The 55,321-nt window shown below is 61.2% G+C and carries 60 protein-coding genes (2 of these 60 cut by a window edge); 27 read left to right on the forward strand and 33 right to left on the reverse strand.

Translation table 11 applies throughout. The features are described from left to right. On the reverse strand, positions 1–307 hold the start of the coding sequence (tsaD, locus tag NCHU2750_RS17320; RefSeq protein WP_119941636.1) for a tRNA (adenosine(37)-N6)-threonylcarbamoyltransferase complex transferase subunit TsaD. 791 nt of this gene lie to the left of the window's left edge; only the first 307 of its 1,098 coding nucleotides appear in the window; its start codon is at positions 305–307; its stop codon lies beyond the left edge, outside the window. 71 nt (positions 308–378) lie between these two features. On the opposite strand from tsaD, the gene hemC reads away from it, so the two are divergent. The 6 genes from hemC to NCHU2750_RS17350 all read left to right on the forward strand — a co-directional run bounded on the left by hemC (position 379) and on the right by NCHU2750_RS17350 (position 6,400). Continuing rightward, complete coding sequence (hemC, locus tag NCHU2750_RS17325; protein ID WP_119943474.1) at positions 379–1,308, forward strand: hydroxymethylbilane synthase; 930 nt, start codon at positions 379–381, stop codon at positions 1,306–1,308. Between the two features lie 3 nt (positions 1,309–1,311). Further along, positions 1,312–2,022 carry a uroporphyrinogen-III synthase gene (locus tag NCHU2750_RS17330; RefSeq protein ID WP_119941637.1) on the forward strand — a complete coding sequence of 237 codons (711 nt, stop codon included), beginning with the start codon at positions 1,312–1,314 and terminating at the stop codon, positions 2,020–2,022. 92 nt (positions 2,023–2,114) lie between these two features. After that, entirely contained in the window at positions 2,115–3,452 is a 1,338-nt protein-coding gene (locus NCHU2750_RS17335) for a COG4223 family protein (RefSeq protein WP_119941638.1), read from the forward strand. 15 nt (positions 3,453–3,467) lie between these two features. Then, complete coding sequence (locus NCHU2750_RS17340; protein ID WP_119941639.1) at positions 3,468–5,087, forward strand: heme biosynthesis protein HemY; 1,620 nt, start codon at positions 3,468–3,470, stop codon at positions 5,085–5,087. A gap of 23 nt (positions 5,088–5,110) precedes the next feature. After that, positions 5,111–5,605 (forward strand): tellurite resistance TerB family protein, encoded by a 495-nt coding sequence (locus NCHU2750_RS17345; RefSeq protein ID WP_119941640.1) that lies wholly within the window; start codon positions 5,111–5,113, stop codon positions 5,603–5,605. 9 nt (positions 5,606–5,614) lie between these two features. Then, positions 5,615–6,400, forward strand: coding sequence for a glutamine amidotransferase (locus tag NCHU2750_RS17350; RefSeq protein WP_119941641.1), 786 nt, complete (start codon positions 5,615–5,617; stop codon positions 6,398–6,400). A gap of 70 nt (positions 6,401–6,470) precedes the next feature. Here the strand turns inward: NCHU2750_RS17350 and NCHU2750_RS17355 are convergent, their stop codons facing one another. Beyond that, on the reverse strand, positions 6,471–7,706 hold the full coding sequence (locus NCHU2750_RS17355) for an MFS transporter (RefSeq protein WP_119941642.1): 1,236 nt from the start codon (positions 7,704–7,706) through the stop codon (positions 6,471–6,473). Positions 7,707–7,893: 187 nt separating this feature from the next. On the opposite strand from NCHU2750_RS17355, the gene NCHU2750_RS17360 reads away from it, so the two are divergent. Together NCHU2750_RS17360 and NCHU2750_RS17365 are read left to right on the forward strand one after the other, a co-directional pair. Further along, a complete protein-coding gene (locus NCHU2750_RS17360; RefSeq protein WP_119941643.1) occupies positions 7,894–8,184 on the forward strand; it encodes a YggT family protein in 291 nt (96 codons plus the stop codon). Next, complete coding sequence (locus NCHU2750_RS17365) at positions 8,181–8,489, forward strand: DUF167 domain-containing protein (protein WP_119941644.1); 309 nt, start codon at positions 8,181–8,183, stop codon at positions 8,487–8,489. Before NCHU2750_RS17360 ends, NCHU2750_RS17365 begins: the two co-directional genes overlap by 4 nt. 15 nt (positions 8,490–8,504) lie before the next feature. Here the strand turns inward: NCHU2750_RS17365 and ppa are convergent, their stop codons facing one another. The 7 genes from ppa to NCHU2750_RS17400 all read right to left on the reverse strand — a co-directional run bounded on the left by ppa (position 8,505) and on the right by NCHU2750_RS17400 (position 17,833). Further along, positions 8,505–9,038, reverse strand: coding sequence for an inorganic diphosphatase (ppa, locus tag NCHU2750_RS17370; protein WP_119941645.1), 534 nt, complete (start codon positions 9,036–9,038; stop codon positions 8,505–8,507). A 135-nt stretch (positions 9,039–9,173) separates the two neighbouring features. Continuing rightward, entirely contained in the window at positions 9,174–9,683 is a 510-nt protein-coding gene (locus NCHU2750_RS17375) for a GNAT family N-acetyltransferase (protein ID WP_119941646.1), read from the reverse strand. A gap of 215 nt (positions 9,684–9,898) precedes the next feature. Further along, positions 9,899–11,719 carry a translational GTPase TypA gene (gene typA / locus NCHU2750_RS17380; protein ID WP_119941647.1) on the reverse strand — a complete coding sequence of 607 codons (1,821 nt, stop codon included), beginning with the start codon at positions 11,717–11,719 and terminating at the stop codon, positions 9,899–9,901. 123 nt (positions 11,720–11,842) lie between these two features. Next, positions 11,843–13,522 carry an ABC transporter permease gene (locus tag NCHU2750_RS17385; RefSeq protein WP_119941648.1) on the reverse strand — a complete coding sequence of 560 codons (1,680 nt, stop codon included), beginning with the start codon at positions 13,520–13,522 and terminating at the stop codon, positions 11,843–11,845. A 23-nt stretch (positions 13,523–13,545) separates the two neighbouring features. Beyond that, positions 13,546–14,505, reverse strand: a complete 960-nt coding sequence (locus NCHU2750_RS17390) for an ABC transporter substrate-binding protein (protein WP_119941649.1) — start codon at positions 14,503–14,505, stop codon at positions 13,546–13,548. Between the two features lie 28 nt (positions 14,506–14,533). Then, the gene (locus tag NCHU2750_RS17395) at positions 14,534–15,628 is read right to left on the reverse strand and encodes an ABC transporter ATP-binding protein (RefSeq protein WP_119941650.1); all 1,095 of its coding nucleotides are present in this window, start codon (positions 15,626–15,628) and stop codon (positions 14,534–14,536) included. Between the two features lie 117 nt (positions 15,629–15,745). Then, entirely contained in the window at positions 15,746–17,833 is a 2,088-nt protein-coding gene (locus NCHU2750_RS17400) for a M3 family metallopeptidase (RefSeq protein WP_162939670.1), read from the reverse strand. A gap of 210 nt (positions 17,834–18,043) precedes the next feature. On the opposite strand from NCHU2750_RS17400, the gene NCHU2750_RS17405 reads away from it, so the two are divergent. Then, entirely contained in the window at positions 18,044–18,553 is a 510-nt protein-coding gene (locus tag NCHU2750_RS17405; RefSeq protein ID WP_119941652.1) for a MarR family winged helix-turn-helix transcriptional regulator, read from the forward strand. Positions 18,554–18,575: 22 nt separating this feature from the next. Further along, a complete protein-coding gene (locus NCHU2750_RS17410) occupies positions 18,576–19,751 on the forward strand; it encodes a multidrug effflux MFS transporter (protein WP_119943476.1) in 1,176 nt (391 codons plus the stop codon). Between the two features lie 74 nt (positions 19,752–19,825). Here NCHU2750_RS17410 and NCHU2750_RS17415 read toward each other — a convergent pair whose 3' ends face one another. The 3 genes from NCHU2750_RS17415 to NCHU2750_RS17425 form a co-directional block, all read right to left on the reverse strand. After that, positions 19,826–21,049 carry an argininosuccinate synthase gene (locus NCHU2750_RS17415; RefSeq protein WP_119941653.1) on the reverse strand — a complete coding sequence of 408 codons (1,224 nt, stop codon included), beginning with the start codon at positions 21,047–21,049 and terminating at the stop codon, positions 19,826–19,828. A 116-nt stretch (positions 21,050–21,165) separates the two neighbouring features. Next, positions 21,166–21,507, reverse strand: coding sequence for a type II toxin-antitoxin system RelE/ParE family toxin (locus tag NCHU2750_RS17420; RefSeq protein WP_245480275.1), 342 nt, complete (start codon positions 21,505–21,507; stop codon positions 21,166–21,168). Beyond that, entirely contained in the window at positions 21,458–21,706 is a 249-nt protein-coding gene (locus NCHU2750_RS17425) for a type II toxin-antitoxin system ParD family antitoxin (RefSeq protein ID WP_119941655.1), read from the reverse strand. The genes NCHU2750_RS17420 and NCHU2750_RS17425 overlap by 50 nt, the downstream gene beginning before the upstream one ends. A gap of 102 nt (positions 21,707–21,808) precedes the next feature. On the opposite strand from NCHU2750_RS17425, the gene NCHU2750_RS17430 reads away from it, so the two are divergent. Together NCHU2750_RS17430 and NCHU2750_RS17435 are read left to right on the forward strand one after the other, a co-directional pair. Beyond that, positions 21,809–22,666, forward strand: a complete 858-nt coding sequence (locus NCHU2750_RS17430) for an SDR family NAD(P)-dependent oxidoreductase (RefSeq protein ID WP_119941656.1) — start codon at positions 21,809–21,811, stop codon at positions 22,664–22,666. Positions 22,667–22,738: 72 nt separating this feature from the next. Continuing rightward, positions 22,739–23,380, forward strand: a complete 642-nt coding sequence (locus NCHU2750_RS17435) for a LysE family translocator (protein ID WP_119941657.1) — start codon at positions 22,739–22,741, stop codon at positions 23,378–23,380. Here the strand turns inward: NCHU2750_RS17435 and NCHU2750_RS31180 are convergent, their stop codons facing one another. From NCHU2750_RS31180 to NCHU2750_RS17450, 3 genes are all read right to left on the reverse strand, one after another. Beyond that, positions 23,381–23,512 carry a hypothetical protein gene (locus tag NCHU2750_RS31180; protein WP_256377691.1) on the reverse strand — a complete coding sequence of 44 codons (132 nt, stop codon included), beginning with the start codon at positions 23,510–23,512 and terminating at the stop codon, positions 23,381–23,383. A gap of 221 nt (positions 23,513–23,733) precedes the next feature. Then, positions 23,734–24,978, reverse strand: coding sequence for a dual-specificity RNA methyltransferase RlmN (gene rlmN / locus NCHU2750_RS17445; RefSeq protein WP_119941659.1), 1,245 nt, complete (start codon positions 24,976–24,978; stop codon positions 23,734–23,736). Positions 24,979–25,218: 240 nt separating this feature from the next. After that, positions 25,219–25,722, reverse strand: coding sequence for an invasion associated locus B family protein (locus NCHU2750_RS17450; protein WP_119941660.1), 504 nt, complete (start codon positions 25,720–25,722; stop codon positions 25,219–25,221). Positions 25,723–26,038: 316 nt separating this feature from the next. Here NCHU2750_RS17450 and NCHU2750_RS17455 point away from each other — a divergent pair, with 316 nt between their 5' ends. Next, complete coding sequence (locus NCHU2750_RS17455) at positions 26,039–26,599, forward strand: sigma-70 family RNA polymerase sigma factor (protein WP_119941661.1); 561 nt, start codon at positions 26,039–26,041, stop codon at positions 26,597–26,599. 24 nt (positions 26,600–26,623) lie between these two features. Here the strand turns inward: NCHU2750_RS17455 and NCHU2750_RS17460 are convergent, their stop codons facing one another. The 4 genes from NCHU2750_RS17460 to NCHU2750_RS17475 form a co-directional block, all read right to left on the reverse strand. Then, positions 26,624–27,022 (reverse strand): YkvA family protein, encoded by a 399-nt coding sequence (locus tag NCHU2750_RS17460; RefSeq protein WP_119941662.1) that lies wholly within the window; start codon positions 27,020–27,022, stop codon positions 26,624–26,626. Between the two features lie 51 nt (positions 27,023–27,073). Then, a complete protein-coding gene (locus NCHU2750_RS17465) occupies positions 27,074–27,376 on the reverse strand; it encodes a 4a-hydroxytetrahydrobiopterin dehydratase (RefSeq protein WP_119941663.1) in 303 nt (100 codons plus the stop codon). A gap of 13 nt (positions 27,377–27,389) precedes the next feature. Beyond that, positions 27,390–27,980 (reverse strand): RNA 2',3'-cyclic phosphodiesterase, encoded by a 591-nt coding sequence (gene thpR / locus NCHU2750_RS17470; RefSeq protein ID WP_119941664.1) that lies wholly within the window; start codon positions 27,978–27,980, stop codon positions 27,390–27,392. 68 nt (positions 27,981–28,048) lie between these two features. After that, complete coding sequence (locus tag NCHU2750_RS17475; RefSeq protein WP_502703800.1) at positions 28,049–28,699, reverse strand: arylesterase; 651 nt, start codon at positions 28,697–28,699, stop codon at positions 28,049–28,051. Between the two features lie 77 nt (positions 28,700–28,776). On the opposite strand from NCHU2750_RS17475, the gene NCHU2750_RS17480 reads away from it, so the two are divergent. The 4 genes from NCHU2750_RS17480 (at position 28,777) to NCHU2750_RS17495 (ending at position 33,777) form a co-directional block, all read left to right on the forward strand. Continuing rightward, entirely contained in the window at positions 28,777–29,487 is a 711-nt protein-coding gene (locus NCHU2750_RS17480) for an ABC transporter ATP-binding protein (RefSeq protein ID WP_119941665.1), read from the forward strand. Continuing rightward, complete coding sequence (locus NCHU2750_RS17485; RefSeq protein WP_119941666.1) at positions 29,484–32,027, forward strand: ABC transporter permease; 2,544 nt, start codon at positions 29,484–29,486, stop codon at positions 32,025–32,027. Before NCHU2750_RS17480 ends, NCHU2750_RS17485 begins: the two co-directional genes overlap by 4 nt. Before the next feature lie 229 nt (positions 32,028–32,256). Further along, positions 32,257–32,994 (forward strand): Bax inhibitor-1/YccA family protein, encoded by a 738-nt coding sequence (locus NCHU2750_RS17490; RefSeq protein ID WP_119941667.1) that lies wholly within the window; start codon positions 32,257–32,259, stop codon positions 32,992–32,994. A 225-nt stretch (positions 32,995–33,219) separates the two neighbouring features. Next, a complete protein-coding gene (locus NCHU2750_RS17495) occupies positions 33,220–33,777 on the forward strand; it encodes a GNAT family N-acetyltransferase (RefSeq protein ID WP_119941668.1) in 558 nt (185 codons plus the stop codon). Positions 33,778–33,844: 67 nt separating this feature from the next. Here NCHU2750_RS17495 and NCHU2750_RS17500 read toward each other — a convergent pair whose 3' ends face one another. The 4 genes from NCHU2750_RS17500 to acnA form a co-directional block, all read right to left on the reverse strand. After that, positions 33,845–34,234: a DUF2794 domain-containing protein gene (locus NCHU2750_RS17500; protein WP_119941669.1), complete on the reverse strand. Its 390-nt coding sequence runs from the start codon at positions 34,232–34,234 to the stop codon at positions 33,845–33,847. Positions 34,235–34,672: 438 nt separating this feature from the next. Next, positions 34,673–35,443 carry a DUF1223 domain-containing protein gene (locus NCHU2750_RS17505; protein WP_119941670.1) on the reverse strand — a complete coding sequence of 257 codons (771 nt, stop codon included), beginning with the start codon at positions 35,441–35,443 and terminating at the stop codon, positions 34,673–34,675. A 185-nt stretch (positions 35,444–35,628) separates the two neighbouring features. Further along, complete coding sequence (locus tag NCHU2750_RS17510; protein ID WP_205583862.1) at positions 35,629–36,366, reverse strand: sulfite exporter TauE/SafE family protein; 738 nt, start codon at positions 36,364–36,366, stop codon at positions 35,629–35,631. A gap of 96 nt (positions 36,367–36,462) precedes the next feature. Then, positions 36,463–39,156 carry an aconitate hydratase AcnA gene (acnA, locus tag NCHU2750_RS17515; RefSeq protein ID WP_119941673.1) on the reverse strand — a complete coding sequence of 898 codons (2,694 nt, stop codon included), beginning with the start codon at positions 39,154–39,156 and terminating at the stop codon, positions 36,463–36,465. A 272-nt stretch (positions 39,157–39,428) separates the two neighbouring features. Here acnA and ccmA point away from each other — a divergent pair, with 272 nt between their 5' ends. The 5 genes from ccmA to NCHU2750_RS17540 all read left to right on the forward strand — a co-directional run bounded on the left by ccmA (position 39,429) and on the right by NCHU2750_RS17540 (position 42,571). After that, positions 39,429–40,073: a heme ABC exporter ATP-binding protein CcmA gene (gene ccmA / locus NCHU2750_RS17520; RefSeq protein ID WP_119941675.1), complete on the forward strand. Its 645-nt coding sequence runs from the start codon at positions 39,429–39,431 to the stop codon at positions 40,071–40,073. 214 nt (positions 40,074–40,287) lie between these two features. Then, the gene (gene ccmB / locus NCHU2750_RS17525) at positions 40,288–40,947 is read left to right on the forward strand and encodes a heme exporter protein CcmB (protein WP_119941677.1); all 660 of its coding nucleotides are present in this window, start codon (positions 40,288–40,290) and stop codon (positions 40,945–40,947) included. A 43-nt stretch (positions 40,948–40,990) separates the two neighbouring features. Next, on the forward strand, positions 40,991–41,761 hold the full coding sequence (locus tag NCHU2750_RS17530; RefSeq protein WP_119941679.1) for a heme ABC transporter permease: 771 nt from the start codon (positions 40,991–40,993) through the stop codon (positions 41,759–41,761). A gap of 1 nt (position 41,762) precedes the next feature. Continuing rightward, a complete protein-coding gene (gene ccmD / locus NCHU2750_RS17535) occupies positions 41,763–41,948 on the forward strand; it encodes a heme exporter protein CcmD (protein ID WP_119941681.1) in 186 nt (61 codons plus the stop codon). Beyond that, positions 41,945–42,571, forward strand: coding sequence for a DsbE family thiol:disulfide interchange protein (locus NCHU2750_RS17540; RefSeq protein ID WP_119941683.1), 627 nt, complete (start codon positions 41,945–41,947; stop codon positions 42,569–42,571). Before ccmD ends, NCHU2750_RS17540 begins: the two co-directional genes overlap by 4 nt. Positions 42,572–42,582: 11 nt before the next feature. Here NCHU2750_RS17540 and NCHU2750_RS17545 read toward each other — a convergent pair whose 3' ends face one another. The 6 genes from NCHU2750_RS17545 to dapF form a co-directional block, all read right to left on the reverse strand. Further along, entirely contained in the window at positions 42,583–43,764 is a 1,182-nt protein-coding gene (locus NCHU2750_RS17545; protein WP_119941685.1) for a GGDEF domain-containing protein, read from the reverse strand. Positions 43,765–43,900: 136 nt separating this feature from the next. Further along, the gene (locus tag NCHU2750_RS17550) at positions 43,901–44,458 is read right to left on the reverse strand and encodes a DUF2585 domain-containing protein (protein ID WP_119943480.1); all 558 of its coding nucleotides are present in this window, start codon (positions 44,456–44,458) and stop codon (positions 43,901–43,903) included. Positions 44,459–44,478: 20 nt separating this feature from the next. Beyond that, entirely contained in the window at positions 44,479–45,150 is a 672-nt protein-coding gene (locus NCHU2750_RS17555) for a septation protein A (RefSeq protein ID WP_119941687.1), read from the reverse strand. Positions 45,151–45,204: 54 nt separating this feature from the next. Then, on the reverse strand, positions 45,205–46,743 hold the full coding sequence (ftsY, locus tag NCHU2750_RS17560; protein ID WP_119941689.1) for a signal recognition particle-docking protein FtsY: 1,539 nt from the start codon (positions 46,741–46,743) through the stop codon (positions 45,205–45,207). A gap of 20 nt (positions 46,744–46,763) precedes the next feature. Further along, entirely contained in the window at positions 46,764–48,050 is a 1,287-nt protein-coding gene (mtaB, locus tag NCHU2750_RS17565) for a tRNA (N(6)-L-threonylcarbamoyladenosine(37)-C(2))-methylthiotransferase MtaB (protein ID WP_119941691.1), read from the reverse strand. Beyond that, a complete protein-coding gene (gene dapF, locus NCHU2750_RS17570) occupies positions 48,047–48,949 on the reverse strand; it encodes a diaminopimelate epimerase (RefSeq protein ID WP_119941693.1) in 903 nt (300 codons plus the stop codon). The genes mtaB and dapF overlap by 4 nt, the downstream gene beginning before the upstream one ends. A 170-nt stretch (positions 48,950–49,119) precedes the next feature. Between dapF and NCHU2750_RS17575 the strand changes: the two genes are divergently transcribed. After that, positions 49,120–49,791 carry a spermidine synthase gene (locus tag NCHU2750_RS17575; protein ID WP_119943481.1) on the forward strand — a complete coding sequence of 224 codons (672 nt, stop codon included), beginning with the start codon at positions 49,120–49,122 and terminating at the stop codon, positions 49,789–49,791. Positions 49,792–49,807: 16 nt separating this feature from the next. Here NCHU2750_RS17575 and NCHU2750_RS17580 read toward each other — a convergent pair whose 3' ends face one another. From NCHU2750_RS17580 to NCHU2750_RS17595, 4 genes are read right to left on the reverse strand one after another with little or no spacing between them, the layout of a single operon-like run. Then, entirely contained in the window at positions 49,808–50,395 is a 588-nt protein-coding gene (locus tag NCHU2750_RS17580) for a biliverdin-producing heme oxygenase (RefSeq protein ID WP_119941695.1), read from the reverse strand. Between the two features lie 53 nt (positions 50,396–50,448). Beyond that, positions 50,449–51,534 carry an MBL fold metallo-hydrolase gene (locus NCHU2750_RS17585; protein ID WP_119941697.1) on the reverse strand — a complete coding sequence of 362 codons (1,086 nt, stop codon included), beginning with the start codon at positions 51,532–51,534 and terminating at the stop codon, positions 50,449–50,451. 41 nt (positions 51,535–51,575) lie between these two features. Further along, positions 51,576–52,013, reverse strand: coding sequence for a type II toxin-antitoxin system VapC family toxin (locus tag NCHU2750_RS17590; protein WP_119941699.1), 438 nt, complete (start codon positions 52,011–52,013; stop codon positions 51,576–51,578). After that, positions 52,013–52,255: a type II toxin-antitoxin system VapB family antitoxin gene (locus NCHU2750_RS17595; protein WP_119941701.1), complete on the reverse strand. Its 243-nt coding sequence runs from the start codon at positions 52,253–52,255 to the stop codon at positions 52,013–52,015. Before NCHU2750_RS17595 ends, NCHU2750_RS17590 begins: the two co-directional genes overlap by 1 nt. 322 nt (positions 52,256–52,577) lie before the next feature. Between NCHU2750_RS17595 and ffh the strand changes: the two genes are divergently transcribed. The 4 genes from ffh to rimM all read left to right on the forward strand — a co-directional run. Beyond that, complete coding sequence (ffh, locus tag NCHU2750_RS17605) at positions 52,578–54,155, forward strand: signal recognition particle protein (RefSeq protein WP_119941704.1); 1,578 nt, start codon at positions 52,578–52,580, stop codon at positions 54,153–54,155. An 11-nt stretch (positions 54,156–54,166) separates the two neighbouring features. After that, on the forward strand, positions 54,167–54,475 hold the full coding sequence (locus tag NCHU2750_RS17610) for a chorismate mutase (RefSeq protein WP_119941706.1): 309 nt from the start codon (positions 54,167–54,169) through the stop codon (positions 54,473–54,475). 120 nt (positions 54,476–54,595) lie between these two features. Next, positions 54,596–54,955, forward strand: a complete 360-nt coding sequence (rpsP, locus tag NCHU2750_RS17615) for a 30S ribosomal protein S16 (protein ID WP_119941708.1) — start codon at positions 54,596–54,598, stop codon at positions 54,953–54,955. A gap of 127 nt (positions 54,956–55,082) precedes the next feature. Further along, positions 55,083–55,321, forward strand: the 5' portion of a protein-coding gene (gene rimM / locus NCHU2750_RS17620) for a ribosome maturation factor RimM (protein ID WP_119941710.1). 355 nt of this gene lie beyond the right edge of the window; only the first 239 of its 594 coding nucleotides appear in the window; it begins with the start codon at positions 55,083–55,085; its stop codon lies beyond the right edge, outside the window.

Here is a 55,321-nt window from a genome sequence, read left to right on the forward strand (position 1 = left end):
CCGTCATCAGCCCGACCAGAAGCCCGCCGATCAGTCCGGGGCCGGAGGTCGCCGCAATCGCATCGACGTCGTCGAGCGTGACATCGGCACGGCGAAGCGCCTCCTCGATCAATTCGTCCAGCGCCTCGACATGCGCACGCGCCGCAATTTCCGGCACCACGCCGCCATAGGCCGAGTGTTCGTCGAGCTGCGACAGGACCACATCGGACATGATCTCGCCGCGCCCGTCCTCATGTCGCGCAACGACCGCAGCGGCGGTCTCGTCGCAGCTGGTTTCAATGCCGAGGATACGGAGAAATGGGCCCATAGACCTCTCGTTGATTGCGATACCGGATGATCCGGTTTACGAGAGCTTCCGGTAACAACGGAATGAAGCGGATGCAAACAAAACCTTTCCGGATCGGCACGCGAGGCAGTCCTCTGGCACTCGCCCAGGCCTATGAGACACGGGCGCGGCTGATGGCCGCTCATGGCCTGCCGGAGGAAATGTTCGAGGTCGTCGTCCTATCGACCACCGGCGACCGCGTCACCGACCGGGCTCTGTCGGAAATAGGGGGCAAGGGCCTGTTCACCCAGGAACTGGAGGAACAGCTTCTCTCGGGCGAGCTCGACATTGCCGTGCATTCGTCGAAGGACATGCCGACCAAGCTGCCGGATGGCCTGCATATTGCAGCCTATCTGCCGCGCGAGGATTTCCGCGATGCGTTTATCGGACGCAGCGCCCCGACCCTTGCCGCCCTGCCCGATGGCGCAATCGTCGGCACCGCCTCCCTGCGCCGTCAGGCACTCATCCGCCGCCTGCGACCCGATATCGAAATCGTGATCTTCCGCGGCTCGGTCGGAACCCGGCTGCGCAAGCTCGATGAGGGCCAGGTTGACGCCACCCTGCTCGCCTATGCCGGCCTGAAGCGGCTGGAAATGGAGAAGGTCGCAACCGAACTTCTCGATCCGGCCGATTTCCCGCCGGCGCCTGCACAAGGCGCGATCTGCGTCGAAAGCCGCATCGGCGACCAGCGCATCGCAGCCCTTCTCGATCCGATCAACGATCACCCCACCTATGACGCAGTCACCTGCGAGCGGGCATTTCTCGCCACGCTCGACGGCTCCTGTCGGACGCCGATCGGCGGTTTTGCGATCTGCCACGGAGATGCACTGAAATTCTCCGGGCTGATCCTCACACCCGACGGTCGGCGTGAACATGCAATCGAGGTCGAGGGCAAGCGCAAGGATGCCGAGGCCCTCGGGCTGCGCGCCGGCGAGGCCATCCGCGCCGCGGCCGGCACCGGCTTCTTCGACAGCTGGGGCTGAGCCTTGCGGGTCCTGGTCACCCGCCCTGAAATCGCAGCCGCCCGCACCGCCGGGCGGCTGAAGGCCATGGGCCACGAGCCCGTCCATCTGCCGCTCGCAAAGGCAGTGCATGATCTGCCGACCGCAGCAGACGCATTGCGGCAGGAGCATGCGGCGCTCGCGGTCACCAGTGCCGAGGCCCTCAGGGTGCTGGCCGCCGAAACGCTCCGGCCGCTGATCGATCTTGCCAAACCGCTGTTTGCCGTCGGCGAGGCAACTGCCGGCGCCGCAACGTCCATGGGCTTTAGCGAAGTGCATGCGAGCGCGGGGGATGGTGCCGACCTGGCAGGGCTGATTGCCGCCCGGTCCGGCACAACGACGGCGCCGATCCTCTATCTTGCGGGAAATCCCCGCGCGAAAACCCTGGAGAGCCGGCTGGCAGAATTCGGCATCCCATTTCGTTTGGCGGAGATCTACGAAATGGTCGCCGTGGAATACGAGCCGGATGATCTTGCATCAAGGCTCAACAATGCTCACGCGCAAGCACTTCTGCTTTATTCGCACGAGACCGCCATCCGCTTCTTCAAGATCGTGCCAGCCGACCTAGCGGCACTGGCCGGCACACGCATCCTCTGCATCAGCGAACGCACGGCTGACGCCGTGCCCGCGGCATTTCGCCCACTGGCTGAAATTGCCGAAAGCCCGAATGAAACCGCCCTGTTGGCGCTTCTTTAACCCCTTGCCGGTCCAAATTCCCTGAACGCCCCTTTCCTTAACCGGGGGCACCGACTAGGTTTTATGGAAAGCATGCGAGAAGAGAGGTCGAGATGGTATCCGAAAAACCACCGCGCCGGTCCAAAACGAACAAGGAGCCGGTCACGATCGACCTGACGGCGGAGGAAACCGCAGCCGTCGCAGAACCCGTGCGCGCCAACGATACCGATGAGCCGGTCGTGCCGGTAGCCGAAGACGAGGCCGCTGAAAGCCCGGTGGCGGCAGAACATCCAGTCACGGATGCGGCAACTTCGCCGGCGACCTCTGCCCCCGCAGCATTGACGGATGCCGAACCCGTGAAGTCAACTGCCGACGCGGCAAAGCTTGAAACACCACCTTTCGACGACCCGGCACCCGAATTCCGCTCCGACCCGGATGCATCGACCGGGCCGGCGAACACCGCCGAGACGGCAACCAAGCCGGAGGCCACTAAAACCTCCGTGCCACCCTATGAGCCGCGCCCGGCCCAGGATCCGGCTAAAAAGCCGTTGCAACGTCCCGCCCCCGCCACATCGACGCTTGTCGCCGCCGGCATTTTCGGCGGCATCGTGGCACTGCTGCTGGCCGGCAGCATGCAATATGCCGGCGTCCTTCCAAGTGCGGCCTCTTCCGCCTCGAATGAAGCCAACCTCACGGCCGACATCGCCTCTCTGCGCCAGCAGGTTGCAGCCCTCGCCAGCCGCCCGGCCGAGCCATCCGCCGATCTCGTCAACCGCATTGCGGCGCTTGAAAACGGAAGTTCCGGCGGGGGATCGGACGAAGCCGTTGCCCAGCGCATTGCGGCACTCGAGAGCGAGTTGTCGAGCATCAAGTCGGTCACCGAGACCAATGCCGGCCGCCTGCAGCAGGCCGAGGCCCAGATCGCCGACAAGGGTCCCGAGCAGATGGCAGCACGCGCCGTTGCCGCCGCAGCACTGAAAAGCGCCATCGATCGCGGCGGCTCCTTCTCGCCCGAGCTTGAAACCTACAAGACGCTTGCCGCCGACGATCCGTCGATCGCCGAACTTCAGCCGCTCGCGGCAAAGGGCGTGATGTCCCGTGTCGAGCTGCAGGCGCAGGCATCGAGCGTTGCCAATGCGATGATCGACGCCGTGTCGCAGCCCGACCCCAATCTCGGCATTGCCGACCGGCTGATGGCCTCTGCCCTGTCGGTGATCAAGGTCCGCAAGGTCGGCGATGTCACCGGCAATACGCCGGAAGACATCATCGCCCGCTTCGAGGACCGGCTGCGCTCCGGTGACCTACAGGCGGCAGCAAGCGAATGGGCGGCATTGCCCAAGCCCGCCAAGGCAGCCTCGCAAGGCTTCAAGCAGGAGCTCGATGCTCGCATCAAGGTCGAAAGTCTCGTCAGCGGCACGCTCACCCGCGCGATTACCGGCACTCAAGGCTGAGGACGAAGAAACGGAATGGTCAGGCTTTTCATTTTCCTTCTCGTCGTCCTGGGTCTCGGCTGGGGTTTTTCCTGGCTCGCAGATCGCCCCGGCCTCTTGTCGATCACCTGGCAGGATCACCTGATCGAAACGAGCCTCATGGTCGCGGCCACCATGGTCGTGGCGCTGATCGGCATCGTCATGCTGATCTGGTGGATCATCGGCATCGTCTGGACTTCGCCCCATTCGGTGCGCCGTTATTTTCGCGCCCGCAAGCGTGACCGGGGCTACCAGGCACTGTCGACCGGCCTGATCGCCGCCGGCGCCGGCAACGCGCTTCTCGCCCGCAAAATGAGCGTCAGGAGCCGCAGCCTGTTGCGTGCCGATCAGGAACCGCTGATCCTGCTTCTCGATGCACAGGCGGCCCTGATCGAGGGCAAGTATGACGATGCCCGCGCCAAGTTCGAGAGCATGTCGAATGATCCGGAAACCCGTGAACTTGGCCTGCGCGGCCTTTACATGGAAGCCCGACGGCTCGGCGCCAACGAGGCGGCCCGGCAATATGCCGAGAAGGCCGCCGAGCATGCGCCCTATCTGCCCTGGGCCTCGCAGGCGACGCTGGAATCGCAGAGCCGCTCGGCCCGTTGGGACGATGCGCTGGAAACGCTTGCTCAGCAGCGTGCCGCCCATATCGCTTCCCGCTCTGAAGCGGACCGCCTGAAGGCCGTCATTCTCACGGCCCGCGCCGGCGCCCGGCTGGAAAGCGACCCGGCCGGTGCCCGCGAGGATGCAACCGATGCGCTGAAGCTCGCCAAGGATCTGGTCCCGGCCGCCGTGATTGCCGCCAAGGCGCTGCTGCGCCAGGAAAACACCCGCAAGGCCGCATCGGTTCTGGAGAGTGTCTGGAAGCTTTCCCCGCATCCCGAGATTGCGGCTACCTATATCCGCGCCCGCAGCGGCGACAGCACCCTCGACCGGCTGAAACGCGCCGAGAAGCTGGAAGCTCTGCGGCCCAATAATGTCGAATCGCTGTTCGCCGTGGCGCAGGCAGCCCTCGCGGCACAGGACCTCGCGAAAGCGCGGGCAAGGGCCGAGGCCGCCGCCCGTATGGAGGAAAGCGAGCGGGTCTATCTGCTGCTCGCCGACATCGAGGAAGCTGAAACGGGCGACCAGGGCCGCATCCGTTACTGGATGTCCCAGGCGCTGCGCGCCCCGCGCGATGCCGCCTGGGTGGCAGATGGCTTCGTGTCGGAGAACTGGCTGCCGCTCTCGCCCGTGACCGGCAAGCTCGATGCCTTCGAATGGAAGGTTCCGTTCAGCCAGCTGGAAGGACCGGTCGTCGAAGGAAGACTTGCCGCCGACGAGACGATCGCCGCCCTGCCCCCAATCGCCGCCGCCAAACCGGCGCCGATGGAACCGACAAGACGCAGCGAGCCCCTTGAGCCGAAAATCGTTCCCAAGCCGCAGGAAGCGAAACCGGCACCCGAGATCGCTGTTGCAGCAAAGACAACAGCACCCGAGAAAACGGCACCGGAACCTGACAAAACGCAGGAAAGCGAACCGGAAGCGGTTCCATTTTACGGGCGTCCACCGGATGATCCGGGCGTGAAGGATCAGAACGCCGACCCGACCAAGACAAGGTTGCGGCTGTTCTAACGAATGGAGCAAGGCCTATATCGATGCTGGACCGAATTCAGGCCTTTCTTCAAACGCTCACCTCCCCGCATTCCAGCGACGAATTCGCCCCTGACGATCCGCGCGTGGCTTTTGTCGCGCTCTGTTTCCAGGTCATGGAGGCGGACGGCAATGTCTCTGACAAGGAACAGAAGAAGTTTCGCGAGCTCGTGCGCCAGCGTTTCGACCTCAGCCAGCCGCGGCTGAAGGCGCTGATCGAGGCCGGCCATGAAGCCGGCAATGAGGCGGTTGATTATTACCGCTTCACTTCCGATCTAAGACGTCATCTCGTCAATGAAGAGGATCGTGTCGAGCTTCTCGGCATCCTCTGGGACATCGTTTATGCCGATGGGCAGAGAAACGAGATCGAGGATCACGTGATTTGGAGGATCGCGGACCTACTCGGTGTCTCAGCGAGAGATCGCGTGCTGCAGCGCCAGCAGGCCGCCGCACGGCTTGCCGGCGCAGACGCCACCGGAGGAGATGGGAAGGAGAGTTAGGACCAAGGGATGCTCGTACTGCCTCGCATGAAAACCGATCGCCTTCCGATACTGATTGTCCTCCACCAGGAACGCTCTTCACCCGGCCGTGTCGGGCAGATGCTGATCGACAAGGGTTTCCCGCTCGATATCCGCCGTCCGGTGCTCGGCGATGTATTGCCGGATACCCTGTCCGGCCATTCCGGCGCTGTCATCTTCGGTGGTCCGATGAGCGCCAATGATCCCGATCCCTTCGTCAGGCAGGAGATCGACTGGATCGACGTGCCGCTGAAAGAGAACAAGCCCTATCTCGGCATCTGTCTCGGCGCCCAGATGATGGTCCGTCATCTCGGCGGCAAGGTGGGTGCAGAAAAGGGCGAGATGACGGAAATCGGCTGGTATCCGCTGCGCCCGACAGAGCATGGCCGCCTGCTGATGAAATGGCCGAAAATGGTCTACCACTTCCACCGCGAAGGTTTCGATATTCCCCGCGGCGTCGAGCTGCTGGCGGAGGGAGATGCCTATCCCAATCAGGCAATCCGTTATGGTGATAATGCCTGGGGTGTCCAGTTCCATGCCGAACTGACACGCGCCATGATGCAGCGCTGGGTCGTGCACGGCGCCTCGCGCTTCACCATGCCGAACGCCCAGCAGGGTAACCAGCACCTTGAAGGGCGGATGATGTTCGATGCGCCGCTGAAGGCGTGGCTGTCGGATTTTCTCGACATCGTGTTCCTGCGCCAGGAAAAGTCGGCGGCTGCGAGCGCAGGCGCTGCACAGGGTCTGGCCGTCGCCGGGCCCGAGACACGCATCTGAAAGGCCACCTGCGAAGTCAGCCCGAATAAGCTCAAACTTGGATGAATAACGCGGCGCCCGTCGGTGCCGCTCAGCGCTCCGGCGCTTCCAGCGTATCGATCCGCCTCAGCTTGGAGAAGCCGGCAGCCCAGATGACGGTGACGGCGAGCGTGCCGATACCGCCGATGACAACCGCCGGGACCGCGCCGAACACATGCGCCATCGTGCCGGCGCGGAATTCGCCAAGCTCGTTGGATGCCCCGACGAACACCATGTTGACCGCATTGACGCGGCCACGCACTTCGTCCGGCGTCCACAGCGCAATCAGTGTTTCGCGCACATAGACCGAGATCATGTCGGCAGCCCCCATGATCATCAGGGCCACGATGGACAGCCATGGCGTCGCCGACAGGCCGAAGATCAGTGTGCCGAGCCCGAAGAAGCCGACACCAACAAACATCGCGATCCCGGCATGATGGCGGATCGGGTGGAAGGCGAGCCAGATCGCCACGAAGATTGCCCCGATGCCCGGCCCCGCGCGCAACAGGCCAAGACCCCACGGCCCGAGTTCCAAAACGTCACGGGCAAATACCGGCATAAGCGCCACGGCGCCGCCGAGCAGCACGGCAAACAGGTCGAGCGAGATCGCCCCGAGCACCACCTTCTCGCTGAAGATGAAGCGGAACCCGGCAAGGATATGGGCGAGATCCACCTTGGCCGACGAACTGCGCTGCGCGGGCTTGGGGATCAGGAAAACCAGCAGCGCGGAAATCGCCATCAGAACGAAGGCCACGCCATAGGCCACAGCCGCGCTTGCCCCGTAAAGCAGGCCGCCCGCCACCGGGCCGAGAATGGATGCGGTCTGCCACGAGGACGAGTTCCAGGCGACCGCATTGGCGAGATCCTGCGTCGGCACCAGATTGGGGGCCAGCGACTGTACGGCCGGCCCCATGAACGCACGCTCGATACCGAAGACGAAGAGTATGGCAAATACCAGCCAGACAGTGAACGCGCCGGACACTGTCAGCGCCAGGAGGGACGCCGCGCAGCCCGCACCGACCACGAGGCATATGGCGACGATCATGCGGCGATTGTAGCGATCTGCAACCGTACCGGTGACAAGAATGAGCAGCAGCGACGGCAGGAACTGGAAGAGGCCGATCAGGCCGAGATAGAGCGGATTGCGCGTCTCGTCATACATCTGCCAACCGACCGAGACACTGATGATCTGGATCGCGAAGGCGGAAAAGAAGCGCGAGAAGAAGAAGCGGGCGTAGGAACTATGCCGGAAGGCCGCAAAACGATCGCCGGAGGCGGGAATGGACATCTCAACAAACTTTCGGCACGCCGGCATCGGAAGGAATACCCGGTTACCATTAAGCATGCCGGGCACGTGGCACAGACGCCACTTGCCCGTTAGTTCGCCAATGTCTACATGTCTGTCAACACGGAAATTTCATGCCGGATGCCTGCTGGCAGCCGAGATCGGCCCGGCAACGAACTTGGAGATGTGAATGCTCGCGCTGTTTCAGACCATTGATCTGGCCTTGAACCTCTATACCTGGGTGCTGATCGCCAGCGCTATCTTCTCTTGGCTTTATGCGTTCAACGTCATCAATTCGCGTAACCAGTTCGTCGATTCCATCGGCCGTTTTCTCTACAACGTCACCGAACCGGTTCTGGCACCGCTGCGCCGAGTGCTTCCCAATCTCGGCGGTATCGATATCTCTCCGATCATCGTCCTATTGATCATCTTCTTCCTGCGCTCCTTCCTGTGGAACTCGCTCTACCCGCTCGTCGCTTGAAGCCGTTCAGCGGCCATGACGACCACATTCGGCTGAGCATCCGCCTGACGCCGAATGGCGGCCGCGACGCAATCGATGGTATCGAGACGGATGCCGAGGGAAGCGCCTTCCTGAAAGCCCGCGTTGCCGCCGTTCCCGAGGATGGCAAGGCCAACAAGGCACTGGTGGCGTTTCTGTCGAAGAAACTGCGGGTGGCGAAAAGCGCCATCACCTTCATATCCGGTGAAACCGCGCGTAAAAAAATCCTCCGGATCGATGGCGACCCGGAGGATTTGAAAGCGAAGCTGGACAGCCTCTTGGGCTGATGACGTCCGGGCCCGTTACTTCTGGGCCTTGTAGCGCTCGATTGCCTCGACGATCAGCTTCTTGGCAACATCAACATCCTGCCAGCCGCCGATCTTGACCCACTTGCCGGGTTCCAGATCCTTGTAGTGCTCGAAGAAGTGCTCGATCTGCTTGAGGGTGATTTCCGGCAGATCGGTGTAGTTCTTGATCTTGTCGTAACGCTGGGTCAGCTTCGGAACCGGCACGGCGAGGATCTTCTCGTCCTTGCCGCCATCGTCTTCCATGATCATCACGCCGATCGGACGGACATTGATGACACAGCCCGGAACCAGCGGACGGGTATTGCAGATCAGCACGTCGCACGGATCGCCGTCTTCGGAAAGCGTGTGCGGAATGAAGCCGTAATTGCCCGGATAGGTCATCGGCGTATAGAGGAAACGGTCGACGACGAGAGCGCCGGCTTCCTTGTCCATCTCATACTTGATGGGCTGTCCGCCGACCGGAACTTCAACGATGACATTGACGTCATCCGGTGGATTCTTGCCGATGGAGATTGCATCGATACGCATTTTTGATCCTCAATTAGGTTCAATTCAGTTAAGCGTCGATAGCGGGAATCCGCCGCCAAGGCAACAAGCCATTGATATGATGGAGCCTGCATCGGCAGGACACGGCCAGTCAGACGACCGGCGCGAAGGACATGTTCACTTCGGCCAGACGAAGCCGACTTTTCTGAGCTGGGTTCCGGCGAAATCTTCCATGCCCTCGACGGCATCGACACCGCCATGGCGGCGGAAAAACCGGGCCGCATGCTCGCTGTCTTCCAGGCACCAGACGACGAGACCGGTGCAGCCGAGTGATTTCAGGAGCTTGCGGCTCTCCCCGAACAGGCGCCGGCCGAGCCCGATGCCCTGGAATTCCGGACGCAGGTAGATTTCGTAGATTTCACCGTCATAAGGCAGCGAACGCGCCCGGTTCAGCCCGATCGTCGCATAGCCCGCGATCTCGCCGGCAACGTCGATGACCAGAAGCGTTGCCGGCCCGTTGGTGGCCTTGCGCCACCATTTTTCACCGCGACGCTCAAGCATCTGGATCAGCGGCTTGTGCGGGATCAGCCCCGCATAGGCCTGCGACCAGCTCTCCCGGTGTGCTTCCGAGATAGCCCGTGCATCTTGCGGATCAGCCCGCCGAACATCGATCGACAACGTCTTCATAACGTGACTTTAGGTCCTGCTGTGCGGGCTCCGCCATCGGTCTTTCATTAACCAGACGGATTGCCCACAGACTTCTCAAGGGGACAACACGGACCGAGTTAACGCTTTTTTAACCGCTGCTACAAGTCGTGTGATTTGCGCAGACACAGAAAAAGGACGCAGAAAAAAGCCCCGCTGGTTAGGCGGGGCTTTTTAAGAAGAAATGCGGATCTCGCTTAGAGAGCAGCCTTCGACTTGTCGAAGCGCTTGCGGTCGTTGGCGTCGAGATAGATCTTGCGCAGACGGATCGACTTCGGCGTCACTTCCATCAGTTCGTCGTCCTGGATCCAGGACAGCGCGCGGTCGAGCGTCATGCGGATCGGCGGGGTCAGGCGAACGGCTTCGTCCTTGCCGGCCGAACGGATGTTCGTCAGCTGCTTGCCCTTGAGAACGTTGACTTCGAGGTCGTTGTCACGGGTGTGGATGCCGATGATCATGCCCATGTAAACCTTGTCGCCCGGCTCGATGATCATCGGGCCGCGGTCTTCCAGGTTGAACATGGCGTAAGCAACCGCTTCACCGGCCTGGTTGGAGAGCAGAACGCCGTTGGTACGACCCGAGATCTCACCCTTGTAAGGCTGGTAGTCGTGGAACAGGCGGTTCATGATCGCCGTACCGCGCGTATCGGTCAGAAGTTCCGACTGGTAGCCGATCAGGCCGCGGGTCGGAGCCAGGAACTTGAGGCGAACGCGGCTGCCGCCCGAAGGACGCAGTTCGGTCATCTCTGCCTTGCGCTCGGACATTTTCTGCACGACGACGCCGGAATGCTCTTCATCGACGTCGATGACGACTTCTTCGATCGGCTCCATGGTGACGCCGTTCTCGTCCTTGTGCATGACGACGCGCGGACGCGAAACGGCAAGCTCGAAGCCTTCGCGGCGCATGGTTTCGATCAGAACGGCGAGCTGAAGTTCGCCACGGCCCGAAACGTAGAACGAATCCTTGCCTTCGGCTTCTTCGATCTTCAGCGCGACGTTGCCTTCGGCTTCCTTGAACAGGCGGTCACGGATGACGCGGCTGGTAACCTTGTCGCCTTCGGTGCCGGCCAGCGGGCTATCGTTGACGATGAAGGACATGGTGACGGTCGGCGGGTCGATCGGCTGGGCCTGCATGGCTTCGGTGACCGAAGGATCGCAGAACGTGTCGGCAACGGTGCCCTTGGAGAGACCGGCGATGGCGACGATGTCACCGGCAACGGCTTCTTCGATCGGCTGACGCTCGATACCACGGAATGCGAGGATCTTGGAGATACGGCCGGTTTCGACCGTCTTGCCATCTTGGCTCAGAACCTTGACGGCCTGGTTCGGCTTGATCGAGCCGGAAGCAACGCGACCGGTGATGATGCGGCCGAGGAACGGGTTGGCTTCGAGAAGCGTACCGATCATGCGGAACGGACCTTCTTCGACCTTCGGCTCCGGAACGTGCTTCAGCACGAGATCGAGCAGCGGTGCCAGACCTTCGTCCTTCGGGCCTTCCGGGTTGAAGTTCATCCAGCCATCGCGACCGGAACCGTAAAGGATCGGGAAGTCGAGCTGTTCGTCGGTAGCGTCGAGGTTTGCGAACAGGTCGAAGACTTCGTTGATGACTTCTTCGTGGCGGCCGTCCGGACGGTCGATCTTGTTGATCGCAACGATCGGGCGAAGACCAACCTTGAGAGCCTTGCCGACGACGAACTTCGTCTGCGGCATCGGGCCTTCCGACGAGTCGACCAGAACGATCGCGCCGTCCACCATCGAGAGAATGCGCTCGACTTCGCCGCCGAAGTCGGCGTGGCCGGGGGTGTCGACGATGTTGACGCGAACACCCTTCCACTCGACCGACGTCGCCTTGGCGAGAATGGTGATGCCGCGTTCCTTTTCGAGGTCGTTCGAGTCCATCACGCGTTCTGCAACGCGCTGGTTCTCGCGGAACGAGCCCGACTGTTTCAGGAGTTCGTCAACGAGCGTCGTTTTGCCATGGTCAACGTGCGCGATGATCGCGATGTTGCGAAGTGCCATATTCGGGGTTCTCTGAAGTTGGGGCGCAACAATCACGGGGCCACGCCAATTTCGTTGGCGCGCTCATACCCCGTTTTTTGCAAATGCGAAAGGGGGGCCAAGCGCAACGGTTGAATCCATGGCCTATTCGGCGACGAGACCGCTCCTCCTCAGCAACGCGAGAAGCACAAGCGGAAGCAATGTGGTGATCAGGATGGCGATGAAGGCCATCGCCATGCCGAGCCCGATCGCCCCCTGTTCGAATTGTCGCCAGATGAAGGTGGCGATCGTCTGCATGCCGACCGGCGCGATGACGACGGAAGCGACCAGCTCACGCGAGGCGAGCGCGAAGACGAGCAGCATTGCGGAGGCAAGGCTCGGAAAGACGAGCGGCAGCAGGATGCGGCGGAAGGCGGTGACGCTGGAAGCACCGAAGACGCGGGCCGCCGCTTCGAGATTGTCGCCGATCTGCTGGAAGGCCGCCGTCGAATAGCGCATCGTCTGCGGCAGCAGGATGCAGCAATAGGCAAGCAGCAGGATGAAGCCGGTATTATAGGGCGTCACGGGCAGAAAGGGCATGTTCCAGGCGAGGATCAGGCCGACGGCGACAACGATACCCGGCAGCGCATTCGGGATGATCGTCAACACATCGATCGCCAGTCTTCCCCGGATTTTCGTCTTCACCACCGTATAGGCGGCGGTTACTCCGATCAGGCCGGTGATGAGAGCCGTACCGATACCGAGCGAAAAGCTGTTGGCAAGCGCACCGAGCGCGCCGGCGCTGTTGCCGCACACCGAGATGAAATTGTCGAAACTCATATTGCCGAGCGCCAGACCACCGGAAATCGTCCGCGACATGGCCGTCGCCAGGATAGACAGGAGCGGCACGCCGGTCGCAAGGAACGAGACGATGATGAAGGCCATCAATACCGGCCACTTCATGGCGCCAAGCGGCCGCTTGTCCTTGGCCATCGGCTTGCCGCTCACCGTTTGGTAGGAGCGTCGCGACAATATCCAGCGCTGGCCGAGAAAGGCGACCAGCGACAGACCGACCAGCAACAGCGACATGATCGAGGCGCCCGGAAGATCGATCGGCCAGTCGGTAATCCTGAGATCGATGCCGGTGACGAGAACCTGGAAGCCGGCCCGGCGCCCGAGTGCTGCAGGCGTGCCATATTCCTCGATTGCCGCGGCAAAGACCAGCATCAGGCTGGCGGCAAGCCCCGGTGCGGAAAGCGGCAGTGTGATCCGCCAGAAGGCGCTGGCAGGCGTCGCGCCGAACACCCGGCCGACATCCGCATAGCGTGCGCCCACCGCTTCCACAGTGCGCGACACGGCGAAGTAGACGACCGGAAACGTGTTGAACGCCATCACCAGCGTCATGCCGGCAAGCGAGAACAGGAAGGGCGCCAGATTGAAGCCGAGCAATTGCTGCAGATAACCGCGCGGCTGCAACGTCATGATCCAGCCCAGCGTGGCGATATAGGGCGGGATCATGAACGGCACGAGCAGCAAGACATCGAACAGTGCCGCCCCCGGCACGCGATAGAGCGCCCGGAACACGCCGAGCGGCACGGCCACAACCGCCGACACCAGCACGACGCAGAATCCGAGCAGGATCGTATTGCCGGCCATGCCGATCAGCGCGCTGTCATAAAGCGTTGCGGCGAAAGAGGAGAAAGGGCCCGAGAACGAGCCCTGTCCGAGATTGGGGAAGATGCCCTGCAGGACGACGGCAATGAAGGGAACGGCGACGACGAGAACCAGTCCCGCGATCGCCAGCCAGGCGGCCGGAGCCGACCCGCCGATGGAATGTCCCTTCATCGACCTATCCCCCGAGCCAAGGCTTACTTGCCGCCGAAGATCTTGGTGATCTCGGCCAGCGTTTCCTTGCGCTTGCCGTAGACGGCAGCGGTATCGTATTTCAGCAGCTTCAGATCGGAGATCAGCGCGCGGTCTGCCGGGATATCGGTACGGGCCGGCATCAGCATCTGTGCGGCGACCATCTTCTGGCCTTCGTCGGACAGCATGTAGTCGACGAACTTCTTGGCCTCGTCCTGATGCTTCGACCAGTTGAGGATCATCGCCGGGCGAGGCGCGATCACCGTGCCGGAAGCCGGGAAGATCACGTCGATGGTCTCACCCTTCTTCTTGGCGGCAAGCGTGATGTAGTCGACGGCACCGAAAACGGCAGCCTTGGCGCCCTGCAGCACCGGGTTCAGCGCATCTGCATTGGCACCGGCAATGACCGCCCCATTGGCCTGCAGATCCTTGAACAGCTTGAAGTCATCCTGGCCGGCCAGCGCCGCCGTCAGCTCGAAGGACGAGCCGGACTGGGCCGGGTCCGGGATATTGACCATGTCCTTGTATTCCGGCTTGGTCAGGTCAGCCCATTCGGACGGCTTCGGCGTGCCGCTCTTGGTGTTCCAGGCAATGCCGAGAGCCGAGATGCCCTGTGCGACGGCATAGTCGGACTTGAGGAAATCCGGAACCTTGGCAGCATTCGGGCTCGAATACTTGACGAGCCAGCCGCGCTTTTCGAAGTCGGTCGCAGTATCCCAGGAGGCCGAGATCAGCACGTCGACGACCGGGTTCGAGGCTTCCGCCTCGATACGCGCCATAACCTTGCCGGTCGTGGCTTGGAAGACGTTGACCTTGATGCCGGTTTCCTTGGTGAACCCTTCCGACATCTTGTCGATCAGGCTCTGCGGGCCAGCGGTGTAAACGGTGATGTCGGCATGCGCGACACCGGCCATGAGAACGGCGGCAACGGCACCGAGTGTAATGCTCTTCAACGACTTGAACATGTCCCAAAGCTCCCTGTTGGGTGAATGTTTATTGAGGTGAATGATCCAGATTTTCGAACCAGCGGATATGGTCGGTATCGATGGCAAGCCCGACCGCATCACCGGGCTTGAGCTTGTTGCGGCTGAGAACCTGCAGCTCGACGTCACGCACGCCGACCGGCGTAACGGTCGCCAGATGCCCGTCGCCGCGGAATTGCGAGCGCAGCACGGTCGCCGCCAGACGACCGGGCCGGATCTCGCCTACGGTGAGCGCAGCAACCGGGATCAACACGCGCGCCGTATCGGAAGCACCGGACGGCGCGCCGACCAGCGCAACATCGCTACCCTTGAACAGCCAGGCCTCATCGCGGCGCTGAAGATCGGCAATCCCTCCGAGGCGCAGGAAGTCGGCAACTTCGGGCGTTGCGGGGCGGGCGATCAATTCATCCGGGCTTGCAAGCTGTTCGATCAACCCGCCGCGCATGACGGCCACCTGATCGGCAAGCGTCAGCGCTTCCGAGTGATCATGGGTAACGTAGATTGCGGTGAGACCGAGGGAGGTGATCAGCTCGGCAAGCTCGCCCACCATGTTTTCGCGCAATTCGCGGTCGAGATTGGACAGCGGCTCATCGAAAAGGATAAGCTGCGGCTCGGCAACGATGGCGCGGGCAATCGCCACGCGCTGCTGTTGGCCACCGGAAAGGTCACTCGGACGACGGCCGGCATAGGCGGCAAGCCCGACCTTTTCGAGCGCTGCAAGCGTCCGGCGCTCGCGTTCCGCGCGACCGACGCCGCGCATTTCGAGTGGAAAAGAAACATTGCCTCCGACCGTCATATGCGGCCAGAGCGCATAGTCCTGAAAGACCATGCCGAGATTGCGCTTCTCAGGCGGCGCAAAGACCGAGGTCGCGGCATCCGCAACCACCTGCCCCGCGATCGAAACCGAACCCTTGCTCGGTGCCAGCAGGCCGGCGACCAGCCGCAGCAGCGTGGTCTTGCCGCATCCGGAGGGGCCGAGCAGCGCCAACGTCTGCCCCTGGCCAAGCGCCACATCGATACCTTTCAGCACCGGGGTTGCACCGTAATGCAGCTCCAGTCCGGCCGTCGATACGGCAGCGTCTCGTGGCGATGTGGCAATTGTCATGGGAACCGGCGTCGGGAGAAGGTGATGCCGGTTCCCTTATTGAGGCTTCATGACAGCTGCGTTACAGTTTTGCGACAACCATGTGACAGCTCTTCAACCAAGGGGTTTGCCCGATGGTCAGGCGTCGCTGCCGGCAAGCTCCACCACCATGGCAAGACCCTTCTTCTTCAGCATTGCTTCGGGATCCGGCAGCTTGCCGCGGAAGGCCTTGTAGGTGACTTCCGGATCGATCGCGCCGCCGACCGAATAGATATTGTTTTTGAGCTTGCGCGCCATGACTGGATCGAACGCGTTGCCGACTTCCTCGAAGGCTGCGAACGCGTCCGCATCCAGCACTTCCGACCACATGTATGAATAATAGCCGGCGGCATAGCCGTCACCGGAGAACACATGCTGGAAATGCGGGGTCGCGTGGCGCATCACGATCGACGCCGGCATTTTCAGCTCCGCCAGGACTTCGGCCTGCACCGCCATCGGATCCTCGACCTTGTCACGCGTATGAAACGCCATGTCGACCAGCGCCGAGGAGGTGAATTCGACCGTGGCAAAGCCGGCATTGAAGGTACGCGCCGCCAGAACCTTGTCGAGCAGTTCCTTCGGCATCGGCTTGCCGGTCTCATAGTGGACGGCGTATTTTTCCAGAATTTCAGGGACCGTCAGCCAGTGTTCGTAAAGCTGCGACGGCAGTTCGACGAAATCGCGCGAGACGCCCGTGCCGGAGACCGATGGATAGGTCACGTCCGACAGCATGCCATGCAGCGCGTGGCCAAACTCGTGGAACAGCGTTCGCGCATCATCGAGCGACAGGAGCGCCGGCTTGCCTGCAGCCGGCTTTGCAAAATTGCAGACATTGTAGATGATCGGCAGCTCGCCCTCGGCACCATTCTTCAGCGTCAGCTTGTGCTGCGACTGGAAGGAACTCATCCACGCGCCCGAGCGCTTGGATGAACGGGCAAAATAATCGCCAAGGAAAACCGCCTTCAGTGTACCCGTCTCGTCACGCAGTTCGAACACGCGAACATCCGGATGATAGGCGGCGACGCCCTTCACTTCGGTGATCGTCACGCCGAAAAGCCGATGCGCAACATCGAAGCAGGCCTCGATGATCTTTTCCAATTGCAGATATGGCTTGAGCTCGGATTCGGAGAAGGAGAACATCCGCTCGCGCAGCTTCTCCGCATAATAACGCCAGTCCCAGGGCATGACCGGATGGTTCTTGCCCTCCTCGGCGATGAGCTTGCCAAGACTTGCTTCTTCCTCCAGCACCTTGGAACGCGCCTTGTCCCAGACCTTGCGCAGCAGCTCGTTCACATGCTCGGCGGTCTTGGCCATCGTGTTGTCGAGCTTCAGCGCGGCAAAGTTTTCATAGCCGAGAAGTTTCGCCCTTTCGGCCCTCAGCGCCAGCGTCTCGCCGACAATGCCGAGATTGTCACGCGCCCCGCCATTGGCACCGCGGGCGACCCAGGCATTGAATGCCTGTTCGCGCAGGTCGCGTCGCGCCGAGAAGGTGAGGAACGGCTCGATGATCGAGCGCGACAGGGTGACCGCATAGCCGCCGTCCTCGCCGCGGTCCTTCGCGGCCGCCGCCATCGCATCCCGCAGGAACGTCGGCAGGCCTTCGAGATCGGCCTCATCGGAAATCTTCAGCGACCAGTCCTTCTCGTCCCCGAGCACGTTCTGGCCAAACTGGGCACCAAGACCGGCGAGCTTTTCGCCGATCGCCGAAAGCCGGTCCTGTTCTGGCTTTGCGAGCTTGGCACCCGACTTGACGAAGCCCTTCCAATGCCGCTCCAGCACCCGCTCCTGCTCAAGGCTGAGATCGAGTTCGGCGCGCCTGTCCCACAGCCTGTCGATGCGGGCAAAGAGATCCGGGTTGGTGCCGATCTTTGAATAGTGCCGCGACATTTTCGGCGCCACCTCGCGCTCCAAAGCCTGGATCGTCTCGTTCGTATGGGCGCCGGCCTTGCCCCAGAACAGCGCCGAGACCCGCGACAGCGCGTCGCCGGCAATCTCCAGCGCCACCACGGTATTTTCGAATGTCGGCGCTTCCGGATTGGCGGCGATCGCTTCTATCTCCGCTTCATGTTCTGCAAGTGCCGCATCGAAGGCGAGGGCGAAATCCTCGTCCTTGACGAGGTCGAAGCGCGGCAGGCCTTGATGTCCGCTCCACTCCACGAGTGCGCGATTGACAGGAGCTTGGGCCATCAGGGAAATCCTTCTGCAATTCGAAATACGATGTCTGTTCTACAGGATAGGTTGTCGGAGGAACGGATCAAGCCCGCCGATGTTCTTCATCGACAATCATCGTGATCCTTTGGCGCTGCAAGGCCTGCATCACGCACTCGTGGCGCTCGTGCCGGGCGCACCGGCCGCTTTTCCGTTTGCGTGGATGCGGAAAGATAGTAAGGCAGACTTATGACCGTGGCCGCCAAGATTTCCGACGATGCGACGCAGAACGATCTTCCGGGCGACATCCTGGGCTTGTTGATCGTCGATACCGCACGCCTGCTGCGTGCCGCCTTCGAAAATCGCATCAACGGCATGGGCCTCGGATTGACGCCCGGCGAGGCGAGAGCGCTGCTCCACATCGCCGACCACGCCGGCAGCCGACAGCTCGACATCGCCTCGCGCATGGGTGTCGAACCGATGACGCTCTGCACCTATCTCGATAAACTGCAGGCACAGGGGCTGATCGAGCGCCACAAATGCTCCGCCGACCGACGGGCCAAGCGCATCGCCTTGACGCCGGCTTCCGACGACATGGTCCGCCGGGTCAGGCAGGAACTGCACGGTCTTCTCGATGAGGCAACCTCGGGAATGACCGGGGAGCAGCGGCGGATACTCGAAACCTCGCTCGCCATGGTCAACAGGAACCTGCAGGAAGCCTGCCTTCCGAGCCAATCGGCTGTCAATGACCGCATCTGATACTGCCGAACGACCACCGGTCATGAGCGAAACGCGCACGACGGTGCTCGGAGGCATGCTGACGGCCATCGGCCCTGTATCGATGGCGGTCTATACGCCGGCCATGCCCGATCTCGTGCGTGCTTTCGGCACCACGGAAGCCGCCATCAAGCTCAGTCTGTCGCTTTATTTCGGCGGCTTTGCCATCGCCCAGCTTCTGGCAGGCCCGGTTTCCGACGCCTTCGGCCGCCGCGCCGCCTCGATCGGTTTTCTCCTCATCTACCTTCTCGGATCGCTCATCGCCGCGTTGGCAATCGACGTCGACTGGATCCTTGCCGGTCGCCTTGTCCAGGGCATCGGTGCGTCGGTGGGCGTCACCGTCGCCCGCGCCGCCGTCCGCGATCAGTTTACCGGCGCCCAGGCCGCGCGGATCATGAACATGATCGGCATCACCCTTGCCGTCGGGCCAGCGCTTGGGCCGACGATCGGCGGGCTGGCGCTTTCGGCATTCGGCTGGCAATCGATCTTTCTCCTGATGGTCGCCTTTGGCGGTATTCTTCTTGCAGGCTGCGTTTTCTTTCTCAAGGAGACCGCCGTTGCGGATCGCTCGCGGCTGAAACCGAAAACCCTGTTACGCACCTATGCGGCCTTGCTGACGGATCTCCGTTTCCTTCTGCCATCGCTGGTTCTCGGGGGCTCCGTCGGGGCGCTCTATGCGCAGGGCACGATGTTGCCCTTCGTCATGATCGATGTCGTCGGCCTGACACCGACCGAGTTCGGCATGGGCATGCTGGTACAGACGGGATCCTACCTCGCAGGCTCGATAGCCCTCAGGCTGATGTCCGGCCGCATCTCGGGCTCGCAGGCCGTCACGCTCGGGATCTGCTTCTGCGGTGTCGGCGGCGGCCTGATGTTCCTGTCGGTCCATCTGATCGATCCGCATTTCGTCTCGATCATGGGCCCCGTCGGCATCTGCACCTTCGGGATTGCCCTGCTGACACCGCATGTCGTGACCGCCGGACTGGCGTCATTCCCGAAGGTCGCGGGCTCCGCCTCGGCACTGATGGGCTTCATCCAGATGGGTGGCGGCTTTGCCGGCGGCCTTGTCGCGGCGGCCTTCGCCACCCCGCTCAAATCCTTTGGCACGATCATCCCGGCCATGGAATTCATCGCCGTCGCCAGCTATCTCGCCCATCGCTTCGTCAGCAAGCGCCAATAAATCGGCAGATGCCACGAAAAAGGCCCCGCCGCTGAACGGCGAGGCCTCGAAAAACACGGCGACGGAGACGCCGGTTACTTCACCTGGTTACGCTTGGCGAGCGTGCGCAGGCGCAGCGCATTGAGCTTGATGAAGCCCGCAGCGTCCTTCTGGTCATAGGCGCCCTGGTCGTCCTCGAAGGTGACCAGCTTGTCGGAATAGAGCGACTTGGCCGACTCGCGGCCGATGACCATGACATTGCCCTTATAGAGCTTCAGCGTCACTTCGCCTTCGACATGTTCCTGGCTCTTGTCGATCAGGGCCTGCAGCATTTCGCGCTCCGGCGAGAACCAGAAGCCGTAATAGATCAGCTCCGCATATTTCGGCATCAGCTCATCCTTGAGGTGAGCAGCGCCGCGGTCGAGCGTGATTGATTCGATCGCACGGTGGGCTGCGAGCAGGATCGTGCCGCCGGGGGTCTCGTAGACGCCGCGCGACTTCATGCCGACATAGCGGTTCTCGACGAGATCGAGACGGCCGATGCCGTTGTCGCGACCATAATTGTTGAGCTGGGCAAGCAGGGTCGCCGGCGACATGGCGACGCCGTTGATCGACACGGCATCACCCTTGGCAAAGCCGATCTTGATCGTGGTGGCCTGGTCGGGCGCGGCTTCCGGAGAAATGGTGCGCATATGCACATATTCCGGAGCCTCGACTGCCGGATCTTCCAGAACCTTGCCCTCGGAAGACGAGTGCAACAGGTTGGCGTCGACCGAGAACGGCGCTTCGCCCTTCTTGTCCTTGGCAACCGGGATCTGGTTCTGCTCGGCAAAGTTCAGAAGGTCGGTACGGCTCTTGAAAGCCCAGTCGCGCCAGGGAGCGATGACCTTGATGTCGGGGTTCAGCGCATAGGCGGAAAGCTCGAAACGGACTTGGTCGTTGCCCTTGCCGGTCGCGCCATGGGCGATCGCGTCGGCACCGGTCTTCTTGGCAATCTCGATCAGGTGCTTGGAGATCAGCGGGCGGGCGATCGACGTGCCGAGCAGGTAAACGCCTTCATAGACAGCGTTGGCACGGAACATCGGGAAGACGAAATCGCGGACGAACTCTTCGCGGACGTCCTCGATATAAATCTCCTTGATGCCGAGCATCTCGGCCTTCTTGCGTGCCGGCTCCAGTTCTTCACCCTGGCCGAGATCGGCCGTGAAGGTGACGACTTCTGCATTAAGCTCGGTCTGCAGCCATTTCAGGATGATCGAGGTATCGAGACCGCCGGAATAGGCGAGAACGACCTTCTTTACGTCTTTCGGGAGTGCCATGTCGAAAATGTCCGTCTGCGGTGGTGAGCGATCCCTGGTCGGGACCGGCGTGTCGGGAATGGCGGCACTTTTAGCGAGTTTCTGGGGCCACGCAAGGAAAACCCAAAATATCGGCGTCAGAGATGACGCCGCAGATTCATCCGCTGATGCAGGATGCGGACGACGATGATGTGCGGGATGGTTTCGCGGTAGATGATTTTATGGGAGCCGGAGGTGAGGCTGAAATATCCGAGGCGGATTTCGTCGATCGGCTTGCCACGTCTTCCGCCACGGGCCAGTGCTTCCATGCCCGATATCAGATCGCGATAGTAGTCGTCCGCTTGGATGATCGACCACCTATCCCGGGTATAGAGCCAGATATCGGCCAGATCGCGTCTCGCTCTTGGAGAAAGAATGTAAATGCCCGGTTTAGCGGCCATGGTTACGATGCAATTCAGCAAGAAACGCTTCTGGATCAAGTGGCTGTGGCTCACCGGACGCCTCGCCCTCGTCGATGGCTGCCCGGATGGCCTCGATCGAGGCTTCCTCGCTCTCCATCAACAGCCGCAAGGCCTCCTCGATCACGTCGCTTTCGGAAGCATAGCGCCCGTCATCGACCTGCCTTTTCACGAAGGCCGTCATTTCCTCGTCCATGCTGATCGATAGGATCTCGCCCATCACGTCGCTCCGTTAAACTCCTCGTCATGTTGACGGGATATCGAAACCTACCATATCCGGCTGCACGCTTAAACCGCAGCCTCTGAAGAGGAGATCCGCCCCATGATCACCGGACACCCCGCCCTGAAAAAGCACAATGTCGCCGTTGTTACCGGCGCTGCCTCCGGCATAGGCCTTGCCGCCGCCAGGCAGTTTGCCCGTCTAGGACTTTGCGTCGTGCTGGCCGATCTTGAAGGTGATCGCCTCGTCGAGGCCGCACGCGAGGTCGCCGCACTTGCCGAGGATGGCGACCACGACGTCGTGGCGATCGGCACGGATGTGTCGAAACCAGAGGAGATTGCGGCACTGGAGCGCGCCGTCGTCCAGCGTTTCGGCCGTGTGCACGTGCTGATGAACAATGCCGGCATTCAGCCGGGCAGCAGCATTTTCGGCCCTCAGGCAAATTGGGAGAGCGTGCTGGCCGTCAACCTCATGGGCGTCGTCAATGGCAGCCGCACCTTCGGCCCGGCCATGATCGCCCATGGCGAGCCTGCATTGATCATCAATACCGGCTCCAAGCAAGGCATTACCACGCCTCCGGGAGACCCCGCCTACAATGTCTCCAAGGCCGGCGTAAAAGCCTTCACCGAGGCATTGCAGCACGAATTGCGCAATATCGAAGGCTGCAAGGTCTCGGCGCATCTGCTGATCCCCGGCTTCGTCTTCACGCCTCTTGCCGCAGGTGGCCGGACGGAAAAGCCCGCTGGCGCCTGGACCTCGGATCAAACCGCCGATTTCATGCTGAAAAGCCTTGAGCGCGGCGATTTCTACATCCTCTGCCCCGACAACGACGTCGACCGCGCCACCGACGAACGCCGCATGGCCTGGGCGATTGGCGATATCATCGAAAACAGGCCGCCGCTGTCGCGCTGGCATCCCGACTTCGCCGATGCATCAAGGAAATTCATCAGTGGCAGCTGATTGATTCATTTGGCTGGAGGCCGAAGGCCGGATAAACAGGCAGCCAGATTATCCGGCTTTTCGAGGTCCGCCATGGAATTTCTGCCGAGCCCCGCCGCCTTGCTTGCCTTCACGGCAGCCGGCCTGCTTCTGTCGATCACGCCGGGGCCGGACATGACCCTGTCGATCAACCGGGCCATCAGCGAAGGGCGCAGGCCAGCGCTGTTCGTGGTCTTCGGCACCAATATCGGCGTCGTCTGCCACACGCTTCTGGTCGCCTTCGGCATTTCGGCACTGATTACCGCGTCACCGACCGCCTTCTTCATCCTGAAGACCGGCGGTGCCGCCTATCTGCTCTGGCTGGCGATCCAGGCGATCCGTTTCGGCTCGAGCCTGTCGGTGGAGAAAGTCGAACGCCCGGCAACAAGCGCGCTTGCCAGCATGTCGCTCGGTTTCTGGGTCAATATCCTGAACCCGAAGATCATTATCTTCTTCATGACCTTCCTGCCGCAATTCGTCTCGGCGCAGGATCCGCATGTCACCGGCAAGCTGATCTTCTTCGGAATCTATTTCATCGCCATCGGCATGCCGCTCAACGTCATCGTCGTGCTCGCCGCCGACAGGCTCTCGGTCTGGCTGCAGGCCAATCCAAGGATCCTGCGCGGCATCGATTACACCTTTGCCGGCGTCTTCTCCGTCTTTGCCGCGAAGATCTTCTTCACCCAGGCGCGATGATTAGCGGGAGGAATGCTTCTTTTCGGCGTCACGGCGATCGTGACGCGTGACGTAGAGCATGATGCCGGCAATGATCAGCGCACCGACGGGCGCGATCATGAATGTCAGGAACTGCGCCAACTCATTTGTCATCTTCAAGGCCTTTCAAAATACGCCTCGCCACGAAATGTAATGCGACAGAGATGAAAACGCAAATCATGATGGTGGGCGCAATAACCGGCCATAATGGAGCCTGCGAGCTCGTTACTGTTATCGAAGGCGCCAGGGCGCCGACGACGAAAATCGCAATGGCGACCCCGTTAACATAGGTCGCCGTCAGTTTCGTCCTCTCGTTGCGGACGAGGTTTCCCATATCAATCGTCGTCTTCGCCGTGACCGGCGATCATCATCGCTTCGAAAGCAAGCCGCTCGGTCTTGCGCATGCGCTCCGATTCCGACTTGAGCTGCCCGCAGGCGGCAAGGATATCGCGGCCGCGCGGCGTGCGGATCGGCGATGCATAGCCGGCCTGGTTGATGAAGTCGGCGAATTTCTCGATCGTCGCCCAGTCCGAACACTGGTAGTTGGTACCCGGCCACGGGTTGAACGGGATGAGGTTGATCTTCGCCGGAATGCCCTTGAGCAGCTGCACCATCAGCTTGGCATCCTCCAGGCTGTCGTTGACATCCTTCAGCATCACATATTCGAAGGTGATGCGGCGGGCATTCGACAGGCTCGGATATTTGCGGCAGGCTTCGAGCAGCTCCTTCAGCGGGTATTTCTTGTTGATCGGAACCAGCATGTCACGCAGCTCGTCGCGCACAGCATGCAGCGAGATTGCCAGCATAACGCCGATTTCCTCGCCTGTGCGGTAGATTTCCGGCACCACGCCGGATGTCGACAGCGTCACGCGACGCTTCGACAAAGACAGGCCATCGCCATCGGTCGCGATCAGGAGCGCGGTCTTGACGCTATCGAAATTATAGAGCGGCTCACCCATGCCCATCATCACGATATTCGTGACCTTGCGCTCGCCGGTCGGCACGAAGGCGCCGGGCGGCGTGTCCGCGCCGGGGAAATCACCAAGCCGGTCGCGTGCCAGAAGCAGCTGCGAGAGAATTTCCTCCGCCGTCAGATTGCGCACCAGCTTCTGCGTGCCGGTGTGACAGAAGGAACAGGTCAGCGTGCAGCCGACTTGGCTCGATATGCACAGCGTCCCGCGGCCTTCCTCGGGAATATAGACGGTCTCGATCTCGACCGGGCGGCCGGCACCGCGCGAGGGAAAGCGCAGCAGCCATTTGCGGGTACCGTCATTGGAAATCTGCTCCTCGACGACTTCCGGCCGGGCGATGGTGAAATGCTCCTTCAGCATCTCGCGCATGTCCTTGGCGACATTGGTCATCTGATCGAAATCGGAGACGCCGCGGATATAGAGCCAGTGCCACAGCTGGTTGACGCGCATGCGCAACTGCTTTTCCGGCACGCCCTTCTCATGCAGCGCCTTTGCCATTTCAGGCCGCGTCAGGCCGATCAGCGACGGCTTGGTGCTGAAAAGATCGGGATTGGCGACCAGTGGCTTCTTGGCAATGGTGCCGGCATCGAGCGTCGCGGAAACCGACATGTCTTTCATCCTGTCCATAAGATGCCATGGCACCCGTCAAGGTGCATTGCCTGGCATGACTTTCCGTGAATTCCTGTAGGTTCGATCGTCGCCATCCGGCTTGAAAGCCCGGCGCAGAACCAGTGTTGCCGCGGCCTTTAGCATCAAATGGGCGTGACGTCACTACCGTTCAAGAAACCCCTGAAATGCAAAAAGGCCGGGCGAACCGGCCTTCCTTGAGATTTCCGATGCGGACATCGCTTATTTGCAGGTCTCGATCTGCTTCAGTGCCGCCGAAATGCCCTGCAGCGAATAGGTGTAGGATGTCTTGGTGCCACGACCGGACACGGCGCCGACGCTCATGTTGTGGCCGGTCTTCATCGCGTTCACGAGAGCCGGTTCTTCGGCAGCGTTTTCGACCCAGGCTGCCTTGTCCTTGGTGAACATGGTGAAGCTCTTGTTGTCGATCGTCACGATAACCTTGGAATTGGCCTGTAGCGGATATCCCACCATGGCCTGCGGCTCGTAGGACACGCTCTGGCCCGGACGCTGCGACACGATGAAGAAGATGTCGCCGTGGTCGACGCTGGCGGGCTCCTTGGTCGTCGGAACGGAAAGAACGTAGCAGACCGTACTGTTGCCGGACTTGTAGGAATAGGCGCCCCACGCCTTGAATTGCTGGATACGGGTCGGCGTCTGGGCCGAGGCGATGCCTGCGCTTACGAAAGTAAGAGCCAGGGCGAGTGCGACTGTGCGTACGGACATGGTTTCCTGCCGGGTTTGTTATACGTGACGCTTCAACGGTAGAGATTGCCGAAGCGGGCCATGATCTGGTTCATTTTGACTTAATTCTGGTTACCAATCCGTCAACGGCGCGGACCGCATGCGCGCCTGTGGATCAGTGTGCCGTGATCGAGACCTCCTGGAAATCGCGACGGCTGCGGTGCGGGCGACAACACGGTGGGATTGGAGCCAATGACACAAGGATTAGGGCAACAGTTTGTCCTCTTCCAAACTCCCGCAATGACATTAGAATGGCCACATAGATGCGAATCTAGGCTTTTAAATTTGCGTAGTTTGGATGCAGGTTGAGGACAGGGATTATTTTGCGCGCTTGACAAGGGCCGTAGCCGAAGAGCGCGATCAGGCTGCCTTTGGCGTGCTGTTCTATCACTTTGCGCCCCGCCTGAAATCCTGGCTCACCAGCCAGCGCATGCCTGTCGACGAGGCCGAGGAACTGGTCCAAGAGGTGATGACCGTCCTGTGGCACCGTGCCTCGCTCTACGATCCGAACAAATCCTCGCTTTCCACCTGGCTTTTTCGCATCGCACGAAACCGCCGCGTCGATGCTCAGCGGCGCGCCAGGGGCAAGGAAGCCTTCGGCGAACTGGAATGGATGATGATGGAGGCGCACACCAGCGACGCGCTGATCGAAGGTGAGGAACGTGACGCGCGGGTAAGGCTGGCACTCAGCCAGATCCCCGACGAGCAGATGAAACTGGTCCGCGCCGCTTTTTTTCTCGGCCAGACACACGCCGAGATCGCCGCAACCACTGGCCTGCCGCTCGGCACCGTCAAGTCCCGCATCCGGCTTGCCTTTCAGCATCTGCGCCGCAGCCTCGAGGACAACGGCTCCAATTAGGGCACATCCTAAGACAAGCGATGATCAGGCGGGCTTGGCAGCACCGCCAAGATCGGGCTCGTCGGCAAGTGCGCTGTCGGCGGCCTCATAGTGACGGTCCGCGATATGGCCCTGGATCATCCGCAGGGCCGCCGCGAGAACGGCGACATCGTCGGTAAAGCCGATCACCGCAAACATGTCTGGGATGACGTCGAAGGGGAGGACGAAATAGGCAAGTGCGGCAAGCAACACGCCGCGCACCCGCATTGGCGTCATCGGATCGACCGCGCAATAATAGGCGGCGATCAGATCGCGGCCCATCGGTATGTATTTGACGGCTTTCTTCAGCGTCGGCCAGAATCTGGCCCGCACCTGCTTTTCGCGACGCGTCTGCGTGTCCTCGTCGCCGGGCAACAGGATCTCACCGATCTTCACATCGTCCATTCGGCACTCCGTCGTGTTAACCGGCCCAATATGGCGACGAAGCAAGGCATTTCAAAGATGGCGCAGCCACGCCTCGTCCATGATCGCGGCAAGCTTGAAATCCCGATCGGTCAGCTGCTTCTTGGCATGGGTGGTCAGTTTCACATCCACGCGAGAATAGCTGTTGCTCCAGTCGGGATGATGATCGAGCCGCTCTGCCGCCATGGCGCATTCCGTCATGAAGCCGAAAGCACGGGCGAAGGAGGGAAATTTGAAAGATTTGCGGATGGCAGCGCCATCGGCCGAAAGCTCCCAGCCATCAAGGTCAGCCAAGGCCTTGGCCGCCGTCTCGGCGTCGAACAACTCATAGGGCATTGGACTGGCTTCTTCAGAAATAGGTTCTTGCCGTTTCCAGATCGCCGTATTCGTATCCGCCGCTTTCTTCCCTCAGAGAGAATATCTCTTCTGTGACATACGGCCCGCCTCCGACGGATTCCTTCGACGACATAAGCACGAAGCGCGACACGGTGAAAGGTGCGGTATGGAAATTGCCGCGCCCGGAAAGATAGTGAACCACATCGTCAAGGCGGCAATTCTTCAGCCGCGCCAGCGTCACATGCGGCATGAACTTGCGCGGATCCGGCGGCAGGCCGATCCGCTGCTGGCATATCCGCTCGATCTCGCCCTGAAGCGCCAGAAGCTCGGGCGATACCGACACGCCAGCCCAGACCGAATGCGGCTTCTTCGACCCGAAGGATCCGATGCCTGTCAGCTGCGCCTGGAATTCCGGACGGTCGATCCGGTCCAGCCGGTCGACGATCTCGTCGGCCGTGCGGTTGTCGACGTCACCGATGAAGCGGAGCGTGATGTGGTAATTCTCGACGTCGATCCAGCGCGCGCCCGGTATTCCGCCCCTCAGGAGCGACAGGGACATGGCAACATTGCGCGGAACTTCGAGGGCGGTGAAAAGTCTCGGCATAAGCGAACCTCCTCGAATCTCTTGCGAATATCAACAGCGGACCACGCATTGCCGTTCCGCGCAAGTTGTTATTTTGCAGCAGAACGGATCTCCCCGAGAAATGTCTCAACCACGGCGAGGGAATGTTGCACCATGACGGCCACCCCTTTGGCGTTCGGATGCATGCCGTCTTCTAGCTGCATGCCCTTCACGGTCACCACGCCATCCAGAAAGAAAGGATAGAGCGGCACGCCGTATTTCTCGGCGAGGTTCTTGTAGATGGGGTTGAATTTCTCGGCATAGTCTCCGCCCATGTTGGGCGGCGCGAGTATGCCGACAAGCAGGACAGGAATGCCGCGCGCCTTCAGCCGGGCGAGCATCGCATCGAGGTTCTTCTCCGACTGTTCCGGCGCAATGCCGCGCAGCGCGTCATTGGCGCCGAGTTCGAGGATAACCCCATCCGTACCGTCCGGCACCGACCAGTCGATGCGCGACAGGCCACCCGATGTCGTATCGCCGGAAACGCCAGCATTGGTAATCGCGACATTCTCCCCCTTGGCCTTCAAGGCTGCCTCGAGCTGGGCGGTGTAGGATTCCGTCGGCGCCAGCTGGTAGCCGGCCATCAGGCTGTCGCCGAAGCCAACCAGATTGAGCGCCTTTTCCTGGGCTTTTGCCGGAATGGCAATGCCCGCAAGAGAGAGCATGACGATGAATTGAAGGAGGCTTGCTTTAAAACTCACCCTGCGTCTCCTAGATTTCCTGGGCACGACCGCGCTGCAGCAAGGCCGCGCGCAACATGGATATAGGGTTATTCGTTTTGACTGAAACCATTATCACGCTCAAAAATGCCGATCTGACCCTCGGAAACGCAGCCGCTTCCGTCCATGTGCTCAAGGGCATAGACCTGTCCATCAACAAGGGAGAGGCCGTAGGTATCATCGGTCCGTCCGGCTCCGGCAAGTCCACGCTGCTGATGGTGCTTGCCGGGCTCGAAAGGCTCGACAGCGGCGAGATCGTCATCGATGGCGCCCCGCTCCACACATTTTCCGAGGATGTGCTGGCTGAATTCCGCGGCCGCAATATCGGCATCGTCTTCCAGTCCTTCCACCTCATCGCCAACATGACGGCGCTCGAAAACGTCGCCGTTCCGCTGGAACTGGCAGGCAATAGAAACGCCTTCGACATCGCCCGGCGAGAACTGACGGCTGTTGGCCTCGGCGAGCGTCTCAATCACTATCCGGGCCAGCTCTCCGGCGGCGAGCAGCAGCGTGTCGCAATCGCCCGCGCACTCGCCCCCTCTCCCGCTCTTTTGATTGCCGACGAACCGACCGGCAATCTCGACACCGAGACCGGCCGCCAGATCGCCGACCTGCTTTTCGCCAAGCAGGCCGAGCGTGGCATGACCCTGCTTCTCGTCACCCACGACAATTCACTGGCTGCCCGCTGCTCGCGCCAAATCCGTGTCCGCTCCGGCCAGATCGTCGAGGACAGTGCCGCCCGCACCCCTGGCCAGGCAGTATCCGCATGAACGGCGCCGCGGCCCGCCTGTCGATCGCCTTCCGCCTGGCCCTGCGTGAAATGCGCGGCGGGCTTTCCGGCTTCTACATCTTCCTCGCCTGTATAGCGCTTGGCACCGGCGCGATCGCGACCGTCAAATCGGTGGCAAACGCCATTACCGGTGCGATTGCCAATCAGGGCCAGTCGCTGCTGGCCGGCGATATCCGCTTCGAACTGAGAAACCGTGAGGCCAACGACAAGGAGCGCGCCTTCCTCGATAGCCTGGGCAAGGTCAGCGTCTCGACTGGCCTCCGCTCGATGGCGAGAAAGCCCGACGGCTCCGGCCAGGCGCTTGTCGAGGTCAAGGGCGTCGACGACCTCTATCCGCTCTATGGCACCGTTGCGACCACCCCGTCCGAGCCGCTCGAAAAGCTACTGGCGAAGGATGGCGATGCCTATGGCGCGTTGGCGGCTCCATTGCTTCTCGACCGGCTGGGGCTGGCCGTCGGCGACGAGATCCTGCTCGGCAACACCCGGCTTGTCCTGCGCGGCACGGTTGACACCGAACCGGACGCATTGTCGGACGGCTTCGGCTTCGCCCCGCGGCTGATGGTCAGCCGGGATGCCCTGCAGGCGTCCGGCCTGGTCACCATCGGTAGTCTGGTCGAACATGCCTACAAGGTGAAGCTCTCGAACCCGGCAACCCGAACAGCGCTTGCCGCACGCGCCAACAAGGAATTTCCCGATGCGGGCTGGTCCGTCCGCACCAGTGACCGCGCTGCCCCCTCGCTTTCCGAAAATGTCGAGCGCTTCTCGCAGTTCCTCACCCTTGTCGGCCTGACGGCGCTTATCGTCGGTGGCGTCGGCATTGCCAATGCCGTGCGCGCCTTCCTCGATGCCAAGCGCACCACCATTGCCACATTTAAATGCCTGGGCGCCCCCGCCTCGGTCGTCACTCTGATCTATCTCATCCAGATCATGCTGCTGGCGGCGATCGGCATCGTCATCGGCCTTGTTATCGGCGCGATCTCTCCCTTCATAGCCTTCCACTATCTGCAGGGCGTTCTTCCGGTCCCCGCGGGTGGCGCGCTCTATCCGTCAGCACTCGCCGTTGCCGCCGCCTTCGGCATCGTCGTCACCTTCGCCTTCGCCATATTGCCGCTTGGCCATGCGCGCGAAGTGCCGGCAACTGCCCTTTTCCGCGAACAGGGTTTCGAGGCCCGGCGCCTGCCCTCCTGGCCCTATCTGCTTGCGGCCGGTGTGGCACTTGCAGTCCTCGCAGCCCTGGCCATCGTCTGGGCCGAAGACCGTTTCGTCGCCTCGGTCTTCCTCGTTTCGGTGGCCGGAGCATTCCTGCTGTTGCGCGTGGTGGCAGCCGGCATTGCAGCGCTCGCCCGCAGAAGCCCGCGGGTAAACTCCCCCGCACTCAGGCTTGCGATCGGCAATATCCATCGACCCGGCGCGCTGACACCTTCCGTCGTCCTGTCGCTCGGCCTCGGCCTCGCCCTTTTGGTGACGCTGGCGCTCATCGACGGCAATATGCGCAGCCAACTCACCGGCCGCATTGCCGAACAGGCCCCGAACTTCTTCTTCGTCGATATCCAGGGCTCCGAGCGGCAGGGCTTTGTCGATCTGTTGAAGAAACAGGTGCCCGATGGCAGCATCACCGAGGTGCCGATGCTGCGCGGCCGCATCACCCGCTTCAACGACAAGGACGTCAGCCAGATGACCGTGCCGCCCGCCGGTCGATGGGTGCTTCGCGGCGATCGCGGCATAACCTATGACGACAATCTGCCGAAGAATTCATCGCTCACCGAGGGCCAATGGTGGCCGGCCGACTATTCCGGCGAGCCGCTCGTATCCTTCTCCGCACAGGAAGCCGGCGAACTCGGCCTGAAACTCGGCGACACCGTTACCGTCAACGTGCTCGGCCGCAACATCACGGCAAAGATCGCCAATTTCCGCAATGTCGAATGGCGCAATCTGTCGATCAACTTCGTCATGGTCTTTTCGCCCAACACCTTCCGCGGCGCCCCGCATGCGTGGCTCGCGACGCTGACGGAACCGTCGGCGACCGCCGCCCAGGAAGCCGCGATCCTGAAATCCGTCACCGACGCCTATCCGACGATCACCAGCGTCAGGGTCAAGGACGCGATCGATATGATCGACCAGTTGCTCGGCCAGCTGGCAACCGCCATCCGCGCCGCCGCAGCCGTGGCCCTCATCGCATCGGTTCTGGTTCTCGCCGGTGCGCTTGCCGCCGGCAACCGTGCCAGGACCCATGACGCCGTGGTGCTGAAGACGCTCGGCGGCACGCGGACCATGCTGATGCGGGCCTTCGGCTACGAATATTTGATCCTCGGCGGTGCGACAGCCGTCTTTGCCCTGCTGGCGGGCAGCATTTCCGCCTGGTTCGTCGTCACCCGCATCATGCACATGCCCTCGGCTTTCCTGCCCGATGTGGCCGTGATCACCCTTGTTCTATCGCTCGTTTTGACCGTCGGCATCGGCCTGATCGGCACCTGGCGGGTGCTGGGACAGAAAGCGGCACCAGTCCTGCGGGAACTCTGATAAATCATTGGTTGTATTATTGTCGTATTATCGATCAAATTCTCGTCATAAAGTCCCATAGGTTGCCGGATGACGCCCGTTCACGATGTTTTTCATACGACTCACCCCTTGTATGTAAGGCGATCTCGCATCATATTCTTTGGCAGGCTTGCTGAAGCTCCGCAGCGGCGCCCGGGTCTGAAAAGGGGGCCCGACACCGTGAGTAATTCCGGAGCTTAAAGAGGAAACAATGGCTGACTTCAACAACTACCAGAACCGAATGGCGCAGTCCCGCGCACAGTCGGGTGCGATGATCGATCAGGGCCTTCGCGCCTATATGCTGAAGGTCTACAACCTGATGGCGCTCGGTCTGGCAATCACCGGTCTGGCAGCTTACGGCACCTATGCTTTCGCGGTTTCCAACCCGGCTGTTGCACAAGCGCTTTATGGCGGCCCGCTCAAGTGGGTGATCATGCTCGCCCCCGTCGCGCTGGTCTTCTTCCTGAGCTTCCGCATCAATTCGATGAGCGTATCTGCAGCGCAGATGACCTTCTGGGTCTATGCCGCTTTGATGGGCCTGTCGCTGTCGTCGATCTTCCTGGTCTTCACCGGCCAGAGCATCGTACAGACGTTCTTCGTCACCGCAGCTTCGTTCGGCGCGCTGTCGCTTTACGGCTATACGACGAAGAAGAGCCTGTCGGGCTTCGGATCGTTCCTGATCATGGGCCTGTTCGGCCTGATCATCGCCTCGATCGTCAACATCTTCCTGCAGTCTTCTGCAATGGGCTTCGCCATCTCCGTGATCGGCGTGCTGATCTTCGCAGGCCTCACCGCCTACGACACCCAGAAGATCAAGGAAATGTACTGGGAAGGCAACGACTCCACCGCGACCGGCCGCATGGCCATCATGGGTGCGCTGACCCTCTACCTCGACTTCATCAACCTCTTCACCTTCCTGCTGCAGTTCCTCGGCAACCGCAACAACTAAAGCGAAGTGTGATCATTACGGAAAAGGCGGCTCTCGGGCCGCCTTTTTTGTTGCCCACTCATCGGCACCGGCTTGTGACGCTCTGCGTTCCAATAGACGCATAGGCAGGCGCTCCATCTCTGTGAATTTGCGCCACAGGCTTTCCGAAAAGCGATTGCGATTTGCGGGCCCATGCTGTAGCCTCTGGCGAAATCACGCACGTTCACGATTGCACCAGTTGCCGACATGACATTTTCTATCCGTAACGCTACAAGCGCCGACCTTCCGGCAATCACCGAGATCTATCGCGACAGCGTGCTGAACGGCACCGCAAGCTACGAGATCACCCCGCCGGACCTCGACGAGATGACCGGCCGGCATGCGGGTATTGTCGACAAGGGTTATCCCTATATCACAGCCGAGGGCGCGGACGGCACGCTGCTGGGCTATGCCTATGCATCGGCATTCCGCACCCGCCCTGCCTATCGCTGGCTGGTGGAGGATTCGATCTATCTTGCCCCCGCCGCCCGCGGACAGGGGATCGGCAAGGCACTCCTGAAGGAACTGCTTTTCCGCTGCGAGGCGCTCGGTTTTCGCCAGATGGTCGCCGTCATCGGCGGCGCAAGCCCGGCATCGGTTGCCGTCCACGCGAGCCTCGGCTTCGAACTGACCGGCACATTGAAGGGCACCGGCTTCAAGCACGGCAAATGGCTGGATACCGTGCTGATGCAGATCGCGCTTGGCGAGGGCAAGGAGACGGACCCGGATCTGGCGGCTTATCCGGGGAACCTGTTTGTCGGCTGACGCACGCCGCGCGCGGCACCGGTATGAAGGCCCGCATCCCGCCTGACGGCAAGATGAGGTCGGCCCTTCAGTCCACCAGCTTCAACGCCTTGTCGAACACCTTAAGTACCTGCTGCAGCTCATGGCCACGCTTGAGGATCAGCCCGTTCGTATTGATCACGGCATAGGCGCCCTGCTTGGCGGCAAGCTTCGGGTTCTTTTCGATGCGGAAAAGCGGCATTTCTCCGGATCGCTTGAAGATGGAAAACACCGCGCGATCCTTCAGGTGATCGATCGCATAATCCTTCCACTCTCCCTCGCCGACCATGCGGCCATAGATCCAGAGGATGGCGTCGAGTTCTCGTCGGTGAAAGGTCACGGGGATGGGATCGCGGCTTTGTCGATATTCGCTGAGGCTGACGACGACGGTGGGATCCTGCGGCTTAGCGCCTGCTGGCAAATCGGGCTGATCAGCCATCAAAGCTCCAATCGTTATATATCTTTGCCATGACAGTGTGCCCCAGCCGCACAAAAATGCAAGCCCGCTTGGGCATCGGCGCTCTCCGCTGCTGTGACCATGGCGATTTTTTCCTCTGCCCAAATTCGGACAAAACAGCGCCCAAATCGGCAGCCATTGTGCAGATGTTGGTTGGCGCGATTTAGCGCCATTGGCCCGGTTCGGTGCATTGACCCTTACCCCCAGCCCCCCAATGTTTCCGGGCCGGGCCATCCACCAACGATTTCCCGAAAATCCAGAATGCCAGCGCAATGCGCACCATCGCCGCCACAAGCAGTCAGCTTGTGCGCGATCGTTGGGCATCCGTGATTGTCCAGACGATCCTGCCTTATTTGGCGAAAGCGGTCACCGCCTCGGAGCAGGCATGCTCATGAATAGGGAGTTCAGTGTAAGGACGCATCAGGGCGATTGCGGCGCGCCCTGGTCCTTCTTGCGCCCGGCCATCAGCACTGTGGCTCCGATAATGGCTGCCGGTTCGCCGCCGGGCCCGGACGTCTGCAAGAGAACGGCACAGCCATCCTTCTTGTTCGTCCCGAATGCCTTGCCCGGCAAGGTGAGCGTCATCTTCTTGCCGTTCCACATGCCGACCGACTGCACGTCATAGACGCTGTGCCAGTAATCCATGTTCTTGCCGCTGTTTTCGCCCTTCGTCACGTCAACCTGCTGGTGCTTGGTGAAATAGGCGACAACGACATCGGCCTGTCCCTGGCCCTCGCCGATATTGATGTCTATCTCGTCGCCGCGCATTGCCGCCGTCACCGGCACGGTCAGGCCGTGACCAGCCTTTTCAAGCCCGTCGACCTTGCCGTTGATCGCGGAGAGATCCGTACCCTTCACATGCTCGCGGCCATTGATGATCGCCTGCGGTGTGTAGACGCCGGTTCTGCCCAGCGTCTTGGCATAGCCATATTGACGCTCGGTATTTTCCTTGGAGCTGAGAGTATCGGGCCAGCCGAGATAGTTCCAATAATCGACATGGTAGGAGAGAACGACCAGATCGCCCTGAGCAACAAGCTCGCCCAGCGCGTTGTCGGCCGGCGGACAGGATGCGCAGCCCTGAGAGGTAAAGAGTTCGACCACGCCCTTTGGCGCCCGCACTTCCTCCGCCATCGCCGCACCGCAAAACAGCAGGCTCGCAAGGACGACCAGAGCGCGAAAATGGAACGGCATATGTATCGAACCTCTATTTGTCAGGGCAACCGCGAAAATGCGACTACTCTCGGCAATCGAGAAGGGCTGTCGGGTTGGCGGAAAGTAACCATCCACAATTTCAAGAGAAAGTCACGATGGGGTGAAAACGAAAACGTGACCAATAATCGCTTTCTAGTTGAAAGAAAGGACTTTCAACAAACCGTCTACAGGACCTGCATCAGGCCCTGGACGAGATAGACCGCGCCGACGCCTGTTACAACCCAGCGGGTCCATGCGCGAAAATTGGCATCCGTCATCTTCTGCAGGATGCCGTTGCCCGCCAGCGCCCCGAGGATCGCGATCGGTGCCGCGGCCAGCACTGCGATCTGGTCGGTCGTCGGCAGCTTCATCGCCGCATCCCAGTAGAATGCAATCTTGGCGAGATGCGACAGGGTCTGGATCGAGGCCTTGGTAGCGATAACCTTGCGCCGGTCCATCTGGGTGCGGATGAAGAAGATATCGATCGTAGGACCGGCCACACCGACGCTGATATTGAGAAAGCCAGACAGCAGACCGGCAATCAGCGCGTGGGAGGGACGCGATGCGTCGAGCTGCAGCCGCTTGACCGGCAGCCAGACGAGGATCGGCATCAGCCCGATACCGATCAAAACCACGATCAGGCTCGGCGTATAGTCGATGGCAAAAAGCACGGCCGCCGAAACGCCGACACCGATGCACAGGACGCCAAGGATCCGCCAGTCGATATAGGCCCGCGAAAACCAGGCACGCGACCCGTTCGACGTGATCTGGATAACCCCCTGGATCGCGATCGCAGTCCCGACCGGATAGAAAAACAGCAGCAGCCAGAGCAGGATCAGCCCGCCTGCCATTCCGAAAATACCTGAAAGAAGAGACGTCAGGAAAACGGCGACAGCCATTCCGAGGAAAATGATGGGGGACAATGGAGGAATGCCTGCAGGAATTTTACAAATGGAATTTTGTTCAGGGAGACCTGATAAAAACCACCCGCCGGATTTCCCGGCGGGTGGCATAAATCGTTAGGCAGCCAGATCGCGAAGAACCGTCTGCAGAATGCCGCCATTGTTCATGTAGATGACTTCATCGAGCGTATCGATGCGGCAGAGGATGTTGATCTCCTTCACCGTGCCATCGCCATAGGTGATCTTGGCAGTCTTCCATTCGCGCGGCTTGATGTCGCCTTCCAGGCCTTCGATGGTGACGGTCTCGTCGCCCTTGAGATCGAGCGAGGCCCAGGTCGTGCCTTCCTCGAAGACGAAGGGAACGACGCCCATACCGACCAGGTTCGACCGATGGATTCGCTCGAAGGACTGGGCGATCACAGCTTTGACGCCCAGGAGATTGGTGCCCTTAGCAGCCCAGTCACGCGACGAACCGTTGCCGTATTCGACACCGGCGAAGATGACGAGAGGCGTGCCCTCTTCCTTGTACTTCATCGCCGCATCGTAGATCGACATCTCTTCCTTCGACGGATAGTGGATGGTGTAGCCACCTTCCTTGCCGTTCGGGCCGAGCATGTGGTTGCGGATGCGGATATTGGCGAAGGTGCCGCGCATCATCACTTCATGGTTGCCGCGGCGCGTGCCGTACTGGTTGAAGTCGGCAACGGCAACGCCATGCTCGGTGAGATAGGCACCGGCCGGAGAAGCTGCCTTGATCGAACCGGCCGGAGAAATATGGTCGGTGGTGATCTTGTCGCCGAACAGGCCAAGCACGCGGGCACCCTTGATGTCCTTGATGCCGGAGCCCTTTTTACCCATGCCGACGAAATAGGGCGGGTTCTGCACATAGGTCGACTGGTCGTCCCATGCATAGGTCTCACCGTCCGGGATCTGCACGGCCTGCCAGTTCGCATCGCCCTTGAAGACGTCTGCATACTTGGTTTCGAACAGTTCGCGGGTGACGTATTTCTGGATGAACTCCTGCACTTCGGCAGAGGTTGGCCAGACGTCCTTGAGGAAGACGGGGTTGCCGTCGCGATCCTCGCCGAGCGGCTCGGTGGTCAGGTCCTTCTGCACCGTGCCGGCCAGAGCATAGGCAACCACGAGCGGCGGCGACGCCAGGTAGTTAGCCTGCACGTCCGGCGAGATACGGCCTTCGAAGTTGCGGTTGCCGGACAGAACGCCCGAAACGATCAGGCCCTTGTCGTTGATCGTCTTCGAGATCGGCGCCGGCAGCGGACCGGAATTTCCGATGCAGGTCGTGCAGCCGAAACCGACGAGGTTGAAGCCCAGTGCATCGAGATCCTTCTGCAGGCCCGACTTGTCGAGATATTCGGCAACGACCTGGCTTCCCGGTGCAAGCGAAGTCTTGACCCAGGGAGCCGTCTTCAGGCCCTTGGCGACGGCGTTGCGGGCCAGAAGGCCGGCAGCGATCAGCACGCTCGGGTTGGACGTGTTGGTGCACGACGTGATGGCGGCAATCGCCACGTCGCCATGGCCGAGATCGAAGTCGGTGCCTTCGACTGCATAGCGGTTGGAAAGCTGGTCGGGCTTCTTGTATTCGCCGGCGAGCGAAGTGGCAAAACCGGATGCGATGTTTTCCAGCGGGATACGGCCTTCCGGACGCTTCGGGCCGGCCATCGACGGCACGACGTCGTTGAGATCCAGTTCAAGCGTATCGGTGAACACGAGGTCGGAACCGTCATTGTCGCGCCACATGCCCTGCGCCTTCGAATAGGCTTCCACGAGCGCGATGCGCTCCTTGGTGCGGCCGGACATGTTGAGATAGTTGACGGTTTCGGCATCGACCGGGAAGAAGCCGCAGGTCGCGCCGTATTCCGGGCCCATATTGCCGATCGTCGCACGGTCTGCGACCGGCATGTTGTCCATGCCCGGGCCGAAGAATTCGACGAACTTGGACACGACGCCCTTCTTGCGCAGCATCTGCACGACGGTGAGAACGAGGTCGGTCGCAGTGACGCCTTCCTTCAGCTTGCCGGTCAGCTTGAAGCCGATGACCTCAGGCAGAAGCATGGAAACGGGCTGGCCGAGCATCGAGGCTTCCGCTTCGATCCCGCCGACACCCCAGCCCAGGACGCCGAGACCGTTGATCATCGTCGTATGGCTGTCGGTACCGACGCAGGTATCCGGATAAGCGGTGGTTTCGCCGTCTTCCTCGTTGGTCCAGACCGTCTGGCCGAGATATTCGAAATTCACCTGGTGGCAGATGCCCGTACCGGGCGGAACCACGCGAAAGTTCTTGAATGCCTGCTGGCCCCACTTGAGGAAGCGGTAGCGCTCGCCATTACGCTGGTACTCCAGCTCCACGTTGCGGGCAAAGGCAGTGGGCGTGCCGAATTCGTCGACGATGACCGAGTGGTCGATGACGAGGTCGACGGGAACGAGCGGATTGATCTTTTCCGGATCGCCGCCGAGCGACTTGATGCCGTCACGCATGGCGGCAAGGTCGACGACGGCAGGAACGCCGGTAAAGTCCTGCATCAGCACACGGGCCGGGCGATAGGCGATTTCCGCCTCGGTCAGACCCTTGTTGTTCAGCCATTCGGCCACCGACAGGATCTGCTCCTTGGTGACGGACTGGCCGTCTTCGAAACGCAGCAGATTTTCGAGCAGAACCTTCATCGAGAAAGGCAGCTTGGAAACGCCCGTAAGGCCGTTCGCTTCGGCCTTCGGAAGGCTGTAATAGACATAGTCCTTACCGCCTACGGTAAGGACGGAACGACATTGAAAGCTATCGATAGATTTGGTCACGGATTAGAACCCCGCTGATATCAAGAGCCAACACGCGCGTGCGGACACCTATGCATTCAGAAATGCACGATAGGATGCGGGTGCGACCATTTCCGCTGTCCGCACGAGAAGATTTTCATCTTCAGGTCCGGCGCTAGGTGGAAGTCACGCCGGCCGCTGGCGTGGTTGCCATCTATATAGATAGTTTCTAAGAAGCCTTCCAGACACTTTGTCGCAGGTCACGAAAGATTTTTTGCGACTAGATGATTGAAAACTTAAACAAGGTCCAAACGATGCGACTGACGGCCGAAGGTTTGAGCGCCAGGCGCGGTGAAGACCTGATTTTCAAGGATATTTCCTTCGTGCTGGACGGTGGCGAGAGCCTCGTTCTGACCGGCCGCAACGGTTCGGGAAAGTCGACGCTGCTGCGCACCGTGGCGGGATTGCTGCAGCCGGAGGAAGGTCGCGTCACCTGGACGTCGGACGGCGCCGATCCGGACATGCGTGCCGCCGAGGCATGCCATTATCTCGGCCACCGCAACGCCATGAAGGCCGAACTTTCGGTGTTTGAAAACCTCTCCTTCTGGCAGGATTTCCTCGGCAATTTCCGCGGCGGCGAGGGCCTGACCATCGGCGAGGCGGCCGAGCATGTGGGGCTCAGCGAGATCACCCACCTGCCCTTCGGCTATCTCTCCGCCGGTCAGCAGCGTCGCATGGCCTTCGCCAAGCTTCTCGTCGCATGGCGCCCGGTCTGGATCCTCGACGAACCGACGGCGGCCCTTGATGTCAGTGCCGAAGAAGTGTTCACCACCCTGATCAAGCACCACCTCTCCACCGGCGGCATCGTGCTCGCCGCCACCCACCAGCCACTCGGCCTGGAGGACGCCAAGCAGTTGAAGATGACCGGCTTCGCCGGTGTGATGGAGGATGTGTGGTGATGGCTGATCGTACCAACACCCCCTCTGGCCTGCCGGCCATCTCCCCCACAAGGGGGGAGAGGACTCGAGGCGACCGCCGGCTTCAATTGATTCTCGATGATGCGGCCGGGTTAAGCCCTCCCCCTTGTGGGGGTCCGAAGGACAGGTTGAGACACCAGTCTCAACCCTGGCATGGTTGGGAGGGGTCTTCGCCAAAGGTGGAAGGTGCGCATCCATGACAGCCCTCCTCCTCCGCGACCTGAAACTTTCGGTGCGTGCCGGCGGTGGCGCATTGATCGGCGTGCTGTTCTTCCTGACGGTCGTCGCCGTCATTCCCTTCGGCGTCGGCCCGGACCTCAACCTTCTGTCGCGCATCGGCCCGGCCATCGTCTGGATCGGAGCCCTGCTCTCGGCCTTGCTCGGCCTCGACCGCATGTTCCAGACCGATCGGGAGGATGGTTCGCTCGATCTGCTGCTGATGCAGGAACACCCGCTGGTACTGACCGTACTGGTCAAATGCCTCGCCCACTGGCTGGGCAACGGCCTGCCTCTGGTCATCGCCTCGCCGCTTCTTGGCCTGTTCATGAACATGAGCGAGGTCGCGATCGGTGCCACCATGCTGACGCTTCTCGTCGGCACGCCGGCTTTGACCTTCATCGGCGCAGTCGGCGCCGCCGTTGCCGTCGCCCTTCCCCGTGGCGGCCTGCTTGTCTCGATCCTCGTCCTGCCGCTGGCAATTCCCGTCCTGATCTTCGGTGTCAGCGCGTCTTACGCGGCGGTCGAAGATCCCGCCCCCTTCATGCCGCCTTTTCTGATATTGGTGGCCATCACGATGTTTTTTGCGGTGATCGGTCCAATCGGCGCGGCACTCGCTTTGCGAAACACGGCCGATTGATTAGAATCATTCTCGAAAACGCGCTATCCGGTTAGAAAGTACCATGCCAGAAAGTATCGCCATCACGAAATTCTCCGACCTCGCGAACCCGACGCGGTTCCTGAGCCTGGCGGCGCGCCTCCTGCCCTGGATGGCCGCGGTGACAGCGATCCTTTTTGCGGTCGGCCTCTACCTCAGCTTCACCACCGAAGGTGATTACCAGCAGGGGATGACGGTGCGGATCATGTATATCCACGTGCCGGCCGCCTGGCTGTCGATGATGTGCTACACGGTCATGGCCGTCTCGGCGATCGGCACGCTCGTCTGGCGCCACCCGCTGGCCGACGTTTCCCACAAGTCCGCCGCTCCGATCGGCGCGGCCTTTACTCTGATCGCGCTTGCCACCGGTTCGCTCTGGGGCAAGCCGATGTGGGGCACATGGTGGGTCTGGGATGCGCGATTGACTTCGGTTTTCGTGCTGTTCCTGATGTATCTCGGTCTGATCGCACTCAACCGGGCCTTCGACGACCCCGGCCGTGCGGCCCGCGTCTCCTCGGTCCTAATCCTCATCGGCTTCGTCAACATCCCGATCATCAAGTTCTCGGTCGACTGGTGGAACACGCTGCATCAGCCGGCCAGCATCATTCGCATGGGTGGCCCGACGATCGACAAGGAATTCCTCTGGCCGCTGCTCATCATGGCGCTTGCCTCGACGCTGTTGTTCTTCACCCTTCATATCGCGGCGATGCGAAACGAGATCTGGCGCCGTCGCGTCACCGCCCAGCGCCGTCTGGCCGCCCGCATGGCCGGTCGCAAGGCCGCGAAGGAGGCGTAACATGACCCATGCTTTCTATATCGACACCGCCTATGCAGTCGCGGGCGTCATCACGCTCTGTCTGATTGCCTGGGTCTGGCTCGATGGTCGCGCCCGGCAGAAAGAGCTGGCCGAACTGGAAGCCTCCGGCATCCGTCGCCGCTCGGCCCGACCCGCGGCCCCGTCCGAAACCGGAGGACAGGCATGAGCGCGCAAACCGAAGACGCCAATCTCAAGCCGACCCGCAACCGCGCCCGCTATGCGCTGGCGCTCATACCGCTCCTGGTATTCGCGGGCTTTGCCGCTATCGCCGGCAAGATGCTCTACGATCAGGATGTCAACGGCCTCGACGCCTCGGCCATCCCGTCGGCCCTGATCGGCAAGACCGCGCCGTCGCTCGCGCTACCGCCGCTGGAAGGCTCCAACCTGCCGGCGCTGACGGATTCGGCGATCAAGGGCAAGCTGACGCTGGTCAATGTCTTCGCCTCCTGGTGCATTCCCTGCCGCCAGGAACATCCGGTTCTGAAGCAGCTCGCCACCGATAGCCGGCTCAATATCGTCGGCATCAACTACAAGGATCGCAGCGACAATGCCCTGCGCTTCCTGGGTGAACTCGGAAACCCCTATAAGGCCGTTGGTGTCGATCCGAACGGCAAGGCCGCCATCGACTGGGGCGTCTACGGTATTCCGGAAAGCTATCTCGTCGGCCCCGACGGCACGATCCTCTACAAGAAGGTTGGCCCGTTCGACGATCGCAGCCTGACCGAGGAACTTCTTCCCGCAATCGAGAAAGCTTCGGGCGAAAAAACGTCAGACGCAGCCAAGAGCTGACCGGATGTAAATCAGGACACGATCCTGAGCGGCGGCGGACCTTCCGGCGGACGCTGCCCCTCGATGATCACCCGGTTGCGGCCGGAATTCTTGGCAATATAGAGACAGGCATCCGCCCGGCTGATGGCATCGTGCACGGAATGATCGCCCGGTGCTGTCATCGAGACGCCGAAACTGGCGCTGAAAGTCTCCTCGATCCCGTGCTGCTGCCAGCCCATTGCCAGAAAAGCCATCCTGGCCTGCTCGGCCATCCGCGCAGCCTCGGCCTGGCTGATACCCGGCAGGAAGGCAACGAACTCCTCCCCGCCGAAACGGGCCAGCGCCGCGCCCGCAAGATTGGCACGCAGCGTCTGCGCAAAGCCGATGATTACGTGGTCTCCAGCGGCATGGCCGAAGCGATCGTTCACCTGCTTGAAATGATCGATATCACCGACGACGACCGCGCCGGCCGGAAAAGCACCGCCACCTGCGGTCGGCACCGCCTGCTCGAAGCCGCGCCGGTTGAACAGATCCGTCAGCGGATCATGCTCCGCCGCACGTCGATGGCCGGTGATCACGTCCGACATCACGGATCCCAGCACGGTCAAAGCCATGACGAAACCGATCACGCTCGCGCCCACCTGCATGAAGAAGGCATAGCCGGACGACAGGAACTGGTCGAGCGAGGCATAATCATCCGCCGAGGTGAAGGCGAGCAAGGCCGTAACGCGAACGGCCGTCTCAAGGACCACCAGCGCCGCCATGCCGACCAGCAGCCGGTCGATCACATGCCTTGCATGCCGCCACACAGCCGCAACGGAAAAGGCCAAAAGCACAGCCAGCGATCCGTCGCCAAGCGCAAGCTGCGACCGCAGATCCTGCCGGACCACGATCACCCATGTAATCGCGACGAATGCAAGAATTGCAAAGACGAGCCGCGGCAGGAACCATGTCGGGCGCTTGAACCGCACGAGCAACGCCTGACCATAGAAAAAGAAAGCCGCAAAGAACGGTATGTTGGCAATGACCGCCTGCCATTCGACAGGCAGCGCATAGGCAAGCATCGGAAAGGCGAAACCGATCGCCGCGCAGATATAACCAGATCCCCAGTAACGCGCAGAACCATCCGACCATCGCGCAGCGATCAGGAAGATCAGGCCGAACACCAGAAAGATGAACGGCAGCAGATAGGCAAAATTATCGGTCTGTTCCATCTGGCCCTATGCAGAAAGCCTTCATGCATCCTGTCGGCATATGCCGCAGTCCTAGGCGGAGATCGTTAAGAATTCCACGCCGCTTAATTGCAAGAGATGACACATGCACAGATATATCGGCTCTGCCGGGTCCATTCTAGATGGCACTCTGCCATTGCCTGATGGCCTCCACCGGCCAGACCAGCATCAGCACGTTGAGCGAGAGATTGTCGCGGATCAGCCAGCCGGTAAAAAGCTCGAAGAAGATCGCGACCACGACCGTCAGCCAGACCGGCGCGCGCGAGGCAAACAGGAAGCCCAGCACCATGAACACCGTGTCCATCGCCGAATTGATGATACTGTCGCCCGCATAACCGAGCGCCATGGTGGCAGTCCGGTAGCGGTCGATGACGAGCGGCGAGTTTTCGGCAATTTCCCACGCCGCCTCGATGAAAACCGCCAGTGTGAGACGGGCGGAAAGCGGCGCCCGGCGCAGGATCAGGAAGCCCAGGCCGTAGAAGAGAAAACCATGGATGATGTGGGAGGGCGTGTACCAGTCGGCGAGATGCTGCGAATTGCCGGGCGAATTCACCTCCGGCTCGAACAGCTTCACGTAACCGCATTCGCAGATAGGCACCCGGCCCATGGCATAAAGGACCGCGATCTGCAGCAACAGCAAAGCCAATGCCGCGAAGAGCCAGCGCCGCCCCGTCATGCCGCGGCCCGGCCCTGCCGTCACTTGTCGCCCTCGCCGCCGCCGGTAGGCTCGGTTGCCGTCTCGGGCTGCACGGTATGGCGCATGATCAGCGGCATCTGCGACAGGGTGAACAGGATGGTGATCGGCATCGTTCCCCAGACCTTGAAATTGACCCAGACCTCATCGGAAAAATTGCGCCAGACGACCTCGTTCATCACCGCGAGAATGAGGAAAAAGATGCCCCAGCGCAGCGTCAGCTTCTTCCAGCCTTCTTCGTCGAGCTGGAAAGCGGCGTTGAACACATAGCCGAGCAGCGACTTGCCGAAGACGAGACCGCCGAGCAGCACCACGCCGAACAGCGTGTTGACGATCGTCGGCTTCATCTTGATGAACGTGTCGTCCTGCAGCCAGATCGACAGCGAACCGAAGATCAGCACCACCACGCCCGAAACGAAGGGCATGATCGGCAGGTGCTTGAAGACGATCTTGGAGACGATCAGCGCGATCACCGTGGCAACCATGAACAGCGCGGTCGCCACGAGAAGCGGGCCGCCGATGGCAGACAGCGCCGGAAACTTCCCGACCAGCCATTCGCCGCGCAGGTTTCCGAAGAAGAAGACCAGCAGGGGGCCAAGCTCCAGCGCCATTTTCAGGCCCGGATTCTGCTTCTCTTCCTTGGTCGGCGTTACATCGCTTTCGATCGTCTGCATGGGGTCCAACTTACAATCTGTCGTTATCTGGAGCCAAATCGTTATTTCGTGTCATCAATGCGGCGCGGGCGAAAGACCGGCGATCGCCTCGGCAAAATCCTTCGCTTCGAAGGGCTCGAGATCGTCGATCCCCTCGCCGACGCCGATGAAATAGACCGGCAGCCTGTGCTTGGCGGCAATCGCGACAAGAATGCCGCCCCGCGCCGTGCCGTCGAGCTTTGTCATGATCAACCCGCCGACGCCAGCGACATTGCGGAAGATCTCCACCTGGTTCATCGCGTTCTGACCGGTCGTCGCATCGAGCGTCTGCAGCACGGTATGCGGCGCATCCGGATCGAGCTTGCCGAGCACGCGGACGATCTTCTCGAGCTCCGCCATCAGCTCCGCCTTGTTCTGCAGCCGGCCGGCGGTGTCGATAATCAGCACGTCGGATTTTTTTTCCTTCGCCTGCACATAGGCGTCATAGGCAAGACCGGCCGCATCGGCGCCGAGCTTGGTGCCGATGAATTCCGAATGGGTGCGGTCTGCCCAGATCTTCAATTGCTCGATCGCCGCGGCACGGAATGTATCACCGGCCGCCAGCATCACCTTCAGGCCGGAGCCCGAAAGCTTCGCCGCCAGCTTGCCGATCGTCGTCGTCTTGCCCGTACCGTTGACGCCGACGACGAGAATGACATGCGGCTTGTGATTGAGATCGAGTTCAAGCGGCTTGGCGACCGGCGCCAGAACCTTGGTGATTTCCGCCGACATGATGCGCGATACATCCTCGCCGGTCACATCCTTGCCGTAGCGCTCGGAAGACAGGGTGCCGGTGATCCGCATCGCCGTCTCGACCCCGAGGTCGGCCTGGATCAGCAGGTCTTCCAGATCTTCCAGCGTCTCGTCATCCAGCTTGCGCTTGGTGAACAGGGCCGCGATCTGGCCGGTCAGCTGCGACGAGGTGCGGGCAAGGCCTGCACGCAGCCGCTGGAACCAGGTGAGCTTCGCCGGCGGCACGACGGCCACGATTTCGGGCTCTGCCTTCGACGTGGAGAAACCCTTGGGAAGGCTGACTTCGGCGGAGGTCGCATCCCCCCCTGGCCTGCCGGCCATCCCCCCCACAGGTGGGGGGAGACTCGTGGCGCTGTTTTGCCCCGAAAGAACTGCGTCGGATTGGGTTATCTCGGCCTGTGGTTCATCCGCGCGAACAGAAATATCATCAGGGGAGCCAGCCTCCTCAGGAATTTCATTTGCCTGGCGAAGGACGGGCCGCGTATCAGTCCCCCCACCTGTGGGGGGGATGGCCGGCAGGCCAGGGGGGGTATCCCGGACCTCAGCCGCAGCCTCCGCCTCCAGCAGCGACAACGGCACGACGCCGAGACCCGATGTCTCCTCGGGCCCGGCAAGAACTGCGCTCGCCTCGTCTGCCTTCACCTCATCACCCGAAGGACCGCCGACGGTCTCGACCTCGCTCGGCGCAACCGGCTCAACCGGCAATGCCTCGACGGCAGCGACGTCCGCTGCGGGCGAACGGTCCTCGACGGGCTTCTCGGCCGGCAAATCGGCTGGTTTGTCGCCGCCGAAGGTGAAGACGCGTTTGATGAAGCTTACCATTACTTACAAATCCGTTTCGGTCAGGCCGCCCGTTCCTGGGCAGAGGCAGCGATGACCCGCATGTCGAGATGCTTGCCACTATGTCCGGTAATCATAACGCGCTGGATCGCGCGGGGAACCAGCCCCGGCGCTGCAACCAGCGAAAAGTTTTCCGTATGCCCCATGCCGTTCATTTCGGCGATGATCGTTTGCTCGGTGCCGACCATGCGGTTAAGATGCGCATGATGCAGCGCCTCTCCGCGGGCGCGAAGCCGTGTGGCGCGCTCCTTGACCAGCGCCCGGTCGACATGCGGCATACGCGCCGCCGGCGTGCCGGGGCGCGGGCTGTAGGGGAAGACGTGCAGGAAGGAGATGCCGGCCTCTTCGGCAAGCGTCGCGGCATTCTCGAACATCTCATCCGTCTCGGTCGGAAACCCGGCGATCATATCCGCCCCGAAGGCGATCTCGGGCCTGAGGCGCCGCGCCTGTTCGACGAAAGCCAGAGCCTCGGCGCGCGAATGCCGCCGCTTCATCCGCTTCAAAATCATGTCGTCGCCATGCTGCAGCGACAGATGCAGATGCGGCATGAAACGCGGCTCGTCGGCGATCAGGTCCCAGAGATGATGATCCGCCTCGATACTGTCGATCGACGACAACCGCAGGCGCAAAATTTCCGGCACTTGGCGCAGCAGTGTCTTCGCCAGATAACCGAGCGTCGGACTACCGGGCAGGTCGGCGCCGTAACTCGTCGCATCGACACCGGTCAGCACGATCTCGCGATAACCGCCCGCCACGAGCTTGCGCGCCTGCTCGACCACGGCCCCCATCGGCACCGAGCGGGAATTGCCCCGCCCATAGGGAATGATGCAGAAGGTGCAGCGATGATCGCAGCCGTTCTGCACCTGGATGAAGGCGCGCACATGCCCGTCTATATGCTTGACCATCTGCGGCGCCGTCGCCTTGACGCTCATGATGTCGTTGACGCGCAGCTTCTCTTCCGCCGAGACACCGAAATCCGGCAGGCCGCGATAAGAGCTCGCTGTCAGCTTCTCCTCATTGCCGAGAACGGCATCGACTTCCGGCATGTCGGCAAAGGTCTGCTTCTCGGTCTGCGCCGCGCAGCCGGTAACGATGATGCGCGCATGCGGGTTTTCCCGCCGCACCCGGCGAATCGCCTGCCGCGCTTGGCGCACGGCCTCGCCGGTGACGGCGCAGGTATTGACCAGCACGGCATTGTTGAGCCCCGCCTTTTCGGCTTCGGCCCGCATCACTTCCGATTCATAGGTATTGAGCCGACAGCCGAAGGTTATGACCTCGACGCCGCTCAATTTGCCTGAGCCTCCGGCTCTGCATCGCGCGAGAAAACACCAGTCAGCGGATCGACCTGGCCCGACCATTCCCATTCGGCAGGGCCGGTCATGACGACATGGTCGTTTTCGCGCCATTCGATGACGAGCGGCTGGCGCGTCGGCGCCGACGCAACATCGATCGTCACCCTGCGGCCGGTGCGACCGGTGCGGGCGGCAGAAACACCGGCAGCACAGGCGGCAGAACCGCAGGCAAGCGTCAGGCCGGCACCACGTTCCCAGGTGCGGGTGCGCAGGGAACTGTCGGACGTGACCTGCGCCAGCGTGATATTCGCCTTTTCCGGAAACATCGGGTGATTTTCCAGCATCGGCCCGAAACGTTCGAGATCGAAGGTCATAGGGTCCTTGTCGACCCAGAAGACCGCATGCGGATTGCCCATCGACATGGCCGAGGGCGAATGCAGGATCGGCGCATCGATCGGGCCGATCTGCAGCTCGATCCGGCTCGTATCGAAGAATTCCTCCGAAAGCGGGATCTTGTCCCATTGGAAGACCGGCTTTCCCATGTCGACGGAAATCGTGCCGTCTTCATGCTCCTGAGCATTCAGAATGCCGGCGACGGTCTGGAATGTGAAGGTCTTGCGTCCGGTTTCCGCGGCAAGCGCCTGCACCACGCAGCGCGTGCCGTTGCCGCAGGCCTGCGCCTTTGTGCCATCGCAGTTGAGGATATCGATCCAGGCATCGGTGCCCTGGGCCTTCGGGTCATGGATCGCCATGATCTGGTCGAACTGGGTGGCAGGATCGGCATTCAGCGCAATCGCTGCCTCCGGGGTCACCTTGTCGCTGCGGCCGCGCATGTCGACGACGAGGATCTTGTTGCCAAGCCCGTTCATCCGCGCAAATTCGACCTGTCCTGCCATGATGCTGATCCATTTGCGGGCGCCAAACCAACAATCGCCCGTCTCTTCAGGCGTATATGGCCGAAACTGCTGCAAATTACCAGTGGCGCGGCCTGCCCATGCTTAACCCGTGAAAGAATGGCGCAATGCCCTCTGTCATGTTAGGGGAGCCGCAAAAAGAGGCTTTGATCATGCTCCCCTGGGTTCAACTGGACAGCGCGAAGATACCGGACGATGGCGGCGAATTGCGCCTGAAACAGCGCGGCCAGGAATTTTCCATCATGCTCGGATCGAACGAGCTGATGAACAGCCGCCTCAGCGGCTCGGAAGAAGCGCTTGCGACGCTCTCATGGGAAAAGATCAAGGACCGCTCCAAGCCCTCCATCCTGATCGGCGGCCTCGGCATGGGTTTCACGCTCCGCGCAGCACTGTCTATCCTGCCGCCGGAAGCCACCGTCACTGTCGCCGAACTGGTGCCGGCGGTGGTGAAATGGGCGCGCGGCCCAATGGCCGAGGTCTTCAAGGGCTGCCTTGATGACCCGCGCACGAAGATCCATCAGGGCGATGTCGGCGAGCTCATCCGTGGTTCGAAAGCAAGCTTTGATGCCATCCTGCTCGATGTCGACAACGGCCCCGACGGCCTGACGCGCGACAGCAATGACGCACTCTATAACAGCCGCGGCCTGCGCGCCGCCCGCGAGGCATTGCGCCCCGGCGGCGTACTGTCGGTCTGGTCCTCCGGCCCGGATTACGGCTTCACCAAGCGCCTGAAGGATTGCGGTTACGAGGCCGAGGTCGTCAATACCCGCGCCAACGGCAAGCGCGGCGCCAAGCATGTGATCTGGGTGGCGACGCGCCGCTGAGGCACGGAAAGACCGGTTAGCCGAAAATCTGTTCGACCAGCGCATGGACGCGGCGGAAGGCAGCCTTGGCGCCTTCTGCGGCTTCCAGTTCCTCCGCCTCTGTGAGCGGCAGATCGTTATAGGCTGAAACGAAATTGCGCCAGTGCAGCCCGCGGCCATCGGGATGGCCTGCCAGATGCCGGGCACCGAAATCGTCCGAGAGACCGATCTTGGCAGCTTCCTTACGCAGGAAGGCAGCGCCGAGATTGGAGCCTTCGGCAACATAGACCCAGCCGAGTGCCGCTGCCGGCGTCAGCGGTCCGGTAGTCGCGCTGAGCTCTTCCGGAACACCGCCGAGATCGACGATATCCTGCCGCAAGGCCTCGTAACGATTGCGCTCCGAAAGCCCCGGAAGGCGGCGATTGAGCTCTTCGTCGGCAAAAAGCGGCGCGACATCCGCATGGAAATGATGCTGCACATCGAGAAACAGCGCATAGCGCTCGCGGCTGGCAAACGGCTCGGCCCGCATGATGCGCTTGTCGAGCGTGTCATGTGTACCGGTCGTCAGCGCCTTAAGCCGCTGGATCCGGGTTTCCTCTGTCGGGCGTTCCAATTCGATCTGCATTTCTTTCCCCATGCACTCATGTTTTTGCATCAAGCAAATCGCGAGGGGCGAAGTCAAGCAGGACGTGAAGCCGGCACCTCGAAAACTTCGCCCGGCCGCATCGGTCGGAAACGCTCCCGCAAAATGCCGCGCGCATCAAGGGCTGCGTAAAGCGCCTCGACCGGCTGCTCCACCCCTTCATTGGTCAGCTTGACCGTGCCCCAGTGATGCCCGGCCGCAAAGGCTGCTCCGCAAAGCTCCATGCCTTTCACCGCCTCCTCTGGATTCTGGTGCTGCGCCTCCATGAACCAGCGTGGCTCATAGGCACCGAAGGGAAGATTGGCGAGCCGGAACGGCCCGTGCTTTTCGCCGGCGGCCCGATAATTCCTGCCCTCGTGAAAACCGGTATCGCCGATATGATAGATCTTGCCCGCCGGCGTTTCGAACACAAAGGCCGCCCACAGCGCCATGCGCCGGTCACCGAGACCCCGCGCCGACCAGTGATGGCAGGGCTCGCAATGGAAAGTGACATCCGCCGACACCTTTTCGCTGCCGCCCCAATCCATCACGGTAATTCTTGCCTCCGGCACGCCCGAGCGGATGATCGTGTCATTGCCGAGCGGCGTGATGAAATGCGGCCTGTCACGGCCGTGCAGAACCTTCAGCGTTTGCAGATCCATATGGTCGTAGTGATTGTGCGTGACGAGCACGATATCGATTGCCGGCAGGTCCTCAAGCCGGATACCGGGCGGATTGACCCGCTTCGGTCCGGCAAAGGAAAAAGGGCTCGTCCGCTCCGACCAGACGGGATCGGTGAGAATATTGAGGCCCGCGACCTGGACTAGCATCGAGGCATGCCCGATCATCGTCACCACGATCCGCTCGCCATCGACCCGCGTCTCCGGCACCGCCTGGGGAAACGGGCTGGCAAACGTATCGGGCCAGGGAATATTGCCATTGCCGAGCTTCCAGCGCAGCAGGTCCAGCCCGCCACGCGGTTCCACCCCACCCGGATTGAAGAAGGTCGTACCATCGAAATGATCCGAGACGGGACCGGAATAATACCTGTTGCCAGCCATGGCGCTCCTTGCGGTGATCCCGCCGGCCAGCGCTACGATGGCTGCAAGTCCGGATCGTTGGAAGAATCTGCGACGGTTCATGAAATCGGGCCGGCAAGAGAGGTTTTCAAGACTGTAACCGTCTATGCCGGCTCGACATCCGTGCTGGCAAAGTCGTCACCGACAAACAGAAGCGGCGATTTGAGCTGCTTTGCGCAAGCATAGGAGAAACAGTCTCCGAAATTGAGCTTGGCCGGATGCCCGACGAAACGGCCATAGGTTCGGGCGGCATCGAGTGCGGTTTCATGCAGGCCGGCAGACAGAATGATTTCGGTGGCCCCGATCTCCTCCAATAGACCCCGAACCGAAGATTGGGCGCGCCTGATGAAGTCAGGAGGCGTAGATGCATGCTCACCGAATTGCACAATCTTAGCCTGCCGGGATAAAGCAATCACAGCCTCAAATACGACAAGCGAAGAATAGTAGACTGCACCCTCCGCTCGTTCTATCCGATCAAGCAACAGGTCTGCAGTATCTTCACCATTCAATATCGCGACAATCGCGGACGCATCTAGGAACATCAATATTCCCACATCTCGTCCATAAAGGCCTTTTCGTCGAAATTCGGATCTTTGGGACCGAGCGCCGCAATTTCATCCTGATATTTCCGGACCCGTTCTTTCAGCGAGGGCTTCTCATTCGCCTGCTTCAAAACGCTTTCCAGCGCATAACGAACAGCTTCTGTCTTAGTCTTGGAGCCCAGGTGACGCATGACCTCATCTGCAAGTTCGTTGACCTTAGGATCGCGTATATAAAGGGACATGGCAATTTCCCTTCCGACAAGGGTGGTGGAATATTCGGTATGATGGCATTGAATATCCCTATCTACAACACCAGAAAATCGGCCACACCTTGACTCTCGCCCCCATTTCCTGTTTAAGCCCGCTGATCTGCTGACAAGTTACAAGACTTGGAGCCACCGACCGGGACCCCTTGAGGTATAAATCGATCCCGGAGGTCAACATCCGACAGCGCGTTGCGCCCTCGGGTGCTTTTTGGCTTTGCCCGCATTTGGGTGTCTTGTTTTTGCCGGCAAAAGACCCGACGTTTCCGGACAATCACCGGAAGCGAAGAAGGAAGAAACGATGTTTGAAAACCTCCAGGACCGTCTTGGCTCCATTCTGAATGGACTGACCGGCCGTGGCGCATTGAGCGAAGCGGATGTCTCCGCCGCCCTGCGCGAGGTTCGCCGCGCGCTTTTGGAAGCCGACGTGGCGCTCGAAGTCGTGCGGGCCTTTACCGATCGGGTGCGCGAAAAGGCCGTCGGCGCCGAGGTCCTGAAATCGATCAAGCCCGGCCAGATGGTCGTCAAGATCGTCCATGACGAACTGGTCGAGATGCTCGGCTCCGAGGGTGTCTCCATCAGCCTTCAGGCGGCAGCGCCCGTCGTCATCATGATGGTCGGCCTGCAGGGTTCGGGCAAAACCACGACCACCGGCAAGATCGCCAAGCGCCTGACCGAGCGCGACAAGAAAAAAGTACTGATGGCGTCGCTCGATACGCGCCGCCCCGCAGCCCAGGAACAGCTTCGCCAGTTGGGCGTCCAGACGGGTGTCGATACGCTGCCGATCATCGCCGGCCAGTCGCCGACCGATATCGCTGCCCGCGCCGTTCAGGCCGCCAAGCTCGGCGGCCATGACGTCGTCATCCTCGACACCGCCGGCCGCACCCATATCGACGAACCGCTGATGCAGGAAATGGCGGAGATCAAGCGGAAGTCCAATCCGCATGAAATCCTGCTCGTTGCCGACTCATTGACCGGTCAGGACGCCGTCAATCTGGCCCGCAACTTCGATGAGCGCGTCGGCATTACCGGCCTCGTTCTGACCCGCATGGACGGCGATGGCCGCGGCGGTGCAGCGCTTTCGATGCGCGCCGTCACAGGCAAGCCGATCAAGCTGATCGGTGTCGGCGAAAAGATGTCGGAGATGGAGGAATTCCATCCCCGCCGCATCGCCGACCGCATCCTCGGCATGGGCGACATCGTCTCGCTGGTCGAAAAGGCCGCCGAAACCATCGACGCGGAAAAGGCCGCGGCGATGGCCAAGAAGATGCAGTCCGGCAAGTTCGACCTGAACGACCTGTCCGAACAGCTGAAGCAGATGAAGTCGCTCGGCGGCATGGGCGGTATCATGGGCATGATGCCGGGCATGGCCGGCATGAAGGACAAGCTCGCGGCATCCGGCATGAACGACAAGCTGTTCGATCGCCAGCTCGCCATCATCTCCTCGATGACCAAGGCAGAGCGCGCCAACCCGGATATGCTCAAGCATTCCCGCAAGAAGCGCATCGCCGCCGGCTCCGGCACCGATGCTGCGGACATCAACAAGCTTCTGAAAATGCACCGCCAGATGGCCGACATGATGAAAATGATGGGCGGCAAGGGCAAGGGCGGCATGATGAAGCAGATGATGGGCGGCCTTGCCTCCAAGATGGGGCTTGGCGGCATGGGTGGTATGGGCGGCATGCCCGACCTGTCGAAAATGGATCCCAAACAGCTCGAAGCCCTGCAGAAGCAGGCGGAAGCCGCAGGCATCAAGCCGGGCTCGATGCCCGGCCTTCCCGGCGGCCTTGGGGGCGGCATGGGCGGTCTTCCGGGCCTCGGCGGCGCCAAGCTTCCAGGCCTCGGTGGTTTCCCGGGCATGCCCGGCAAGAAAAAGTGAGGAGAATATCCGTGGTTGAAGAAGACGTGAAGGCAAGGCTTCTGAGCTACCGCCAGTCGATCGACAATATCGATGCCGCACTGGTGCATATGCTCGCCGAGCGCTTTCGCTGCACCAAGGAAGTGGGCGTCCTGAAAGCCCAATACGAATTGCCGCCGGCGGACCCGGCGCGCGAGGAATACCAGATCGATCGCCTTCGCCGCCTGGCCAAGGAAGCCAATCTGGATCCGGATTTCGCCGAGAAGTTCCTGAACTTCGTCATCAAGGAAGTCATCCGGCATCATGAAGCAATCGCCGCCGAACATGGCGGTGCGAAATAACAGAGTGAAGGCCCGAGCCTGCCTGATGGCGGCCTCGAAAATAGATCGGACCACCGGATGGTGGCCCCAAACAAACCCCGGCCCGCCACAGGCGACAACCGGAAACCTAAGGAGTTAAAAATGTCCCTGAAGATTCGTCTCGCCCGCGGTGGTTCCAAGAAGCGCCCGTACTACACCATCGTTCTCGCTGACGCCCGTTCGCCGCGTGACGGCCGTTTCCTTGAAAAGCTCGGTTCCTGGAACCCGATGCTCGCGAAGGACAACGAAAAGCGCGTCGAGCTGAACGAAGAGCGCATCAAGCACTGGATCTCTTCCGGCGCCCAGCCGACCGACCGCGTTCTGCGCTTCCTCGCTGAAGCCGGCATCGCAACCCGCGAAGCCAAGAACAACCCGGAAAAGGCAAAGCCGGGCAAGCGCGCTGTAGAACGCGCCGCTGAAAAGGCCCAGAAGGCTGCCGACGCAGCCGCCGCTGCAGAATAATTTCTGCAGCGACTGCATGTGACGGGCGGTGCGGCAACGCACTGCCCGTTTTGCTGTTTACGTGCCACTACGTTGCGCAAAGGACGGTTCACGGCTAAATGAGCGCAGACCAATCGAGGCGTCCGGCATGAAGAAACTCGAAAACCCTATCCTGATGGCGACGATCGGCGCCGCCCAAGGCCTTCGGGGCGAAGTGCGGGTACGTTCCTTCACTGCCGATCCCATTGCGCTTGGCGACTATGGGCATCTCTATTCCGAAGACGGCCGGGATTTCGAGATCCTAGAAATCCGGGAAGCAAAAACCGTCGTCATCGTCCGCTTCCGCGGCATCAACGACCGCAATGCGGCGGAAGCCCTGAACGGGCT

The organism is Neorhizobium sp. NCHU2750 (genome assembly GCF_003597675.1).
Classification (GTDB): domain Bacteria; phylum Pseudomonadota; class Alphaproteobacteria; order Rhizobiales; family Rhizobiaceae; genus Neorhizobium.

Coding starts and splice junctions, on each gene's coding strand:
- hemC (WP_119943474.1), top strand. CDS start 379: ATGCAAACAAAACCTTTCCGGATCGGCACGCGAGGCAGTCCTCTGGCA.
- NCHU2750_RS17335 (WP_119941638.1), top strand. CDS start 2,115: ATGGTATCCGAAAAACCACCGCGCCGGTCCAAAACGAACAAGGAGCCG.
- NCHU2750_RS17340 (WP_119941639.1), top strand. CDS start 3,468: ATGGTCAGGCTTTTCATTTTCCTTCTCGTCGTCCTGGGTCTCGGCTGG.
- NCHU2750_RS17345 (WP_119941640.1), top strand. CDS start 5,111: ATGCTGGACCGAATTCAGGCCTTTCTTCAAACGCTCACCTCCCCGCAT.
- NCHU2750_RS17350 (WP_119941641.1), top strand. CDS start 5,615: ATGCTCGTACTGCCTCGCATGAAAACCGATCGCCTTCCGATACTGATT.
- NCHU2750_RS17355 (WP_119941642.1), bottom strand. CDS start 7,706: ATGTCCATTCCCGCCTCCGGCGATCGTTTTGCGGCCTTCCGGCATAGT.
- NCHU2750_RS17360 (WP_119941643.1), top strand. CDS start 7,894: ATGCTCGCGCTGTTTCAGACCATTGATCTGGCCTTGAACCTCTATACC.
- ppa (WP_119941645.1), bottom strand. CDS start 9,038: ATGCGTATCGATGCAATCTCCATCGGCAAGAATCCACCGGATGACGTC.
- NCHU2750_RS17375 (WP_119941646.1), bottom strand. CDS start 9,683: ATGAAGACGTTGTCGATCGATGTTCGGCGGGCTGATCCGCAAGATGCA.
- typA (WP_119941647.1), bottom strand. CDS start 11,719: ATGGCACTTCGCAACATCGCGATCATCGCGCACGTTGACCATGGCAAA.
- NCHU2750_RS17385 (WP_119941648.1), bottom strand. CDS start 13,522: ATGAAGGGACATTCCATCGGCGGGTCGGCTCCGGCCGCCTGGCTGGCG.
- NCHU2750_RS17390 (WP_119941649.1), bottom strand. CDS start 14,505: ATGTTCAAGTCGTTGAAGAGCATTACACTCGGTGCCGTTGCCGCCGTT.
- NCHU2750_RS17395 (WP_119941650.1), bottom strand. CDS start 15,628: ATGACAATTGCCACATCGCCACGAGACGCTGCCGTATCGACGGCCGGA.
- NCHU2750_RS17400 (WP_162939670.1), bottom strand. CDS start 17,833: ATGGCCCAAGCTCCTGTCAATCGCGCACTCGTGGAGTGGAGCGGACAT.
- NCHU2750_RS17405 (WP_119941652.1), top strand. CDS start 18,044: ATGACCGTGGCCGCCAAGATTTCCGACGATGCGACGCAGAACGATCTT.
- NCHU2750_RS17410 (WP_119943476.1), top strand. CDS start 18,576: ATGAGCGAAACGCGCACGACGGTGCTCGGAGGCATGCTGACGGCCATC.
- NCHU2750_RS17415 (WP_119941653.1), bottom strand. CDS start 21,049: ATGGCACTCCCGAAAGACGTAAAGAAGGTCGTTCTCGCCTATTCCGGC.
- NCHU2750_RS17425 (WP_119941655.1), bottom strand. CDS start 21,706: ATGGGCGAGATCCTATCGATCAGCATGGACGAGGAAATGACGGCCTTC.
- NCHU2750_RS17430 (WP_119941656.1), top strand. CDS start 21,809: ATGATCACCGGACACCCCGCCCTGAAAAAGCACAATGTCGCCGTTGTT.
- NCHU2750_RS17435 (WP_119941657.1), top strand. CDS start 22,739: ATGGAATTTCTGCCGAGCCCCGCCGCCTTGCTTGCCTTCACGGCAGCC.
- NCHU2750_RS31180 (WP_256377691.1), bottom strand. CDS start 23,512: ATGACAAATGAGTTGGCGCAGTTCCTGACATTCATGATCGCGCCCGTC.
- rlmN (WP_119941659.1), bottom strand. CDS start 24,978: ATGTCGGTTTCCGCGACGCTCGATGCCGGCACCATTGCCAAGAAGCCA.
- NCHU2750_RS17450 (WP_119941660.1), bottom strand. CDS start 25,722: ATGTCCGTACGCACAGTCGCACTCGCCCTGGCTCTTACTTTCGTAAGC.
- NCHU2750_RS17455 (WP_119941661.1), top strand. CDS start 26,039: ATGCAGGTTGAGGACAGGGATTATTTTGCGCGCTTGACAAGGGCCGTA.
- NCHU2750_RS17460 (WP_119941662.1), bottom strand. CDS start 27,022: ATGGACGATGTGAAGATCGGTGAGATCCTGTTGCCCGGCGACGAGGAC.
- NCHU2750_RS17465 (WP_119941663.1), bottom strand. CDS start 27,376: ATGCCCTATGAGTTGTTCGACGCCGAGACGGCGGCCAAGGCCTTGGCT.
- thpR (WP_119941664.1), bottom strand. CDS start 27,980: ATGCCGAGACTTTTCACCGCCCTCGAAGTTCCGCGCAATGTTGCCATG.
- NCHU2750_RS17485 (WP_119941666.1), top strand. CDS start 29,484: ATGAACGGCGCCGCGGCCCGCCTGTCGATCGCCTTCCGCCTGGCCCTG.
- NCHU2750_RS17490 (WP_119941667.1), top strand. CDS start 32,257: ATGGCTGACTTCAACAACTACCAGAACCGAATGGCGCAGTCCCGCGCA.
- NCHU2750_RS17495 (WP_119941668.1), top strand. CDS start 33,220: ATGACATTTTCTATCCGTAACGCTACAAGCGCCGACCTTCCGGCAATC.
- NCHU2750_RS17500 (WP_119941669.1), bottom strand. CDS start 34,234: ATGGCTGATCAGCCCGATTTGCCAGCAGGCGCTAAGCCGCAGGATCCC.
- NCHU2750_RS17505 (WP_119941670.1), bottom strand. CDS start 35,443: ATGCCGTTCCATTTTCGCGCTCTGGTCGTCCTTGCGAGCCTGCTGTTT.
- ccmA (WP_119941675.1), top strand. CDS start 39,429: ATGCGACTGACGGCCGAAGGTTTGAGCGCCAGGCGCGGTGAAGACCTG.
- ccmB (WP_119941677.1), top strand. CDS start 40,288: ATGACAGCCCTCCTCCTCCGCGACCTGAAACTTTCGGTGCGTGCCGGC.
- NCHU2750_RS17530 (WP_119941679.1), top strand. CDS start 40,991: ATGCCAGAAAGTATCGCCATCACGAAATTCTCCGACCTCGCGAACCCG.
- ccmD (WP_119941681.1), top strand. CDS start 41,763: ATGACCCATGCTTTCTATATCGACACCGCCTATGCAGTCGCGGGCGTC.
- NCHU2750_RS17540 (WP_119941683.1), top strand. CDS start 41,945: ATGAGCGCGCAAACCGAAGACGCCAATCTCAAGCCGACCCGCAACCGC.
- NCHU2750_RS17545 (WP_119941685.1), bottom strand. CDS start 43,764: ATGGAACAGACCGATAATTTTGCCTATCTGCTGCCGTTCATCTTTCTG.
- NCHU2750_RS17550 (WP_119943480.1), bottom strand. CDS start 44,458: ATGACGGGGCGGCGCTGGCTCTTCGCGGCATTGGCTTTGCTGTTGCTG.
- NCHU2750_RS17555 (WP_119941687.1), bottom strand. CDS start 45,150: ATGCAGACGATCGAAAGCGATGTAACGCCGACCAAGGAAGAGAAGCAG.
- ftsY (WP_119941689.1), bottom strand. CDS start 46,743: ATGGTAAGCTTCATCAAACGCGTCTTCACCTTCGGCGGCGACAAACCA.
- dapF (WP_119941693.1), bottom strand. CDS start 48,949: ATGGCAGGACAGGTCGAATTTGCGCGGATGAACGGGCTTGGCAACAAG.
- NCHU2750_RS17575 (WP_119943481.1), top strand. CDS start 49,120: ATGCTCCCCTGGGTTCAACTGGACAGCGCGAAGATACCGGACGATGGC.
- NCHU2750_RS17580 (WP_119941695.1), bottom strand. CDS start 50,395: ATGCAGATCGAATTGGAACGCCCGACAGAGGAAACCCGGATCCAGCGG.
- NCHU2750_RS17585 (WP_119941697.1), bottom strand. CDS start 51,534: ATGAACCGTCGCAGATTCTTCCAACGATCCGGACTTGCAGCCATCGTA.
- NCHU2750_RS17590 (WP_119941699.1), bottom strand. CDS start 52,013: ATGTTCCTAGATGCGTCCGCGATTGTCGCGATATTGAATGGTGAAGAT.
- NCHU2750_RS17595 (WP_119941701.1), bottom strand. CDS start 52,255: ATGTCCCTTTATATACGCGATCCTAAGGTCAACGAACTTGCAGATGAG.
- ffh (WP_119941704.1), top strand. CDS start 52,578: ATGTTTGAAAACCTCCAGGACCGTCTTGGCTCCATTCTGAATGGACTG.
- rpsP (WP_119941708.1), top strand. CDS start 54,596: ATGTCCCTGAAGATTCGTCTCGCCCGCGGTGGTTCCAAGAAGCGCCCG.